Raw genomic sequence first — 53431 nt, forward strand, 5'->3', positions numbered from 1 at the left:
CGAGCCGGACGAGGAGGTCCGGGAGGGCAGGTTGAGGGCGGAGAAGCGCAGTTCGCGGCTTGGCTGGAAGCCGTGGCGGCGGGCGAAGGGCAGGCTGTCCGGGCGGCTGATCGCGGTGGTGCGGCGGATGCCGGCGGCGCGCAGGTGGGCGGCGGCCGCGGCGAAGAGGGCGTCGCCGATGCCGCGGCGACGGGCCTCCGGGTGGACCTGGAGCAGGGAGATCTGGCCGAAGTCCGGCTCGGCCGATCGCGGGTTGCGCATCGCCGCCACCCAGCCGACCGGTGCGCCGTCCGACACGGCGACGAAGGCGGTCCAGTCCTCGCCGGGCGGGGGCTGGGTGATCGTGCGGCGGATGGCGGCTTCACCGCGTACCAGATAGGGGTGGACCAGACCGCTCAGCGCGACCACCGCGGCGGCGTCGTCCGGCGCAGCCGGGCGGAGAAGGACATCGGCCATCAGCCGATCCTGCGACCGCCCGGGCCCCGGGTCAATGCGAATGCGGACCGAAAGCGATCAGGCCGCGACCGCGATGACCGAAAACGATCAGGCCACGCCAAGCACCCAGAAGACGATCACGCCGCGCCAAGCGACCGACAGGCAATCACGCCGCCACAAGCCACCCCGGAAGACGATCACGCCGCCGCAAGCCACACGGAGGACGATCACGCCGCCGCAAGCGACCGGAAGACGATCGACCCGCGGGCCACAAGCGATCCGGCCCGCGACAGGGAGTAGTCAGGAAGTGACGTCCTTGCGGGTGAAGCGGAAGAACGCCAAACCCCAGAAAACCGTCGCATAGACCAGCGCCGAGATCGCGCCCTTCGCCAGGTCCTCGGTCTGGACCGGGGTGGAGAGCAAACCCATCCACGCGTCGCTGTAGTGCGTCGGCAGGGCGTTGCGGATCGAGCCGAGCGCGGTGATCTGGTCGAGGATGCTGGACAGGATCCAGAGCAGCACGGCGCCACCGACCGCGCCCAGTGCCGCGTCGGTCAGGACCGAGAGCAGGAAGGCCAGGCCGGCGACCACGAGCAGGATCACCGCGAGGTACGCCAGGATGCCGAGCAGTCGCAGCACACCCTGCCCGGGCGGGATCTGCGCGGCGATGGTGCTGCCCAGCGGATGCCAGCCGTAGCGCAGCGTGCCGACCAGCAGACCGGTGCCGGCCAGCAGGAAGAGCGCGACGAACGAGTACCCGAGCGCCACGATCAGCTTGACCGCGAGCAACCGGGCCCGCGGCACCGGGATCGCCAGCAGGTAGCGCAGGCTGCCCCAGCTCGCCTCGCTGGCCACGGTGTCGCCGGCGAACAGCGCGAAGACCACCACGAGCAGGAAACCGGCCGAGACCGCGAGGCAGAACAGGGCGAAGTTCAGCCCGCCGGACGTCGCCAGGTCGACGAGGCTGCTGAACGCCCCGCCGCCGTTGCCGTCGTCGTCGCCGCTGCCGCCGCCGAACTCGAAGGCGGCCAGGATGATCAGGGGCAGCAGCACCATGAAGCCGAGCGCCAGCTGGGTGCGCCGCCGGGACGCCTGCCGGCGGATCTCGGCCACGATCGGCAGGGTCCGGGACGGGCGGTAGCCCACCGCGATCGACGTGCTCATCGGTCTCCACTCCCCCGGGAGTTGTCGCCCACCAGGGCCAGGAACGCGTCCTCCAGGCGGCGCCGCGGCACCACCCGGTCCACTCCGACACCGGCACGCACCAGCGACGCCACCAGCTCGGCGCGGGGTGTGCCGTTCATGTCGACGATCAGGCCGCTCGCGCCGTCCGGTGTCACCGAACGGACGCCGAGACCGCTGAGGATCTCGGTGGCGGCCGGCACGTCGGTCACCTCGATGGCGACCGACGGCGACTCGCCGACGATGTCGTCGACCGGGCCGGACGCCACGATCCGGCCCTTGTTCACCACCACGGCGTGTGTGCAGGTCTGCTCCACCTCGGCGAGCAGGTGGCTGGAGACCAGCACGGCCCGGCCGTCGGTGGCGTACCGCTGCAGCACCCGGCGCATCTCGGCGATCTGCGGCGGGTCGAGCCCGTCGGTCGGCTCGTCGAGCACCAGCAGCTCGGGCAGGCCGAGCATGGCCTGGGCGATGGCCAGCCGCTGGCGCATGCCGTGGCTGTAGTTCTTGGTCCGGCGGTGCACCGACGTGCCCAGGCCGGCGATCTCCAGGGCCTCCTCGAACCGGGCGTCGGCCCACGGGCGGCCGGTGGCCTCCCAGTACGCCCGCAGGTTCTGCGCGCCGGTCAGGTGCGGCAGGAAGCCGGGACCCTCGACGAGCGCGCCGACCCGGGACAGGATCTGCGCGCCGGGGACCAGCCGGTGCCCGAAGACGTAGATCTCGCCGGCGGTCGGCTTGGTCAGGCCCATCAGCACCCGCAGCGTGGTGGTCTTGCCGGCGCCGTTCGGGCCGAGCAGGCCGACGACCTGGCCGCGCTCGACCGTGAAGCCGATCTCCTCGACCGCCACGAAGCCGTCGTCGTACGCCTTGCGCAGGCCGAGCACGACCAGCGGGGTGTCCGCGTACTCGGCGGTCACCGAGGTGACCCGGCGGCGGCTGCGGGCCCGGCGCACCAGCAGGAGCAGGGTGAGGCCGAGTAGGAGGGCGACGATCAGGGCGCCCAGGGCGTACCACCAGAGGGTCGCGGGCGAGGCGATCGCCGTGCCCACCAGGGTGGGCAGCGTCAGCTGCCCGTCGATCGCGACGGTGTACGTCGTCGGCGCGACCGGAGTGAGGAACCCCTGGTCGGAGGTGGCCACGACGACCTGCAGGGTGTGCCCGGGCTCGAGCTGCCGGACGATCGCCGGCAGGGTCACGGTCACCGGCTGCGCCGCGGCGATGTCCTTGGGCAGGCCGGTCAGCCGGACCGGGGCGACCAGGCCGGCGCTGAGCGTGGGCGAACCGTTCTGGTCGAGGTCGTAGAGCTTGACGAAGAGCACCGCCTCGCCGGTCGGCGACGCGGCCCGCAGCCGCACCGTCGGCGAGCCGGCCACCTCGATCGCGCCGGTCAGCGGCGCGGTGTCGAACGTGGCGTGCTGCCCCGGCACGTCGGTGGCGACGTTGCCGCTGAGCAGCGAGCTGAGCCGGCTGCCGAGGCCGGGAAGCGCGGAGATGGCCGCCGGGTTGCCGTTCGGCGGGTTCGCGATCGGCTGCGCCGATCCGGTGAGGGCGAGGTCCGCGGCGCCGGTTCCGGTGAGTCCGGGGTACGCCTTCGTCGAATACCCGTTGGTGACCAGATCGCGGTCGAGCGCGGAGAACCCGGCCACCCGGGAGAAGGTGAAGTCGCCGCTCGGCGTGCTCCCCTTGCCCTGCAGGTAGTGGTCGAGCCACTGGACGGTGAGGAACTTGACCCGGTCCTGGTCGTTGCCGGGGCCGGCGCCGCCGTCGTGGCCGCCGGTGAACCAGGCCACCTTGACCGGGGTGCCCGCCGCCGCGATGCCCTTGGCGTTGGCGTCCGCCTCGGAGAGCGGGAAGAGCGTGTCGACAGCGCCCTGGATCAGCAGCGTCGGTGCCTTGATCTTGTCGAGCACGGTGGCCGGGCTGGACCGGCGCAGCAGGGCCAGGCTCGTCGCGTCCGGGACACCGGTGGTGGCCATCGAGAGGTAGGTGGCGCAGACGTCGGCGGCGAACCGCCCGCAGGCCGGGTTGTCACCACCCGCGCTGCCGCCGAAGAAGACGCCGGCCCAGCCCTTCTTGAACACCCCGGTGGCGTCGGTGCTCGCCGACTGCGGGAGGAAGGCGTGACTCAGGTCGTTCCAGGTGATCGACGGGACGATCGCGTCGACGCGCTGGTCCTGGCCGGCCAGCAGCAGGGCGAGGGCGCCGCCGTACGACCCGCCGACCACGCCGACCCGGGGGTCGCCGGTCGCGTCGGTCTGCACCTCGGGGCGGGCGGCCAGCCAGTCGAGCAGCCGCTGCGCGTCCTTCACCTCGTAGTCCGGGCTGTCCAGGTGGATCTCGCCGGTGCTCTTGCCGAACCCGCGGGCGGTCCAGGTGAGCACCGCGTAACCACGCTCGGCCAGCGACTCGGCGTCGGAGCTCACCGAGGCCTTGGTGCCGCCGAAACCGTGCGCGAGCAGCACCGCGGGCACCTTGCCGGAACGGTCCCGGGGCAGCAGGAACCGGGCGTCCAGCTCGACCGGCTCGTCACCGCCTGGGCCGGACCGGACCGTGATCCGCAGATCCTGCGCGGTCCAGGCGGCCCGCTCGGGCAGCACCGCCCACACGGTCGCGGCAGCGAGCAGCACGAGCACCACCGCGGCGGTGACCGCCCGGCGCCGGGTCACCCGGGGGAACCTTGACATGGCGCTCAACCTATCCGGGCCCGCCTGAGCAGCGGCTGTGAAGCCCCACAAGATCAAGGGGACGGTCCGGCGAGCCCGGTGCGGATAGCGTGGACGCTCGGAGACCGGACGATCGGAGCACCCGCGGTGGAAGACGAGATCCCCCTGACCGCGACCCCGCAGCTCGCGGCCCTGGAGGCCCGGCGCGGCGTCGTCCGGCTGCACCCCGGGGTGATGACGGCGCTGAAGCTGGAGCCGGGTGACCCGGTGCGGCTGGCCGGGACGCGGACCACCGCCGCGATCGCGCTCCGGGCCGAGGAGAGCGAGACCTGGACCCTGCTCTACGCCGACGACCTCACCCTCGGCAACCTCGGCGGGCGGGACGGTGTGCAGGTCAGGGTCGCCTCGATCCCGGCCGGGCCGGCACGCCGGGTGACCCTGGCCGGGCCGGCCGAGGTCGTCGCGGTGGTCTCGCCGGAGCTGCTGCGGCTGGCGCTGCTCGGCAAGATGGTCAGCCCCGGCGACGACGTGTCGCTGCTGCCGCAGGACGTGCTGCCGACGGCGGAGAACCGGTCGCTGGTCGAGGCGGCCCGGCACAGCCTGTCCAACCGGATGAGCTACGGCTGGACCAGCGCGCTGGTGCGGGTGGTCGACGTGCAGGGCGCGGACGCCGCGCTGGTCGGCGCGGACACCGAGGTGGCCTGGCAGGACGGCGCGGCGACGGCACCGCGGGGTGGCACCGTCGCGCTCCGGATCGTCCGCCCGGAGCTGCCCGCCACGTTCGGCGTCCCGGAGGACGCCCCGGTCAGCCTCGATCACCTGCCCACCCTCCGGCCGCAGGCCAAGGAGCTGGAGGAGCTGCTCGACCTGGGCTTTCACCACCGCGAGGTGCTGGCCCGGGTCGGCACCGCGGTCAGCCTCGGCGTTTTGATCTCCGGACCGGCCGGGTCCGGGAAGTCCGCTCTGGTCCGGGCCGTCTCGGCCCAGGTCAATGCCTCTGTTCGTACGATCTGGGCACCCGAACTGGCCGCCCTGACCAACGACGCGGCCGCCCGTCTCCTGCGTGACCTGGCCGGTGACGTGCCGGGTGCCGGGCCCACCGTCCTGCTGATCTCGGACGTGGAGGCGCTCGCGCCCCGGGACCAGCCGGGCCCGCTGGCCACGGTCTTCCAGAAGGTGCTGGCCGAGGCCCTCGCCGCCGGTGCCGCGGTGGTCTGCACCACCAGCAAGCCGGAGGCGGTCGACCCGGCGCTGCGTGCCCCGGGCCGGCTCGCCGTGCAGCTCAGCGTGCCCCTGCCCGACCTGGCGATGCGGCGCGAGCAGCTGAACGTGCTGACCCACCCGATGACGCTGGCCGACGACGTGAGCCTGGACGAGGTGGCCGGCCGGACACCCGGGTTCGTGGTGGCCGACCTCGGCGCGCTCGTCCGGGAGGCCGCGGTCCGGACCGCGCTGCGGCACGTCGGCGCGCGGGACGGGGCCGAGGGTCCGCTGGCGGTCACCATGGCCGACTTCGAGGACGCCCTGGACGTGGTCAAGCCCACCTCGATGGCCGACTCCACGTTGGAGGTGGCCGCGGTGACCCTCGACGACGTCGGCGACATGGTCGAGGTCAAGCAGGTGCTCACCGAGTCGGTGCTGTGGCCGCTGACCTATCCGGACACGTTCGCCCGGCTCGGGGTCACCCCGCCGCGCGGGGTGCTGCTCTACGGTCCGCCCGGCTGTGGCAAGACGTACCTGGTCAAGGCGATCGCCGGGACCGGCAAGGCGAACGTGCTCTCGGTCAAGGGCGCCGAGTTGCTCAGCAAGTGGGTGGGTGACAGCGAGCGGGCGGTCCGGGAGCTGTTCCGCCGGGCCCGGGAGGCCGCGCCGACCCTGATCTTCCTGGACGAGGTGGACGCGCTGGCGCCGCGCCGGGGCCAGGGCACCGACGGCGGCACCACCGACCGGGTGGTCGCGGCACTGCTCACCGAGCTGGACGGGGTCGAGGACCTGCGCAACGTGGTGGTGATCGGTGCGACGAACCGGCCGGACCTGATCGACCCGGCGCTGTTGCGGCCCGGCCGGCTGGAGCGGATGGTCTACGTGCCGCCGCCGGACGGACCGGCCCGGGCCGCGATCCTGCGGGCGTCGTCGCGGGCGGTGCCGCTGGACACGTCGGTCGACCTGGACGCGCTCGGGGCGGAACTCGAGGGTTTCTCGGCGGCGGACTGCTCGGCGCTGATCCGGGAGGCGGCGCTGGCCGCGATGCGCGACTCGCTGGAGGCCGCCACGGTCACCGCCGCCAACGTGGACACCGCGCGCAAGCGGGTGCGTCCGTCACTGGAGGAGGACCAGGTCGCGTGGCTGGCGTCGTACGCGGAAAGTCACCAACCGTGAGAAAACATCAACCGTGAGCGGACCGGTCAACGGCGCCGAGTGCGGGCCCGGGCCGATCGCAGACGCCGCAGGCGGCCGATCAGGACCGGGTCGTGCTCGAGCGCGGCCGGGTTGTCCAGCAGGGCGTTGAGCAGCTGGTAATACCGGGTCGAGGAGAGACCGAAGGAGTCCTTGACCGCCTGCTCCTTGGCGCCGGCGTGCTTCCACCACTTGGCCTCGAAGGCCAGGATCTCCAGGTCCCGCTCGGTGAGAGCGGCCGGTGCCGGCGCCGGCGGCGCGTCGGGCTCGGCGGCGCGCGGGGCAGGGATGTGCTGCTGCTCCTCGACCGGCTGGTCACCGGTCGGTTCGGCGGCGGGCTGCATGGCACTCCCCGGAGGCAAGGTATTGGTCGGCACGGATGTCTTCGCGAGGATCACCAGCATAATCGCCGCCGATGACCCTCGCGAACGTTACATCAGGTGATGTCACGCTTACGCATCGTCCACATTGCGGCACCCACAATGATGATCGTCAGACCGGCCACCACCGACCCGGACAGTTGCCAGGTGATGGTGAAGGACGCCGGCGTGCAGCCGTCGGTGGCGGAGTACTCACACGGTCCGTAGGTGTCGTACACCTCGTAGGACTTGAACATCCAGGCCACGAACCAGGCCGGCAACAGGTAGGCCTCGTAGAACCGGGCCCGGGCCAGTTCCAGCACGATCGCCAGACCGAATTGGAACACCACGATCACCCCGATCGCCGCGCCCAGTGCCGCCGCCGTGTGCCGGCCGATCGACGCGACGGCGAACCCGATCGCACCGGCCACCAGCACCAGGGCCAGTCCGCGCAGGCCCATCAGGCCGATCGACTGCCAGACGCCGGAGGTCATCCGCTCGGTGGTGCCGCGCAGATTCGCGATCAGCCAGAACAGGCCGGTCCAGGCCGCACCGACCACCACGGTCAGGCCGGTCAGCGAGACCAGCAGGGCGGCCAGCTTGGTGGACAGCACGCGGACCCGTTGCGGCCGCCAGAGCAGCAGGTTCATCATGCCGCCGCTGTTCCACTCGGCGCCGACGAAGGACGCGCCGATGACGAACGCGACCAGGGCCAGCAGGGCGGCGAGCGTGATCAGCATGGCCGGGAAGCTGTCCCGGAAGTCGAACTGCGACGTCAGGTAGTTGGCCGCCTGGTAGTCGTCCTTCGACGGGGTCCAGAGGTTGTCGCAGTCCCCGCCGTACCGGCTGGGGTTGGTGGCGCAGTCCGCCCGGTCCCGCTCGGCGGACTTGGTGTCCTCCGCGAAGCTGCTGTCCGCGCGGGCCTGCGCGGCCTGCAGCGACGCCGGGGTGACCTTCTCGTTCGAGTACGCCACGCCCGCCGCGACCAGCCCGAGCACGAGCACCGTGAGGAGCACGAAGAACCTGGTGAAACGGCGCTTTACCAGCCGGCGCGTCTCCGCCTTGTACAGGCTCACTGACCCCACCCGCCCTGCGTCGTCGTCGCCGCCACCTGGTCGACCTGCCGGTTCGCCCCGTCGACCGGCGCGGTGCCGGTGAGTTCGAGGAACACGTCCTCGAGGTCGGCCGAGACCGGAGTCAGCTCGGCGACGTAGATCTGCTTTTCGGCCAGCAGCTTGGTGATCTGAGCCGGGTTGCTGGCGTTCCCCACGGTGAAGTGGTCCTTCTCCAGGGTCACCGCGGCGCCCGCGGCCCGCAGCACCGCAGCCGCGCCGGCCAGGTCGACACCCGGTTCCAGGCGCACCTTGACCGTCGCCGAGGCATGGGTGGCCAGCACCGAGGAGACCGAGCCGCTCGTCACCCGCCGCCCGGCCGCGATGATCGTCACCGAGTCGCAGATCAGCTGGATCTCACCGAGGATGTGGCTGGAGAGCAGCACCGTCATCCCGGACTCGGACAGGGTGCGCATCAGCGTGCGCATCTCCCGGATGCCGCCCGGGTCCAGGCCGTTGGCCGGCTCGTCCAGGATCAGCAGCTTCGGCTCCTTGAGCAGCGCGGACGCCACCGCGAGGCGCTGCTTCATGCCGAGCGAGTAGGTCTTCACCCGCTCCTTGGACCGGTCCCGGAGACCGACCAGCTCGAGCACCGCGGGCACCCGGTGCGGGTTCACCCCGCCGGCGTCGGCGAGCAGCGAGAGGGTGGTCTCGGCGGTGAAGTTGCCGAAGAACTGCGGGCTCTCCACGATCGCGCCGACCTGGCCGGCCACCTCCGGCAGCAGCCGGGGCACCTCCCGGCCGAGGATCGCCATCCGGCCATCGTTCGGTTTGATCAGGCCGAGCAGCGTACGCAGGGTGGTGGTCTTGCCCGAGCCGTTCGGGCCGAGGAAGCCGTGCACCTGACCGGCCTCCACCACCATGTCGAAGCCGTCCAGCGCCTTCCGGACACCCTTACGGCTGCGATACGTCTTACGCAGTCCTGATATCTCGAGTACGGCGGTCATTCGCCGCACCCTAAGTGATCGATGCCAATCCCGGGAGCCGTCGGCGGTATCTGCTGGTTTTGCCCGCGGCCTGGTCAGGCGCAGATGACGTCGACGCCGGCGTCACGGAACGCGGCGACCACCGAGGAGGACGCGCCGGAGTCGGTGACCAGTGTTTCCACCTGGGTGATCGGGCAGATCCGGGCGAACGCGTGGCCGCCCAGCTTGGAGGAGTCCGCGATCACCACGACCCGCTTGGCCCGGGCCACCATCAGACTGTTCATCGCGGCCTCGCCCTCGTGGTGCGACGCGGCGCCCAGCTCGACGTCCAGGGCGTCGACGCCGAGCAGCACGATGTCCAGCGTGACCTCCCGGAGCAGGGCGCCGCCGAGCGGGCCGACCACCTCGAAGGACTGCGGGCGGACCACGCCGCCGGCCACCACGATCTTCATCCGGGAACGGACCAGCAGCTCGTTCGCGATGTTCAGCGCGTTCGTCACGACGGTCAGCTGGGAACCCTCGCCACCGGCGTTCAGGTCCGGCCGGACCGCCAGGGCCCGGGCCACCTCGGTCACCGTGGTGCCGCCGTTCAGGCCGACCACCGTACCCGGAGTGACCAGCCGGGCGGCAGCCTCGCCGATCCGCTGTTTCTCGGCCGAATGCTTGGCACTCTTGTAGCGCAGCGGGAGGTCGTACGAGACGCCGTTGGCGACCGCGCCACCCCGGGTTCGCGTGATCATCTGCTGCTGGGCGAGCTGATCGAAGTCGCGCCGGATGGTGGCCTGGGAGACGTCCAGGCGTTCGGCGGCCTCCTCGACCGTTACCCGGCCACTGTCCGTGAGTAGCTCGAGCAGGGCATTCCACCGCGCGTACCGGTCCACCCGACACTCCCCGATGCACGTTTCATGATAAGTGTGTGCACATTAGTGCGCGAAAGGCCGGGAAGCAAAGCGACCCGATGCGCGAAGGGCCGAAGGGTACTTGCCCCCGCGCCAGCGCCATGAGCACAATAACGCGCGAAATACCCGGGTACCGAGCTCGAATGCGCAGCACAACCGGTGAGGATGAGGGCATGACGCACGTAAAGGCGGAAATCGCCAGCCAACCGGACTGCTGGCGGCAGGCGGCCAAACTGGCCGACGCGCCCGGGCTCCCGGCCCGCGGGGAGCGGGTCGCCGTGGTCGGCTGCGGTACCTCCTGGTTCATGGCGAAGTCCTACGCGGTGCTCCGCGAACAGGCCGGGCACGGCGAGACCGACGCCTTCCAGGCCTCCGACTTCCCGCACGGACGCCGGTACGACCGCCTGATCGCGATCACCCGCTCCGGCACCACCACCGAGACCCTCGACGTGATGCGCGAGGTCGGCCAGAACACCCCGGTCACCGTGATCACCGCCGACCCGGCCCAGCCGGCCGTCGAGATCGCCGGGCACGCCGTCGTGCTGGACTTCGCCGACGAGCAGTCGGTCGTGCAGACCCGCTTCGCCACCAGCGTGCTCGCCCTGCTCCGGGCGCACCTGGGCCACGACATCGAGGTCGCCGCGATGGACGCCGAGGTGGCCGTCCGGCTGCCGCTGCCGGTGCACCCCGCGCTCACCGACCAGATCACGTTCCTGGGCCGGGGCTGGACCGTCGGCCTGGCCGAGGAGGCCGCCCTGAAGTGCCGGGAGACCGCCGGGTTCTGGACCGAGTCGTACCCGGCCATGGACTACCGGCACGGCCCGATCTCGATCGCCCGCCCGCGCCGCGTGGTGTGGGCGTTCGGCGACGTGCCGGCCGGCCTGGCCGACGAGGTGGAGGCCCGCGGCGCGGCGTTCGTGCACAGCCGCCACCACGGCGGGTACGCCTCGCTCGGCCGCTGGGTCGGTGGCCGCGCGCCGCTCGACCCGATGGCCGACCTGGTCCTGGCTCAGCGGGTGGCCGTGCTGCTGGCCACCACCCAGGGCCTCGACCCGGACAACCCGAGTGGCCTGACGCGTTCCATCGTGCTCCCCGAACAGCCGTGACGGTTGTCGTCGCCCTCGACGTCGGGGGTACCGGGATGAAATGCGCGCTGGTTCGCCCGGACGGCACCGTGCACCACGAGGAACGCCACCCGACGCTGCCCGAACGCGGCCCGGACGCGGTCACCGAGAACATCCTGTCGATCGCCGAGGGGCTGGCCGGCAAGGCGCGCGCGGACGGGCTCACCCCGGTCGCGGTCGGCATCGGCGTGCCCGGAGTGGTCGACGAGGTCAACGGCGTGGCGGTCTGGTCGGCGAACATCGGCTTCCGCGACGTGCCGCTGCGTGAGCTGATCTCCGCGCGGGTGGGGCTGCCGGCGGCGCTCGGTCACGACGTACGGGCCGCCGCGCTGGCCGAGGCCCGCCTCGGCGCCGGGCACGCCTGGCGGTACGTGCTGTTCGTCGGGATCGGCACCGGCATCGCCGGCGGGCTGGTCGTGAACGGCGCCGGGTATTCCGGCGCACACGGCGCGGCCGGCGAGATCGGGCACGTCACGGTCCGCCCCGACGGCCTGGCCTGCGGCTGCGGCAAACGCGGCTGCCTCGAGACCGAGGCGTCGGCGAGGGCGATCGGACGACGGTACGCCGAACTGTCCGGCCGTACCGACGCGACCGCGTTCGACGTGGCCACCCGGGCCGCGGCCGGTGAGGAACTGGCCGGCCAGGTGTGGCAGGACGCGGTCGAGGCGCTCGCCGACGGGCTGCTCACCGGGCAGGCGCTCTACGACGTCGAGGCGATCGTGCTCGGCGGCGGGCTGGCCGAGGCCGGCGACGACCTGCTGAACCCGGTGCGGGACGCGTTCGCCCGCCGGGTCACGTTCCACCGCACCCCCGAGATCGTCCGGGCCACCCTGGGTGACCGGGCCGGCTGCCTGGGCGCCGCCCTGTTCGCCCTCGACTCGCTGGGAACACCCACATGACCCGCATCTCCGGCCGGATCGTCACCCCCGGCGGGATCGTCACCGGCCACCTCGACCTGGACGGCGGGACCATCGCCGGGATCGTCCCGGACGACACCGCCGGCGACGACGTGATCGTGCCCGGCTTCATCGACCTGCACTGCCACGGCGGCGGCGGGCACACGTTCACCACCGGTGACCCGGCGGCGGCCCGCGCGGCGGCGGCGTTCCACCTCGCGCACGGGACGACCACCATGCTGGCCAGCCTGGTCAGCTCGCCGTTCGAGCTGATGCGGTCGGCGACGCTCGGCTTCCGGCCGCTCGTCGACGAAGGGGTGCTGGCCGGGATCCACTTCGAGGGTCCGTACCTCTCGGCGGTGCGGTGCGGGGCGCAGAACCCGCAGTACCTGCGCGACCCGGTGCCCGCCGAGCTCACCGAGCTGATCAAGGTCGGCGAGGGCGCGGTACGGATGATGACCGTCGCCCCCGAGCTGGTCGGCGCGCTGGAGGCGATCACGTACCTGCGGGACGCCGGGGTGCTCGCGGCGATCGGGCACACCGACGCTTCGTACGATCAGACGCACGCCGGTGTCGCCGCCGGCGCGAGCGTGGCCACCCACCTGTTCAACGGGATGCGCCCGCCGCACCACCGCGAACCCGGCCCGGTGGTCGGCCTGCTCTCCTCGACCGCCACCGTCGAGCTGATCGCCGACAACATCCACCTGCACCCGGGAATGCTGAAGTTCGCCGCGGGCAGCGCCGGTCCGGCCCGGTCGATCCTGGTCACCGACGCGATGGACGCCACCGGCATGCCGGACGGCTCGTACGAGCTGGGCGGCCAGGCGGTCGTGGTCGCCGACCGGGTGGCCCGGCTGTCCCGGGACGGCTCGATCGCCGGCAGCACGCTGACCATGGACGTCGCACTCCGCAACGCGGTCGCCGCCGGCGTGTCACTCACCGACGCGGTCACCATGGCGTCCACGACTCCGGCCCGTCTGCTCGGCCTGTCCGACCGCGGCGCCCTCGCCCCCGGCCTCCGCGCCGACATCGTGGTCCTCACCCCCGACCTGACCCGCAAACAGGTCCTCCAAGCCGGCCTCCCCCCAGCCCCCTGACCCGCAGCTCAACCCTGCGTGGGGACTTTCGGCGCGCACCGCACCAAAACCCCCCACACAACCAGCAGCTCAACCCTGCGTGGGGACTTTCGGCGCGCACCGCACCGAAACTCCCCACACAACCAGCGACCAAGCACTGCGTGGGGACTTTCGGCGCGGAGCGAACCGAAACTCCCCACACGATCGGGAGCGCGATCGGGGGTCAGGGCAGGGTGTGGCGCGAGCCCGGGGTCAGGTGGGTGTAGGGAACTCCGGTCGGGGCGGGGCCCTGGGCGCCGAGGAAACCGCCGAGCATGGCCAGGCCGACCGGGTTCAGGGCGCCGTCGTGGATGGCCAGGGTCTGCTCCGGCTCGACCTCGCGGACCCAGTCGATCAGGTCGGCGACCCGGGACCACGGGCCGTGGATCGGGACCAGCAGCGTGCGCACCGGCACGTCCGGCACGGTGAGCGCGTCGCCGGGGTGGAAGACCGTCCCGTCGATCAGGAAGCCGACGTTCGCCACCCGGGGGATGTCCGGGTGCAGTTCGGCGTGCCACTGGCCGTAGGCCCGCACCTCGAAACCGTTCGCGGTGAACGCGTCGCCCGCGCCGATCACGTGCACCCGCGCCGGGTCGCCGTCGAACGCGCGGGCCACCGCGGCGTTCGTCCAGACCTGCAGGGCCGGGTCGGCGGCCAGCGCGGCGGCCAGTTTCTCCCCGCTGAAGTGGTCGAAGTGCTCGTGCGTGATCAGGACGGCGCCGGCGCCCGCGAAGACGTCCTCCGGGGTCAGACCGCCCGGGTCGATCACCAGCCGGCGGCCCTCGTGCTCCAGCGTCACGCCAGCGTGGCCGTGTTTGATCAGTTCCATCCGAGGCCTCCTCGCAGATGTACAACGTTGCTGTACATCTCGAACTGTACAACAGTGTTGTATAGTTTCGGCATGGCGTCGAGCACCGAGGACATCGCGGAGCAGCTGCGGCAGGCGGTCGGGCGGCTGGTCCGCACCACCCGGGCACACGCCGACACGCTGCCGGGCACCCACGCCGAGACGCTGGGCTACCTGAGCCGGGCGGGGCCGCACACGATCGCCGAGCTGGCCGCGCTGCGCCGGGTGAAACACCAGAGCATGAGCCGTACGGTCGGCGAGCTGGTCACGGCCGGTTTCGTCAGCCGGGCGGCCAATCCGGCCGACGCCCGCAGCTTCGTGATCATGCTGACCGCGGAGGGTGCGACCGCGCTGGAGGCCGACCGGGCCGCGCGCCAGCAGTGGGTGGCAGCCCGGATCGCCACCACCCTCACCCCGGCCGAGCAGGACTTGCTGGCCCAGGTCCCGGCCCTGCTCGACCGCCTCTCCCACGACCCGAGCACCGACTGACCGCGCCGGGCAGCAGGGTCCCGGCTGGTTCTGAGGGGTGTCTCCGGCATCCGGAGACACCCCTCAGAACCAGCCAGCAACCGGGAGCCGCGCCACGGCCGGAAGAAGCAGCGGCATCGCGAAAGCCCCCGCAACCGGGAGCCGCGCTGCGGCCGCGGAGGGCAGCGGCGGGGGCGCGAGATCACCACGGGGCGTGGCTTCTAGCCTGCGGGCGTGCGCCCCCACCCGTACTAGGAGAAAGCGGGCCGTTCCCAACCCCGCAGGTCGGGCAACGGGATGCGGTCCCAGGGGAGGCGGATCAGCAGACGGGCCAGCACGACGCCCAGCAGCAGCCCGGCCACCGAGTCGGTGAACCAGTGGAAGCCCGTGTAGACCGTGGTCACGAACAGGATCACGACGGGGAGGACCCGGAGCGCGAACCACTCCCAGCGGGTCAGCGTGCGGCGCAGCAGGGCGGCCGCGAGGATCGCCAGGACCGTGTACCAGACCAGCGCGTTGCCCATGTGCCCGGACGGGAAGCTGCGGCTGTCGGTGCCGCTCGCGACCGGGTTGAACATCTCGACCTTGAACGGGCCGTCGTAGCGCGGCGCCGCCCGGTCGAAGTAGATCTTCATGGGGCCGATGGTCAGGTACGTCACGACGTAGGCCGCGACGAACGGCAGCGCCGCCCGCACCGAGCGGGTCCGGTACACCAGCAGCCCGGTGAGGATCAGCGCGATCGGCGTGAGCACCTGCCCGCCCTGGCCCAGGTAGTTGAGGACCCGCGCGGTCCAGTACGGCACGGCCGGCTGATGGGTCAGCGCCCAGTCGGCCACCCGCTGGTCCAGGGTCAGCAGGTGGCCCTGCACGAGCGCCACGGTGAGCGCCGCCAGCCCCGCGAGCAGCAAGAGATCAGGCCACCAGGGCAGCGTGCGGCGGTCGGCAACAGTCGTGGTCACGCCTCAAAGCTAAAGGTACTGGCGCAACTTGGCGGCCAGCAGGTCGCCGCGCACCCCGGAGTTGGGGCAGCCGCCGAAGTGATGCAGGGCCACCACCTTGTTGGTCCGGCGGGACAGCACCGGGGATCCGGACGACCCGCCCGCGGTGTCGCAGAGGTACGAGACGTCGGAGTGCGCGGCGTACCCGGTGTAGTCCGGGTTGTCGACCGCGCAGTTGCTCGCCTTGTCGCCCTTGGCCCCGGCGATCCGGGTCGGCTCACCGGCCGGGTGCTGCGGCACGTAGAGCTCGGTCCCCTTGGCCGGGCGCGCCGGGTCGAGCGTGAGGTAGCCGAACTGCCCGATGGTGTCGAAGCCGTCGACGCTGAACAGCGTGTAGTCGAGCAGGTGATCGGTGGAGATCACCTCGTTGCCCCACACCTTGGTCGGTTTGAACACGTCGTAGCCGCCGCACTTGGCGCACTGGTAGTTGAACCACACCTCGGTGTCGTAGGCCTGCTCCGAGGTGGTCAGGCAGTGGTTGTTGGTGAGCATCCGGTTCTTCGCGCCGACCCGCCAGCCGGTGCACAGCTCGGTGCCGTTGATCAGCAGCCGGGCGATCGCCTTCGACTTGCTGTAGGCGACCGGGTCCGCCGACTGGTAGCAGACCGCGTCCTTGGAGGTGTCGTTGCCGCAGACCGATTCCTCCCGGCCGCTGCGGCCCGGCCGCACGGTGGCTTTCTCCGGGACACGAGCCTGTTCGGTACGACTGAACCCGCGCGCCACCCGGTCGATGTCCACGCCCATCCCGTCGGCGGCCGACGGCTCCCCCAGCGCGTCGGCGGCCCGGTGCACCTCGACCACCGCGGTGTCCCCGGTGATCGACATGCCCCAGTCCTTGCCGGTCCCCGGCTCGTACCGGTACGACTCGGTGTTGGCCGGGTTGGAGACGGTCACGTAGTCGCCGGGGAGCAGCGACATCCGGGAGAAGTGCGGTTTGACGTAGGACGCGCCCGGATAGCTCAGCGTCTGCTTCGCCGGCCCGGCGGTGTAGCCGAGCACCTTGCCGACCGTGAGCAGCTCACCGACCTGCTGGCCGCCCGGGTCGCTCGGGGCAGCGGCGGTGGCCGTCTCGACGGCGGCGGACTCCAGAACCCGGTCCGGATTCGAGGCGCCCGGCGTGGGCGACGGGTCCGGCGACACCGTGGCCCGCGGTGACCGCCGCGACGCCGGCTGATCAGGAACGGACGAGGCCGACGGGGCTGGTGATTCCGGAGCGACCGTCGGCAGCGAATCCGCCGCCCCTACCGGGGTACGCGGCACGCCCGGCGCCTGATGCCAGATGCCGACCGGATCATCACCACCCCGTGTCGCCGTCACCGCGCCGGCCACTCCGGCCAGCACAAGGGCGGCACATGCTCCGACGACGATCCCTGTCTTGCGTCGCATGCCACTCCCGGTACGTCGTAAGCGTTTTCGCACCTGTGTAACGAGCCACGTACCACCGCGACGCGCTGGCTGAACGGGCACACTTGGGCGGTGCGCATCACCTCCGCTCTCATCGACCCAGCGCTGCTGGACCTGCCGTGGCACATCCCGCTCGAGGACTGGCCGGCCGACCATCTGGTCGCCCTGCCCCAGGGCATCTCGCGGCACATCGTCCGGTTCGTGAAGCTGAACGACGTCGTCTACGCCATGAAGGAGACCCGGGAGCGGATCGCCGAGAAGGAGTACGACCTGCTCCGCGCGCTGGAACGGATCGACTTCCCGGCGGTGCAGGCCATCGCGATCGCCACCGACCGGCAGACCCCGGAGGGCGAGCCGCTGGAGACCGTGCTGGTCACCCGGCACCTGCAGTTCTCGCTGCCGTACCGGGCGCTGTTCTCCCGGGTGCTGCGCCCGGAGACGATGAACCGGCTGCTCGACGCGCTGGCCGCGCTGGTCGTACGCATGCATCTGACCGGTTTTTCCTGGGGTGACTGCTCGCTCTCGAACACCTTGTTCCGGCGGGACGCGGGCGCGTTCGCGGCCTACCTGGTGGACGCGGAGACCGGCAACCTCTACCCGAAACTCTCCGAGGGGCAGCGCAGCGAGGACATCGAGATCATGCGGCTGAACATCTTCGGCGAGTGCCTCGACCTGCAGGCCGCCGAGCTGCTGCACGAGTCGATCGACCCGGAGGCGGTGGTCGACGACATCCTGGCCCGCTACGAGCGGCTGTGGCACGAGGTGACCTACGAGCAGGAGGTCGCCAAGGACGCCCGGCACCACATCGAGCGGCGGATCCGGCGGCTCAACGAGATGGGCTTCGACGTCGCCGAGGTGTCGATGTCGACGATGGACGGCGGCTACCGGGTCCGACCCAAGGTCGTCGACGCCGGCTATCACACCCGCCGGCTGATGCGCCTGACCGGCCTGGACGCCGAGGAGAACCAGGCCCGGCAGCTGCTCAACGACCTGGACGCGTACCGCGCCGAGAGTGCGCTGACCGACGAGCAGCAGGCCGCGCACCGCTGGCTGACCGAGGTCTTCGAGCCGGTGGTCCGGGCGGTCCCGGCAAACCTGCGCCGCAAACTGGAGCCGCAGGAGATCTTCTCGCAGATCATCCAGCACAAGTGGCTGCTGTCCGAGAAGGCCGGGCGGGACGTCGGGATGGCCCCGGCGGTGCAGTCGTACCTGACCGAGGTCCTGGTCAACAAGCCGGACGAGCTGGCCGTGCTGGGCGTCGACGCGGACGAGCTGGTGCCCTAGCCCTGACCCCGCGATCGTTCGGCGAGGGCGCGCAGGCCGCGCTGGCGGGCCGCGACCAGGATCTGATCGCCGGCCGCGAGCACCCGGCGCGGGTCCGGCCGCCAGTCCATCCACTCGTCGGACGACGCGGACATGGCGATCACCTTCGCCAGGCTCGCCTGATCGACCTCGGACAGTGGCGCACCGTCCAGCTCGGACTGCGGCTGGACGGTGACCGTGCCGACCAGGATCGCGTGCCGGCCGACCGGGATGCTGGCGTGCACGTTGCGTTCCAGCAGGGCGGCGGCGAAGACCGGTGCGCAGAGCCGGGACACGCTGCGCGACGTGTTGATCTGGAAGGCCGACTCGATCCGCTGGGCGAAGTCGTCGTCGAACAGCCGCAGCACCACCCGCAGGTCCTGACGGATCGCCCGGGCGTGCAGCGCGGCCTGCAGGTTCACCGGATCGTTTGTGGAGAGCACGACGAGCGCGCGGCAGGTCGCGATCGAGGCGGCCTGCAGGGTCTCCTCCTGCGAGGCGTCACCGACGATCACCGGGATGCCGCGTTTCTGCGCGGACTTCACCCCGCGGGCATCGGCGTTCTGGTCGATCGCCACCACGCGGACACCGAGGTCGTGCAGCTGGCGCAGCGCCTGGGTGCCGACGTTGCCGAGCCCGACCAGCACGATGTGGTCGTGCAGCGGCCCGGACGGGCGGCCCTGGCTGAGCGCCAGCCGGGCATTCACCATCCCGTCCACCACGGCCGCCGTGATCAGCGGCAGCAGCGCCAGCCCGGCGATGGTCAGCACCAGCTGCGCGGCCTGGGCGATCGCGTTGCGCTGCTCCTCCACGTCGGACGAACCGACCGCCGTCATCAGGGTGACGTAGATCGACTCCCAGAGGTCGTGCTCGGTGCCGTCCCAGGCGTTCAGCACCGCGCCGGCCAGCACCGTGGTGATCAGGGTGATCACCACGGCGACACCGAGCTTGCGGTTGAGCGCGGCGCGCAGGGCCCGGCCGAAAGCGGTCAGCGGGTGGCGCCGGCGGCCGGCCCGGCTGAGCAGACGGCGGGTCACGTCCTCGCCGGGCGGACGGCCGGTGGCCTCGGCCAGCACCAGATCGTCCGCCTCGGCGGCGCCCGGGTCCGGTTCGACCGGCAGGACCGCCACCTCGCCCGCGGTTTCGGTGGCCAGGGTGGTCAGCACGTCACGGTCGGCGACATCACCGCGGTGGGCGACATACAACGTACGTCCATCGTGGCGGAAGTGGGTCGGCGCCACCTCGCCGAGCGCGGCCGCCACGAACGCCGGTGCGGCCATCTGCGCGTCGGAGAGCACCACGTAGTCCGGGAAGATCCGGCTCACGCTGCCACCCAGCCCGGTGTTGAACATCCGGACCACCACCCGCAGCTTCTCCTCGACCTCGCGGGCACAGAGCGCGGCGTGCAGGTTGACCATGTCGTCCGGCATCACCAGCGCGAGCGCGGTGGCCCCGGACAGACCGGCCTCCCGGAACGCGCGCTCGTCGAGCCGGTCGGCCTGGCGCAGCTCGACCCCGCGCGACTCGAGCAGCTTCAGGTCGGGCACGTCCGGCCGGATCCGATGCGGAGTGATCACCGTGAGCCGGATCCGATGGCGGGAATTCGCCAACTCCTCGGCCAAGGTCCAGACCAGTGCGTCGGCCCCACAGACCACCAGGTGGGGCCGGGTATCACCGCCTAGATCACGAGGTGGGACGGCATCCGGACGGGTTACGGCACTCACGTTCACGAATCGTAGTCAGCCGTTACCGCCCGGCGGGGCCGCCCGTTGCCCCATCCGACACCATTCGTCCGAGTTGGTGGGTATGTCCATCCGACCCATCCTCCGAAGTGGTCTGGAGCAGATCAGTGCGTAAGTTGTGGTATGCCGGAGCCGGCCTCATCGCCGGTGGGGTCCTGCTGTTCGTGGCGGCGCCCGCCCAGGCGGACGTCACGTCCCCGAAGACCGCCGCACTGCCGGCCGCCGACGTGGTCGGCGGCAGCGTGCCGGACGCTCCGGGCGACCAATCCCCGAGCACGCTGCGTCTGCCGTTCACCGACACGAACAGTGGCTCGCCGCGCCTGCCGGTCGTCGGCCGCCTCCCGATCATCGGCGGGCTGCTGCCGAACGGCAGCCGCACCCTGGAGAGCGCGTCGACCACGGACCCGGCCCTCGACGACCGGGACGGCTCCCTGCTGCGCCGCCTGGCCCTGCCGAACTCGGCCGGGCTGGCCGGTCTGCCGCTCGGCGGGACCCCGGTGCCGCTGCTCGACGACACCACACCGGCCATGAACAGCCAGGAGCCGATGGACGGCGCGGCGACCGGCGACAACCCGGCACCGACGGACAGCCCTGCGCCGGTCGACAGCGCGGCACCGATGGACAGCGCGGCGCCGGTCGACAGCGCTGAGCCGGCGCCCTACACCTCGGTCGCCCCGGCCCGGCCCGGCATCGCCGCGCCGTCGGCCGTCGCCCCGGTGGACCCGTCCGCGGCCGTCGTGCCGTCCACCGACATCGCCCCGACGGTCGACGCCGTGCCGTCCGCGGACACCGCGCCGAGCTCCACCGTGGACGACCCGCGGATGCTCGAGGAGCCCCTGGATGGCACCACCAACTGACCACCGGCACCCGGCGAGCGCGCACCGCGACCGGTGCGCGCTCGGCTACGCCGTGGCGGGCGGGATGTCCAGCAGGTCCCAGCTCAGCAGCGTGAACGTGGTCTCCTCGAGCGCGCCGGCGGACCGGTAGGTGGCCAGCGCGGCCGCGTTGTCGTTCTCGGTCGCCACCCACATGCCGTAACAACCGCTCTTGCGGGCCAGCTCGGCCATCGCGGTGACCAGCGCGGTCCCGATCCCCTGCAGCCGGGCCACCGGCGCCACGCCGAGCTCGTAGATCAGCATCTCGGTGCCCTTGTCCGGGTGCGTGGTCTCGACCCCGGAGATCATCCCGACCGGCCGGTTCGCGTCGTCGTAGGCGAACAGCAGGTGATGGGACGTCTCGGTGAGGAAACGGTGGGTCGCCTCGGCGATCGGCGGCGCGTCGAAGAGGTCGGCCCCACGGCGAACCTCCTCGGCGGAGGTCACGCGTTCAATCCGCATGGCGCCACCCTAGCCACGGACAAGTCACGCTTCAGCCTCCAATTGCCGATCCGGGACACGATTCGGCACACGCTCCCGGCGCGACGCCGCTGGGTAGCATGACGGCCGATACCCCGACGGTGGAGGCCACGACATGCCAGTTCCGGGCGACGGCTCCGAGGACGCCACCAGCACTGCCCCGGCGCCACAAGATCAAGATCAAGACCGGGATTCGGTACGGTACGCCGCCGGCACCGCGGAAGCTGCCACGCCGACGCCGACTCCCGTGACCACGCCGAACGACCCGCCCCCGCGGACCGACACGCAGCTGGACACGATGGCCGCGCCGGGACCCGCCGAGGAGCCGGCGAGCGGGTACGCCGCCCCGGTCGACCCGTGGGCCGAAGCCGAAGCGGCCGCGAACCTCACGAACAACCACGTGCCGCACCCGATGGCGCCCGCGCCGGCACCGGAACCGCCGACCGCGCTGATCGAGGGCGGGCCGGCCCATCCGCTGACCGCCGCCGGGGACGCGGAGCCGGAGCACCCGTCGTACAAAAAAGGGTTCTGGATCCTCGGTGGGGTGGCCGCGACCGCGACCGTCGCGCTCGCGGTGACCGCCGCGGTCCTGCTCTGGCCGGGTTTCCCGGCTCTCGACTACCACGCTCTCGACCAGGTCCGCGGGCTCACCCCGGTTGCGCCGATCACCTCGGGCTGGGCCGACGCCGAAGTGATCGGTGACCGCGCCTACTTCGCCGGCACGGTCGAGACCGGCGAGGCCGCGGTGACCGCCTACAACATCGGCAGCGGCCGCGAGGTCTGGAAGAACATCGAGGCCGGCCCGGCGAAGACCTGGAAACAGATGATCGCCCTGCCGGACGCGGTCGCGCTGATCTCCGACCCGGACTACACCACGAGCCTGGCCCGCCTGGTCGTGCTCGACGGCACCACCGGCGTCAAACGCTGGGACTACTCGCTGGGCAGCTCGGACACCGTGCACTTCGGCGCCGGCATGGTGCTCGTCGACGACCACGAGCACAGCGTGCTGCACGGCCTCGAGTTGACCAGCGGCGACGAGAAGTGGCAGCTCGCCAACCCGGACGGCTCGGCGAGCAGCACCCTGCTGGGCGTCACCACCCCGGACGACCTGACCGGACCGGCCGGCACCCAGGGCCGCCCGTTCGCGCCGGAGGTGAGCGACGACGACCAGGTGGTGCAGATCGCCGCCGACCGCTCCGCCCGGGTGATCAACATCAAGGACGGCACGGCCGGCGAATCCCGCCGCGACGTGGCCTACCCCAGCGACAAGACGGTGGCACACAACGGCCGGCTCTTCGTCGAGGAGTCCAGCACCGACCGGCTGCTCGCCTACGACCTGGCCGGGTTCGGCACCGGCGGCGAACCCGCCGTGGTCTACACCGCGCCGAAGGACGCCGACGTCAGCGACCTGACACCGTGCGGCGACAACCGGATCTGCATCGTGGAAACCATCGGGTACGCGCACGACAAGTCCCAGATCGTCGCGTTCGACCTGGAAACCCACAAGGAGGCCTGGCGCAAGCCGGCGCCGGACGTGGAGACCCTGGTCCCGGTCGGTGACGCGGTGCTCGCCTCGACCGACGAGACGAACACGCTCTTCGACGCGACCGGCACGCCGCAGTGGACCGACTTCCCGGGCACCGCGGCCCGGCTGGACGCCGGGAACGTGCTGCGCTTCTCCGGCACCCTGACCCCCTCGGTCGGCGACCAGTTCCTCGACGGGGTGCACCCGGGCGACAAGGCGGCGCAGATCGGGCCGCTCCGCGACGTACGCGGAAGCAGTTGCGCGTGGAACACGTCGGTGGTGGCCTGCGTGCGGGCCGAAGATTTTGTGGTGGAGCGGTTCGCCGGCTGACTTTGGTCCACAAAAAAGGGGGCCGCCCGGCGGGCGGCCCCCTTTTTCAGAAAACGTCGCGTCAGATCCGGGCGCCGCTGGTGGCGTGGAAGACGTGGATCGCGTCGGTGTTCGGCTTGATGTAGATGGTCTCGCCCATGTGCGGCATGTAGCGACGCTCGGTGCGCACCACGAACCGCTCCGAGTCGCCCGAGAGGTCCGAGTGGCCGTAGACGTTGGCGTCCGAACCGAGGTCCTCGACCAGGTCCACCTTGATCGGCAGAGCCTCGGCCGACTCGGTCACGACGGTCGCGGCCTCCGGGCGGAACCCGATGGTGACCTTGCCGTCGCCGTTCTGCGCCGCCGCGACCTGCTCACGGGTCAGCGGCACCGCCAGCGCGCCGAACGTGGCACCGGCCTCGGTCAGCGGCACGGTCTTGATGTTCATGGCCGGGGAGCCCATGAAACCGGCCACGAAGACGTTGCCGGGGGTGTCGTAGAGCGCCCGCGGGGTGTCCACCTGCTGCAGCACGCCGTCGAGCATGACCGCGACCCGGTGACCCATGGTCATGGCCTCGACCTGGTCGTGGGTGACATACACGGTCGTGACGCCGAGCTTGGCCTGCAGCGTGGCGATCTGCGAACGGGTCTGCACCCGCAGCTTCGCGTCGAGGTTCGACAGCGGCTCGTCCATGAGGAAGACCTGCGGCTGACGGACGATCGCGCGACCCATGGCGACACGCTGACGCTGACCACCGGAGAGCGCCTTCGGCTTGCGGGAGAGGTACTCCTCCAGCTGCAGCAGGCCGGCGGCCTCCTTGACGGCCCGGTCGATCTCCGCCTTCGGGGTCTTGCGCAGCTTCAGGGCGAACGCCATGTTCTCGTACACCGTCATGTGCGGGTACAGCGCGTAGTTCTGGAACACCATCGCGATGTCACGGGACTTCGGCGGGAGGTGCGTGACGTCCTTGTCGTTGATCAGGATCTGACCGCGGTCGACATCTTCCAGACCGGCGAGCATGCGCAGGCTGGTGGACTTGCCACAACCGGAGGGGCCGACCAGGACGAGGAACTCGCCATCGCCGATCTCGAGGTTCAGCTCGTTGACCGCGGGCCGCTCAGAGCCCGGGTAGATCCGGGAGGCTTTCGAGTACGTGACGGTAGCCATGGTGAATCGACTTCCTTTCCACCGGCAGGAACGTGCCGGACGATCCGAGTAGAAGGAACAGCCCCGCCACCGTATTTGTTTTTACCCGACCTGCCAAGATGGCGACCACAGATCAGGACGTTATGCTGAGGCCCGCGCCCCTGTAGCTCAGATGGCTAGAGCACCCGTCTTGTAAACGGGAGGTCGTCGGTTCGATCCCGACCGGGGGCTCTTTTCATGCCCGACCTGCGCGAATACGATCCGGAGATCGCAAGCCAGGGGAGGCACGATGCACCACCAGTACCCGTCTAGTCGAGCGACCGGGGCGTGAACGCATGCCCCGACAGCACCCCCGAACCCGCCGACCGGCCCGTGACGACATCGGTTCTTATCTGGTCTGGGTCAATTCCTGGGACCTGAGCCTGCGCGCCGAAGGCCGCAAAGAACGCACCCGGACCGGCTATTTCGACGACATGGTGTTCTTTGCCGGCTGGCTGCTGCGGCACCGGCCGAAATTCCGCGACTGGCAGGACGTCGACAAGCGGACCCTGCGGGAGTTCTTCGCCTGGCTCCAGGCGGCCGGCACGCCGTGCCCGCACCTGATCGTGGACGGCGAGCCGCCCGCGGAGTGCGAGGGCTACGCGGTCGGCTACGTCCGGCACGTCGCCGTAAGCGTGGACCGCTTCTACGGCTGGTGGTCGGCGGAGGAAGAGCTACCGAACCCGCTCGACGGCGTCAAACTGCCGCAGCAGCAGCAGCTCGGCAAGAGCCAGGTGCCGGTGCTCGACACCGAGGCGCTGGGCAAGCTGATCCACGATGCCGAGGCAGACCGGTCCTTCCACGGCCGCCGCGATGCTGCCCTGCTGCGCCTGTTCATCTGCACGGGCGTGCGCCTGGCCGAGCTGGCCGGCATCCGGCTCGGTGACCTGAACCTGCAGAAACGGGAGGCGCTGGTCACCGGCAAGGGCAGCAAGAGCCGGACGGTCCGGTTCGACGACCGGTCGGCGCTCGCCCTGGACCGCTACCTGCGAGCGAGGGCGAAGCGCCCAGAGGCGAAGCAGGGCGAGCGGGCCCCGCTGTGGCTCGGTCACGTCCGAGCCACAAGCGGGGCGGGGATGACCGGTAGTGGCATCTACCAGGCGATCAAGCGGCGCGGCGACCGGGTCGGCGTGGTCGTGCACCCGCACATGTTCCGGCACACCTTCTCGCACCGGTGGCTGGATGCCGGCGGCGCCGAGGGCGACCTGATGGAGTTGAACGGCTGGGACAGCCCGCAGATGCTGCGGCACTACGGGGCGTCGGCCCGGGCGGCTCGTGCCCGGCGGGCCTACGACCGGGTCGACATCATGGGCGACATCTAAACGCGAGACCGCGCGCCGGATTCCGGCGCGCGGTTCGTGTGGCAGTACTGGACTGCATCGATGTATCCCTGTGCGTACTTGCGGTTCCCGTGCCGCCGGGCGGCAGCGACAGCGATGGCGGCGAGAGCTAGGACGATAATCGGAGCCGGGATGGACCTGTATTTCGCTTCGGTCCGGTCCGCGGCTGCCCGCTTCGGCATGGTCTGATTCCCCCCTGATCGTCACGTTTGCCCTGGCCTCGGGCTACATGAGAGATCAACCGTGCCTGATGATCACTTTCGGCAACATGGTCGTAACGGACCGCGTAGGTGAACGGCCGTCTACGTGAAGGATCAACCAATCAGTCAGACCGTTACACGATCGGGTTAGAACCCTTGTTCTAGCGGTCTCGATCATGAATGATGTCGCGCGTCAACTGATCAATTGCTCGGGCCGATTGCGCGGTCTGGACATCCATAGCGTCAGGCGGATGCGCAGGTTACGGCTCTGGGGCGCCTGGGAGATCCAGGACGCCCTTGGCGTCGGCCGGAGTCGGGCCCGCGAGCTGATGTACAAGAAGGGCTTCCCCGACCCGGTCGACGACGAGATGCGCCGCGGCCCCGTCTGGTTCGAGGACGAGGTCCGGGAGTGGATCCGCGCAAACCGGGAGACCGTCGCCGAGGACCCCGAGTCCTAGCGGTCCACCAGCGACCGCAGCGGCCGCGCCCGCCGCTCCTCCTCCGCCTCCACACCCTCCTGAACCTCGGCCATCCGCTCGGCCAGCTCGGCCGGCGTCGCCGCTGACGTCCAGGGCCCCGACGACAGGCCGCCCAGCGTCCACCAGGTGATCGCCGTGCCCACCATCTCCGCCCGGTAGCCGGCGGGCCGCACCCATCCCGGGGTCGTGCAGCCCAGGTCCCAGACCACCCACCAGCGGGGCCGGCCTAGGCGCTCGCACTCCTCGAGGGCGCCGGCCGGCCAGTGCAGGCGCTCGGCGAGGACTCGGCGGTTGTGCCACGCCAGGCCGGTCACCCGGTCACCTCCGACGGCGGCCGGGCATTCGTGCACGCGCCGAGACTGACCCAGGCATTCTCCAGGTGCACCCAGCCCCAGCAGCTGTTCCGGATCGCCCAGCCGCAGACGCAGCGGTCGGTCCGAGGGTCGATGTGCCGGCTTGGCGGGATCGCCCGCTGCCGGCCGAGCTGGTCCTGGAGTGGCCCGTTCGGCCGCGGCTTGTGCACTCCTGAGCCAGCCAGCGCGGGGCGGGTCATCGCGGATCCCGGGGCGGCTGGATGTCGTCGGGATACGGCAGGTAGGGGCAGGTGCCCATGCCGCACTGGCAGGGGCGGATCTCCTCACGCCTCGGCTGTGGCTGCCGGAGTCGTCGCGTCCGCATCGTCTGTGCCTCCCGTTCGCCTCGGGTGGGGGCGGCGGCCGGTGCGAATTCCAGGGGGACAGGACCCGGCCGCCGTTGGCCGGACTTTACGACTCCTCTTGGCGATCGTAAAGAGGAACACGGGATTACGTACCGCATAGTGCGACATTACTTAGCGTCTGATCTTGTGGAGCGTGACGAGATCCGACTGATGGGCACGGCAGAGATTGCCGACCGGCTCGGCGTCACCCCAGCACGCGTCCACCAGATCACCGACAGCCGGAAGCTGGCCTTCCCGCCACCGCTGGTCCGCCTGCGAATGGGCCAGGTGTGGCTGGCCCAGGACGTCGAGGCGTGGATCACCGAGAACCGGCCGGCACTCGCCGAGGACACCGAGAGCTGAGACGAAAGCAGGGCGGCCACCCGGTGGGGTGACCGCCCTGCTTCGTTGCTCGGGAGCTACTCGCTCGCCTCGTCGGCATCAGGCCGGTGGCCGAGCTTGCGCTGCAGCGTCGTGCGGCTGATGTCCGCGCGCTGACAGATGACCGTGTCCGGCACTCCGAGCTCGCGCGCCTGACGGACGGCGGCCCAGCCGGCGTCCTCGGCCTTGCGTGACTCCTCGAACTTCGCGGCGATGGCAGCCAGCGCTGATTCTTGCGCGTCGTCCCCGCGCCACCTTGGCCTGATCACAGGCCGGACCTTACCAGTCTGGTGCTTCATTTGGTGCAGCCTCCCCTTGTTTCCGCGCTCCGGGTGGGGTTATGGTGACCCAGATGGTGCATCATATCAAGCACCGTTTGATGCAATAACTTCTCGCCATGGAGTCCAGATGGCATCTGACCTGCTGATCATGGCCGCCCTGCTCGTCGGCGGCTCGGCCCTCGGTGCCGCCGGCTGGCGCATGGAGAGAGCCGCCCGCGCCGCCCACGAACCTCTCGACCCGGAAGGACCGGCCATGCCGCTGCAGCGCTACCGCCTGCGGATCTATGACGGGCAGTACGAGGTGCTGCACGAGAACAACTTCGTCGTCGACGTCGACCTGGACTCGCCGATGCGCAACGGCATCCTCGACCGGCAGCTGACCTCGCTGGTCCAGCTCGCGCAGATCGCGAACGAGCCGATGGACCGCCCGGTCATGAAGGTCTGCGACTACGCGACCGGCAAGCCGCTGCTGGACTGGGTGGCCTGATGCAGCACCACATGTCCCCCACCGCCGTGGCGATCCTGTTCCTGCTCGCCCTGGTCGTCGACTGGATGAGCGTCGGCCCGAACAGCATCCGCGACCGGGTGGCGTTCTTCTTCGCGCTCGCCGCGGTCCGGGAGGGCTTCAACGGCTCGCCACTCGACCGGTGGACGGTCGGCTTCCTCGGCGGCATCATCCAGCAGTTGCTCGACGCCACGAAGGGCGCGTACATCGCGGGTGCGATCGTCAGCACCGTCATCGGTGCCGCTGTGGGCATCCTGTGGATATACACGGTCGGCTGCGTCCTGCCCGTGAAGGCCGGAAAGAAGTTGGGCCGATTCGCGACCCTGTCCTTTCCGCAGTCGCCGCTCTACCGGCTGAACGTGCAGATGTGGGTGATCGCCTTTCTCCTCGGAATGCTTTCCGATCTGCCGCACGGCGCGATCGGCAGCATGACCGCATCGTCTATCGACCTGGTCACGTCGGTCGTCGCGCCTTTGCCCGCCTACCTGTTCGGGAGTGCCTGATGCTGCTCGCCGCGAGTGCCGAACCGAACCGGGGCTGGGGCGGCCCGATCGCCCTGGCCGTCGCCTACTTGCTGTTCCGGGTGATCCAGCGGGTGGCCTGGCGCTTCGGCTTCGACAAGATCAAAAACCCCTCCCCTACCCCGGAGCTCCCTACGGCCGAGCGCGTGAAAGTCCAGTCCACGGTCGGTGTCACTGAGGCTGAACCCGATGAACCCACCGAGCCGGCTAGGGACTGGTGGGGCGAGGCCCGGGAGGTCGGTGGCCACTGGTACCGAGTCTTCCGCACCAGTGACCGGAAGCTACCGGAGGCGCACGAAGAGCCCGAGGGTGACTCGGAGATCGACCTCCCGCTCGACGACGACGAGCCGGAACCGGAGGCAGTCGAGGAGCGGCAGGAGACGCTGGAGGAATACATCGCTCGCGCCCGCCGGATCGGCGCGCCTTACAACCGAATCGTCGCCGTGGCCGTCGACCACTACGGCATATCGGAATCAACAGCCAAAAGACGGATCCGCATCTACGACGAGTCTCGGAAGGATTCGAGATGAGCAGCAAGAAGGACCGCGCGAAATGCCACGGCGCACCCGAGAACTTCGAGGCCGACTGTGGCCAGGCCGGGCCTCACGGCTGGCACGTGATCGCGGACCCCGAGGGCCCGCCCCCGTACGGCACGAGGCGGCCCGACTCTGAGGACTGCTGGCACGACCGCAAGAACGACGACGGTGACCAGTGCTTCGACTGCGGCAAACGGCTCGACTGATCCACCTGCCAGGCGTCGCCCGTTCATCCCGAGATCAACGCCGATCATCCACAGTGGGAGCCCGCCGCTCGACAGCGCGGCGGGCTCCGCTCATTCTCGGGAGCCATGAGCCAGCCGGCGCCCGAGAGCGTCCCCGCCGAACCCAAGCCGAGCACCGCCAGCAGCAACCGCTGGGCGATCGGCATCGTTGTCGCCGTGGTCCTGGTCGTCGGCGTGTGCGTGGCGCGGATGAACAGCAACAGCAAGCCGTCCGCGGCGGACGAGCAGCGTGATGCCCAGCGGGTGTGCGAGGGGCAGTTCGTGCCGGCCCGGCTGAAGGCGCCGGCCACGGCAAAGTTCTCCGGGGTGTCGGTGTACGAGGCGGGCGGCGCGTACCGGGTGACCGGGTCGGTCGACAGCCAGAACGGCTTCGGCGCGCTGGTCCGGTCGGCATTCAGCTGCACGGTCCACGCGTCAGGCGACCGATGGGTGCTCGACCGGGCCGAGGTCACCGGCTGACCCCGGACAGCAAGAAGCGCCCCCGCCCGGCTCCGAAGAGCTGGACGGGGGCGCTGTCGTATGGCGCAGGGCCGCTAGAGCGACGCCTTGGCGGTGAAGGTACGCTGCGCGGCGCCGGCCGCGCCGGTCGGCTTCCAGAGGCCGAAGTGCACGACGACGGCGATGGCGAAGTTGACCGCGATGCTGATCGCGACCGGCACGAACGCGAAGTCGACGGCGGTGTTGGCCGCCTGCAGCCACGCCTCGAGGAAGCTCTTGACCGCCGCGGCGGTGAGCAGCAGCACGGCCTTGACACCGGGGCTGGTGGTGCGGGTGGTAACGAGTCCGACCAGCAGCGGCAGCAGGACGGTGACAGCGAGGCTGAGCAGGCCGCTGATGCTGCTGGGGTCGAACCCGTAGACGGGAAGGGCCGGGATGTCGGCGTCGGTCATGACAACTCCTGTCAGAACAGATGTTCTACTGAGGGGATGGACGAGCAGGAGGACGGCGTGCTGGATCCGGCCGCCGCGGCATGGGTTCAGGACCTGGCCGACCGGCATTACGAGGGGAACTTCGGCCGGGCTGCGGCCGCAATTCTGGAAGCGGCCTACGCGGCCGAGCTGGCGCCCGACGACCCGTGGGCGTACCTGGCCGCGCGGCAGCACGGACGCGGCGTCAGGTGATCAGGCCGTCCGGCCAGGCCGGAGGCGGCGGCGGGCTGCCGTCGTTGATGTGGCGTCGCAGCTGGCCGATGTAGTCGTCCTGGATCCGTCGGTGGCGCCGCAGCTCGGCGTTCTCCTGGCGCAGCGCGACGATGTCTTCCTGGCGCTCGTTGAGCAGCTGCTGGCCGGAGTCGGTCCGCAGCTTCCGGTTGCTCGCCCGGTAGGTCATGTATGCCGCACCAAGGACGCCCAGCAGGGTCAGGATCGGCCCGAGCCGGTCTAGGAGCGGGTCCACGCCCACCTCCGTCCTGCCTCCCGCGGCGGTGCGGCCGGGATGCCCCCGGCAATCAGGTAGACGAAGCAGGCGAACGCCAGCCAAATCACGGTGTTGATCCAGCCGCGCTCGACCGCGCCGGCCAGCCAGCCGAACATGCTGAGCAGGCCCCAGCCGACCTTGAGGCCGACGGCGAACATGAACGCCGTGGTGTCGTGGATGCGGAAGGCGTACCAGAGGCAGATCACGCCGACCGCGCCCCAGCAGGCCGCCCACACGCCGAGCGGCATGATCTCCGCCATCCAGGCGTAGAACGGCACCAGCGGCGTCGGGGTGCTGACCAGGCCGACGCAGTAGACGACGTCGAGCAGGAAGAAGAAAAGCAGCGCGGCGCCGCGGCGGCCGATCCGGGAGGCGAGTCGTCCGGCCGCGGTGGTCACGATGCGAGCCGGTCGGCCAGCTCCTGAGCGACCTGCCGCGCCAGGTCCGCCGGGATCGCCGCGGCGATCAGCTCCGGGGTCAGGCCGGCGAGGACGGCGGCCGCGACCGCGGACTCGTCGACGTCGACACCGGTGATCGCGGCGAGCAGCTGCGCCTGACGCAGGCCCGCTCGGTACTCGATGCTGCGCATGTCGCCGCCGACCCGGCGCATGGCCCCGGGCTTGGCGTTCGGGTTGGCGTCCAGCTCCTCGTGGTCCCAGACCGCAGCCGGGACCTGACCGAGCAGCGTCAGCGCGCGGTCAAGCTTGGCTTCCTGTGCAGCGTTCATCTCGTCCTCCTGTACGCCCCACGGGCGGGTATCGGCCTCAGTGCTGGTCAGGTATCGCGCGCTGAAATGCGCGTGGTCGAAGTGCTGCGACGGTCCGGAGTAATCGCGCCAGACCCAACCGTCCGACCGGGAGCAGATGCGGCCGCGCCAGATGACGTTCTGCAGCCGGCCGACGAGAGTCGGGCTGGCCCACTCGATGCGCTCACGGTCGACGATCGCGTTGACCTTGCGGTCGAACCAGGCGCCCGGCTGGCCGCCCTTGCCGTCCGGCCACGGACCGGTGCTGTCGATGTCGACCGCGTGGATCTCGTCGACGTTGTCCGCGTCGGTGTACGGGGTGCGACCGCCCTCGTCCGGGTTGTGGTCGGAGATCGACGCGGCGTGCGAGGTGTCGCCGATCCAGCCGTCCGCGCCCTTGTCCCGGCGCGGCGCGGCCGCGTTGAACTCTGCCCGCAGCGTGACCAGGCATGGCACCAGGAACGGCGCGTTCATCAGCCCTCCTCGACCGTTGCGACCGGCTGGTACTGGTGACGAAACGTCGTGTCGTCGAGCAGGCCGCAGACGCCGACCGGGGCGACAATCAGCCAGCTGCCGGTTGGCACGATCCAGTCCGTGTCCGACCACTCGCCGACCTCGTGCAGGGTCAGCGAGGTGCCACCAACAGCGACCAGGGTCCAGGTGGAGGTGAGGACCATGGCCTGCGCGGCGGCGAGCAGGTCGTCGGCGGAGTCCTGCGTGCCGAGGTACTGCAGGCCGACGTATCGGGGAACTATGGGTAGCTGCATCAGAACCCCTGCCAGATGGCCGTCAGCGACGAGCTGACGGGCGTGGTCGAGATGGCGGTACCGATGGTGCCGGTGCTGGCGAACTGCTGGCCAAGCAGTTCGATGTAGTCGGTGGCCAGGGTCGCTTGGACGAGGGTGACGGCGCTGGAAACGCCGACGAAACCAGTCGCGCTCGCCAGCACCTGGCCGCCCCAGCCGCCCGGGATCACGGTGCCGTTCTTGGCGACGAGGGCACGGACGTACGTGGTCGCGCCGTTGGACGCGGGGACGTAGATGCCGGAGATCTGCCACCAGCCGAGCCGTTTGCCGATCACGACCCGGCTGGTGTTGGTGGACTCGTCGTGGCAGGCCAGGTTGTCGATGACCTCGCTGCCGGACCCGAACGTAATCGGGGTGTTCGTGGCCGTGGTCCAGCCGGTCTGGGCGGTCTGCTGGACGAGGAAGACCTTCGGGATCGTCCAGGCCGCGTCGACGTCGGCGGCAAGGTTGCCAACGTCCAGCGGTACGTTCGGCGCGGCACTCAGTGCGGGGTACCGAAATGCCATGTTGGTGGTGGTAGGCATGGGACTCCTAGCTGGGTGGGGTGCCGATGATGCGGCCGAGGATCAGCAGCCCGCCGGGCGGCTGGTAGAGCACCGCGACGGTGTGACCGGCGGTCGGGGTGTAGCTGGCCAGGTAGGCGGCCTGGATGGCGGTGCCGCGCCAGGTGACGGTCGTCAGGGCGTTGCCGTCGGCGGCCGCGCCGGCGCTGACGCTGGCAACCACGGCGGGCTCCACCCAGGCAGACGGTGCGCCCTGCGGTGGTTTGCCGCGCAGGATCTCGGTGGCCAGCTTCGAGGCGTTGACGGTCACGTCACTCTCCTGTCGGGACGTCGCCGTCCGGCCGGCTGGACCGGGTGATGATCTGCTGAGTCCCGCCGATGTCCAGCGGGATGGTCAGCGAGTCGATCAGGTGCAGCTCGGTGGTCCCGCCCGGCGTGAGCACGGTGATCACGTCGCCACGGTCGAGGCCGGGGTGCACGATCGCCTCGACGCTCAGCTGTGCGTTGATCGCCTTGACTCGATTGAGCAGGGCCTTCGCGGCAACGAGCGCCTGTGCCGAGCTGGTCATGGCCGGGCTGGTGTAGCGGTACGGAACCCTGCCGAACGGGCCTCCGACATACGTCCGGCTGGTCGGGTCGGTGTCGGCAGCGATTACCGGTGCGTACGGCGCCGAGCCGCTCAGGCTGCTCGGATAGGCGACGACGACGTTGTAGGTCCGCTGCCGATCCCGGGTCCGTTCGCCGGAGAGCAGCACCCCGGACGGTGATGCGTCGACGGTCCAGACCGGGGTCTGGCCGAGCAGCGGTGCGTCGGCGATCCGCAGGTTGCCGGCGACGTCAAAGTAAACCTCCGCGCCGATGCTGGTCGCCAGGTCGACCGCTGCGGCGGCCCGGTCCTGGTCCCAGACGATCGGCCCGACGGTCGATATCGATGTGGCCGTGGTGGACACCGTGATGCCGGAGACCGCGCCGGTGACGAGCCGGGAGATCTCCGCCCGGATTTGCGCCGTCGGCACGGACGCGGTCGGCTGTTCGAACTGGGCGCGCTGCACCCGGGCCCACCGGTCCGGCGCCGACTTCACGCTGATCCCGCCCGACGGGCCGACGCTGATCGACTGCGAGTCCAGGGAGAAGACCCCGAGGGGCACCAGCTCCTTGTCGCCGGACGGGTACCGGATGCCACGGTACGGGCGGAGCTCCACGCCGATCGTGTCGAGCGTCGACCACAGCGCGCGGTCGGCGATCGTCAGATCCAGGGTGCGCCGCACGCCGGTGCCGCCGGCCACGCTGACCGACCCGCCGGAGATCGGCATGTCCGAGGCGATCAGCGAGCCGCCCAGGTACGCATCTACGCGGACGGCGACCGTGTGAGACTCGCGCAGCGCCTGGCCGAAGGTCGAGCTGACCGGGTACATCAGGACCCCGTCAGCACGGCGGTATACGTGGCGCGCTGGGTCAACACGTCCTGGTAGGTGGCCGCCTCGGCCAGCAGTGTCGCGTAGGTGCGCTGGGCGACGATGCCGCCGGCGGGCCGGCCGACCGCGGTGAACGGGGCGGTCCAGATCCGCCACGGGTGCGGGTAGTAGTCCGGGCGCAGGCGGTTCTCGGTGAGATCGCCGATCGCCAGGTAGTTGTGCCGCAGGGTGACGCCGTAGAGCTTGTCCGGCGGGATGTCGAGCAGTAGCTGCGTGACGTCGTCCAGCAGCGCCAGGAGCGCGGTGTGCTCGGCGTCGGACTTGGTCCGGAGCGTGATCTGGCCGGCCTTCGTCTTGCGGACCCCATCGCTCACAACGATCGGGGTGGCTCGGCCCAGGGGCTGCAGGAACGCCTGGACCACGGCCCGGGTCGGCGTTCCCTCGCCCTGGAAGTCGACCTTCATGCTCAGCGACGGCACACCGGGGTGCCGAAGCCAGATATCGGTTGCGGACAGGGTGACCGCGGAGCTGGTGATGCTGCCGCCTGCGGTCGTCGCGATGTACGTGCTGGCGGCCCCGAACCAGCTCTCGTAGTCGTAGAGGACCGCCGAGCCGGTGCCGTCCAGGGCGATCGGCTCGGCGGTCCGGACCGGCGTCTGCGTGCCGTCCGGGTCAGTCCGGATGATCGTCGCCGACGTCTGCCCGGTGTAGGTCAGCTGCAGCAGGATCCGGGGCGGGTTGTTGCTCGGCTCCGGGGTCGCGGTCAGCGTGGTGGCCACGGGGTCCTCCTACGCGGTCTGGTAGACGGTGGCGGAGGTGACCTCGCCGAGGGCGGTGTCGACCTCGAGGCGGACCTGTCGCGAGATCGTCTCCGTGCCGAGGGTGATCGGGATGGTGGCCAGGACCGTGACCGGTCCGGATCGACTGCCGCTGCCGGGCGACTGGCCGAGCCACTTCTCCCCGACGTGCTGCCAGATCGATAGCGACCGGGCCCGGTCGCCCAGTCTCGGGATGAACGCCTCGCCGCCGGTCGACTGCTCGGCCCACGCGTACTGGGTCGGGCCGCCGGCCGCGATCTTCGCCTCGCGCAGGCCACCAGAGGCCCGCTCGTAGATCCCGCCGGCCGCGTTCTTCGTCAGGGTGATCCGGCCGTAGGACTTGAGCAGGTTGTCGATCGCAGCTTTCGTCATCCCGGACTTGGACAGGACCGTCCGCAGCTGGGCTATGTAGCTGTTGTAGAGCGCGGTCGACGCCTTCGCGTTGCCGCCCTCCGCGTACAGACTCTGCGCAGCCTGCTCGGCAGCACCGAGGAACGAGAAAAGCTGGGTCAGCTCGGCCTGGCCGGTCTCGGTCTTGGTGTTGAAGCTGGGCTTCGTCCAGGCGAATGCCTTCTTCGTGCTGGACAGGGCCTGCTCGGCGGCGACCTGGTCGGTGATCGATCGAACGCGTCCCGACGAGTTCGTCGGTGCTTTCACCGCCGCGTCGGGCAGGTCGTACTTCGGCTTCTCCGAGTAGGTGGCGATCAACGCTTTGCGCTGCTTGGCGTTGACACCCATCGCCTTCAAAGACTTGTCCAGCGCCTTGATGTAGTCGTTGTAGACCTTGTTCGCGGCGCTGACCGAGCCGGTTTCCTGGTACTTCGCCTGGGCCGCCTGCTGTGCTGCCCGGACGCCGGAGATCAGCGCCGACCGGTTCTCCCGACCCTTCGCCGATGCCGTCGACCAGGCCTTGCCGTTTTCCTTCAGCGACGCGGTCAGGGCCGCCACGGCGTTGCGGGCCGCGATCAGCGACTCCAGGTAGTCCAGCCGCGATCCCGTCAGCGTCGGCCCCGTCGGGGTGCTCGTCGACGGCGCGACGTTGACCAGGCCGCCAGCGGCCATCGGGGTGATGCCGAGCCCATGCCACGCCGCACCCTGCGCCAGCAGGCCACGCGCCCGGGACCGCGAGATCCCTCGCTTCGGCAGGTACAGCTCGCCGCCGGTCTCCGGCTCCGCGAACTGCACCAGCGGCGGGTTCGACGCCGGGTAGATGCCGCCGCCGGACGCCATCGGGATCATCGCCGAGCCCTTGGCGTTGTACTGCTTGCGCAGACCGGCCGCGACCGCCGAGGCGTTGGTGTTGCCGGTGACCCGCATCGCGATCTCGACCGTCTTGCGAGACGGGATCGAATTGATCGCAGACTGCAGGGCGTTGACCTGACCCGTCGCGCCCTTCGCCCCGGGTGCGCTGACCTTCGTGGTCGCCGCAGCCGGCATCTGGGCGTACGTCGAGAGCAGCCGGTTGACCTCACCCTTGGTCAGCTTCGACTGGCCAAGCGTCTTGCGGAGCTGGCCAATGTAGCCGTTGTAGACGTCGCTCGCCGCGGCGACCGAGCCGGTCTCCTCGTACTTCTTCTGGGCTGCATCCGCTGCCGCCTTCGCCGCTTCGCCGACCGCGATCCGGTTCTTCAGCGCCTTCTGGGAATTCCCCTCGATCGCGTTCCCGTTTTCCTTGAACGCCGCCTTGACCGCGCTGATCGACTGCTTGGCAGCAAGGTTCGCCTGGTCGCTGGACAGCACCGCGCCGTTAAGCTGGTTCCAGACGTCGGTCAGCTTCTGACCCGCCTGGACAGCGGCATTCAAAGACCCGGCCATCGTCGTCGCGTTCGACGACGCCGTACCGAACCCCTGCGCCAACCCGGCATTCGCCTGAGCAGCACCAGCCGCAGCCTGCTGATACGCGGGCAGCCGATCCAGACCAAGCCCGGTCGCCGCCGCGAACTGGTCGAAGGCCAGCTTCGCCGCCGTCGCGTTCCCACTGTTGACCATGTTGGCCAAGGTCTGATCGAGCGCAGCAATGTTGGTCTTGGCCTGCTCGACCTCCTGCTCGAGCTTCGCCTTCTCCGCGGCGTTCGGCGCGGCACCCGCGCCACGGCCGGCATACACCGACTGCGGGAAGGTAGAAATCTGCGACAGGCGTGCCTGTCCCTCGGTGACGGTCTGGAGGTCCCGCTGCAGGCCGGACAGGTTGGCGCCGAAGGTCTTCGCAAGCTCGCCGGCAACCCGGCCCGATTGCGAGAAGTCCCGCAGGCTCTGGCCCATCTTGTCGACGTCGCGGGAAACCGGCGCCGAGAAGCTGTCAATCCAGTCGCCGAAGAGCTTGAAGCCCTCGTACAGGCCGACCGCGGCCGCGCCGGCGATACCGAGCTTTCCGGCGATGCCCGCGACCTTACCCAAGCCGGTGGCCGCCGCCGTGCCGCGCGGGCCCATGTCCCGCAGCTCGCTCATCAGATCCGCGGCCACGCCGCGTGCCTTCAGGAATCCGGCCGCGGCGAGCAGGCCCGCCCCGCCGACGCCGGACAGCACGGTGATCGAAGACTGCACCCAACTCGGCAGCTCAGAGAACGCGTCGACCGCGCCGTCCGCCGCCTGGGTCAGGGTCCGCAGCCCATTCGTCACGCCGCCACCGGCCTGAATCGCAACGGTCTCCAGCGAGCCCTTGAGCCGCTCGAGGTCGCCCGCGAGGTTGTCGGTCAGCTTCGCCGCGGTCTCCGACGCGAACCCGGATTCGTTGACCGCGTCGCGCCACTTCTGCACGCCGGTCGCGCCGTCGGTGTAGAGGATGGAGGCAGCCCGGATCGCGTCGCTGCCGAAGATCTGGCCGAGCGCCGCGTTGCGCTGTTCCTGAGTCAGGCCGCGCAGCTTGGACTGCAGCTCCTGGGCGACGCCCGCCAGGCCGACAAACTGACCCTTGGCGTCGTAAAACTTCAGGTTCAGCTCGGCCATTTTGTCTTTGGTCTGATCCGTCGGGTTCGCCAGCATCAGCAGCATCTGCTTGAGGCTCGTGCCGGCATCGCTGCCGATCAGGCCAGCGCTGGCGAACTCGGCCAGGACGCCGGTGGTGTCCTCAACGTTCAGGCCGAACTGCCCGGCAACCAAACCTGCCTGGTTCAGGGCCTGACCCATGTCGTGCACGCTGCCCTGGGCCTTGCCCGCACCGGCAGCGAGCAGGTCGGCGACGTGCGGGATCGCGGCGCCGGACAGCTTGAACTGGGTCATGGCCGAGGCTGCGACCTCGGCGGCCTCGCCAACGCTGATCTGCCCGGCCGCAGCCAGGTCGAGCGCGCCCTTGAGCCCGCCGTTGAGGATGGCCTTCGTCGAGACGCCGGCCTTACCCAGCTCGGTGATGCCCTGCGCCGCCTGGGTAGCCGAGAACGAAGTGTCCTTGCCCGCCTTCAGCGCGGCCTGGCGCAGCTGATCGAACTCGACCGCGTTGGCCTTCGTCGCCGCGGCTGCCGCCGACATCGCCTTGTCGAAGTCCATCGCGAACTTCACGGCGACCCCGGCCAGGCCAACCATCGCAACTCCGGCGCCGGTCGCGCCCGCGATGATCGTGTCGAGATGCTTGCCCTTCGCCGCCCGGTCCAGCTCGCCCGCGAACCCGCGGACCGCCGCGCCACCCTCGCGGAGCTTCGCCTTCAGGTCGGCGATCTCGGCACCGATGATCACCTTGACGGAGCGGGTCACTGGTCACTCCTTCTTCCGGACGGACCAGAGCACCGCGTCAGGGCGGTCGATCTTCAGGGCGTCTTGTTCGGCGATCAGGTCGTCGCGGGCGCGGCACCGCTTGCGCTGGACCATGAACTCCGGGCCGCCCTCCTCGTGGGAGGTGCAGTCCTCGAGGAGGCCGCCGCACTTCGGGCACACCCAGGACCGGTAGAGCGCGAGCGCGAGGATCTCCGCGCGGTCCTGCTCGGTCCAGGCGGGCTCGCGGGTCGTGGTCGACCGGGCGAGGCGGCCCTGCTCGTCGTACTCGTAGACGGTCGTCTCGGTTGGCTCCCGGCCGTCAAGCCGCGACGGCGGGATGCCGAGCCGTTCGGCGGCCTCTACTCGCTGCCGGAACTCGCCAGACGCCGCAATGCGGCGGGCGAGAAAGGGATGTTGACCTCGCCCTTGTTCACGCCGAGAGCGGCAGAGAGCAGCTGCTGGTACTGCCCGTCGGACAGCGCCGCATCGGTCTTCGCCCAGGCGGCGTCATCGAGCACCGGGTCGACCAGGCTGGCGCGGAACAGCGGCAGCAGGAGGTCATCGACGTTCGCATCGAGGAACCGGTCCTGGTCGATGATGTCGCCCGCGTCGTCAGTGCGCGGCGGGTACTTGGCCTTCAGCGCCCGAAAGTCCGGGGCGGGGAGCGCCTGGACCACGAAATCGTAGGTGGCCTCGCGCATCTGCTCGCGCAGTTCCTGGATCTGCTGCGACAGCTCGACCGCGGCAGGCGCCTCCTCCATGCCGCTGCCGTGGAGCTGCGCACGCTCGGCGTCCTCCAACTCACGCTGCAGGTGCTCGAACTGCGCCTGCAGATCGCCGCGCAGGCAGATCGGGACGGAGCGGCGGGCACCCTTCGCGCCGGCCAGCTTCGCCATGTAGTCCTCGGACATCTCTCTCCAGTCCCGGATCCCGGATGGAGCGCCCGGCCGGCTCCGGGGGGACCGGCCGGGCACGAAAAAACCGCCCCGGCGTGGAGGCGGCAAAGGTTCTTCCTCGTCGAGGAAGAAGTTAGGAAGAAGGTCAGGCGACCGCAGCGCGGAGGCTCGGCTGCGCGGTGATCTTCACCGGGATGTCGTAACGCTCCGGCATGTTGTCCTCGACGTCCATCAAGGCCGCCTCACCACACATCACGGGGAAGACCTGCACCGGCTGAGCCGAAGCGACCGCGGTGGTCGCCGCGAGGCTCTTACGGCGCACCAGGTTGCCGGTGGTGTCCGGCGTCAGCGTGTTGTACGCCGTGTCGGTCCCGGACTGCTTCTTGAGCCGCAGCTTCGGCCCGGAGAACGACCGGCGCCCGTTGACGTTGGTGTCGAACGTCGACTCGATCGAGCTGGTCGGCGCGTCCGCGGTGTCCGGCGCGAACCCGGTCGCACCGTCCTTGGTCATCCACTGCGAGATGCGGATACCCGCGTTGATCTCCGCGGCGGTCGGGGCGTTGATGTTGGCGATGGTCGGTACCCACCACCAGGCTTCTTTGCCGTCGCCGATGATGTCAGGCACGGTCGTTCTCCTTCTTGCTCGTCGACGGCGACGCCGCCTCGGTGGTCTTGGGCTCCGGCTTGGAATCCGGCACCGGCACTGCCGCGGGCTCGGCACCCGGGACGGGCAGGTCAATGACCGGGCCGACGTCGCCCTCCACCAGCGGCGGGGCCGACGGCACCCAGCCGCGCGCCTCCCAGACGTGCAGGATGTCCCGGCCGAACTTCGACCAGCCGCGCACCTGCTCGTTGTAGGTCCACACCTGGTCGCTCGGCCGGAGCTCGTCGACCAGCACCCAGCCGGCCGCAGCCATCTCGTCGCGCGTGGCCGCACCGTCGGCCGGGGCGTGAACGCCGTCCGGGTCGGCGAGCCAGTACGTCTGCGTAGCCATCAGCAGCGGATGAGCTTGTAGGTGACCGACGTGGCCGACGACAGAGTCACGTTGGCAAAGCCGGTCGCCGGGTTGACGTGGCCAGGGCTGAGCCGGAACCAGCGGTCGGTGCCGTTGGTTACGGCCTGGGCGCTGGTGGTGCCGGCGTTGCCGACGGTCGTCGTACCCGGGTCGAGAATCGTGAAGTTGACCGGAGCGCCGGCACCGTTGATCACGTTGATCAAGGCCCCGTTGACTCCGATGTCGGCCGCCGCGATGGTGTCGGCAGTCGACATCGCGGCCCCGGCTACGGTCGTGGCCGTCGAGGTGACGGACACGGCAGTGAGCAGCGCCATGCGGCGCACCCCCTCAGTTGATGAATGACGTGCCCGCCGGACGGCGGACGATGATCAGCCCGGCCTCAGGCCGGGACGGACGTGTACTGCCAGACGTGGATCAGCGACAGACGCGGCTGCAGGGACTCCTCGTCCCGGCGCATCGGCTCGTCGTCGATCAGGCGCACCCAGCCGCAGTCCCGGTTCGGCACCACCGGGCGCAGGCCGAGAAGCACGGCCACCACCTGGTCGGCGACGATGCGGGCGGCGTCCGCGTTCGCCCCCACCGAGTGGGTGATCACGGTGCACGTCACCCGGTCCGCGACTTCCTCGAGGGAGACCGCCTCCGGGGTGGTCACGGAGATGTAGCCGACGACGTACGGCGGGTTCGTGCCGTTGGGCAGCCGGCCGTCGGAGAACGGCACCGACAGACCGCCGAGCGCGGCCAGGATCGGCGCCGTGTGCTTGCTGATCACAGGCCCAGCGCCCGCAGAACGGCGTCCTCGAGGTAGCGCTGCAGCTTGGGTGCTTCCGCATCCAGCGCGGGACCCAGGTGGGGACGCGGGCCGTTGTTCACCGACCCGTACTCGATGAGGTTGCCGAGCGCGCCTTGCCGACGGCCCTTGTCCGGGCCGATCTCGGCGGACGGGCCGGAGAGCCCGCGCGCGAAGTCAAAGCTGATCGACCGCGGGTAGGCCGGGGCGTGAGCCAAACCGGAGGCCCGGCGGGCGGCATCCTTCTTGATGTTCAGCGCGCCCCGCTTGATGACCTCCGCCACGCTGTCCGGGATGGCCTGGCCGGCCGTGTCGAGGGTGGCGGCCAGGCGGTTCAGCTGGCTGGTGTCGACAGTGATCCCCACGGCCGCCTCCTCAGTGAGTGCGCTCGACGACGCCGAGCCGGCGGGCGGTGGCGTGAGTCTTGTGGGCCAGGTCGTGCACGAGCAGCACCCGGCCGGGCAGGTCCGGGTCGTTGGCCGAAGCGGTGATGACGACCTCGTCGCCCGCCTGGACCCCGACGACCGACATCGGCACCTGCACCTCGAGGCGGCCCATCAGGAGGTAGTCCTCGCCCTGGTCCTGCTGCTGGGCCTGCGCCGATGACTGTTGCTGGACCCGGCAGGGCCCCGTGTAGAGCGTCAGGTACGTCGGGGTGGTGTAGCCGTTGGCGTCGTTGGTCTCGCCGGACCGGCGCCGGATCGTGCACGCGTCGACCATGCCGGCCTCAGCGGCGGCCCGGCCGCGGGCGAGCACGCTCTCGCGGGACACGGTCAGCTCAGGCCGATGGAGATGGCGCCGACCGCCAGGGTGAACGTGTTGCCGTTCGCAATGCTGATCGGGGCGCCGTTGAAGTCGCCGTACCAGCTGCGGGCCGCAGCGGAGTCGGTCAGGTCGAACGACTGGATCGACCAGGTGCCACCGGAACCGTTGGTCCAGGACAGTGCGGACGTCGCAGGGAGGGTCACCGCGCTGCCCGAGCTGGACGCGGTCGACGCCGCCGGGACGGCCGTGCCGCCGGCGGTGTAGCCGGTGCCGGTCAGCTGGGTGCCCTGCGCCGACGCGGTGCTCGACGTCGAGTTCAGGCGCACCTTCATCGCGCTGCCGGCGAACGCCGTGAACGTGCCGGGCGCGCCGGACGTGCCGGTCGGGGTGGTGGCGTTGAGGATGTTCGACGCCATCGACTGCGGGATACCGGCCATTACTCCTGCTCTCCTTCGTTACGGGCGGCCTCGGCCAGCATCTCGCCGACCCACGCCACCGCATGGGCCTCGGTGACCGGGCCGGACGCGACGACGTTGCCGTCGGGATCGGTGACGTACCAGCCGATCGGCTCGGCCGATGCGCTCTGCGGTTCGACGCTCACGGGGGCTGCCTTTCAGGGACGGATGGTGATGCCCGTATCCGGACGGACGGTGATGCCTGATCCGGGCCGGGGGGTGACACCGGCATTCGGGCGGGGGGTGATGCGCGAGCCTGCGACCGCGGTGACGAACCCGGCGCCGACGACGGAGGCCGTGCCGTAGGTGACGCTCGCGACCGAGGCGGCGACCTGGCCAGCCCCGACAACGGTCGAGCCGGCGGACTGCCGGACCGCCGCGGTGGTTGTTCCGGCGCCGACAATTCCGGCCGTGGTTCTGGTCGCCACAACGGCGCTGGTCGCTCCGGTACCGGCGACCGAGGCAGTGCTCCGGATCGCCGCTGCGGCAGTGACGGTGCCCGCGCCCGTGACGCTCGCGGTCCCGAAGGTCGCGCCGGCCGACGAGGCGGAGACGACGCCGACACCGGCGACCGAGGCGGTCGCGCTGATGGTCGCGCCTGCGGAAACCAAACCGGCACCGGTGGTGGTGGACCCGGCCTGCTGCCGGACCACGGCGGTGACCGTTCCGGCGCCGACAACGGTGTCCGTGCCCTGGAGGGTGACGACCGCCGAGGCGGTGCCCGCCCCGGTGACCGTGGCCCCGGCGCTCTGCCGGGCGGTCGCGGTGACGGACCCGGCGCCGGTGACCGACGCGGTGCCGTTCGTGGTTCCGCCGGCCGCCGCGTTGACGTAGCCGAGCGTGATGCCGCCGGCACCCGACGGGTCGGTGGCGCCGCTGAACGTGCCGGTAGTGCTGTACGCCGTTCCGCCGGCCGTAGTGACGTCCCGATCCGACGCCGCGGAGAACGTCCAGTCCTGCGTGGCGACCTGGAGATCAGCCCATTCGACGAAGCTGTTCGAGTGGGCGGTGACGGTGCGGGTGAGGCCACCACCGTTACCGCCGACGACCGCCAGGATGTGCCGGTCACCTGCCGACGGGGTGATCGACGGGGTCGCGTACGAGGTCACCGCAGAGGCCGCCTGGGCCGCCTGGCCGGTCACCCAGGTCGAGCCCGCCGACAGCTCCCAGACGAACCACTCGCCGGACCCGGCGGAGTTCGTGAAGGTGATCGAGGCCTGCCCGGCACCCGCTGCGTCGTAGCTGTACAGGCCCATGTTGACGACGCTGTTCGTACGCTGCGTCCAGCCACCGGGCGTGCTGACGATCGTGTTGCCGAAGACCGCGACGACCAGCACGGTTCCGACGCCGAAGTTGCCGCTCGTCGGCGCGACCAGGAACGACGTGCCGTTGAAGGTGCCGCTGTTGCGCTGGACGATCGACATGCGGCAACCCCCAGCCGATCAGCCGTCAGGCGGCGTAGTTCAGGCCGGTCAAGTTCTTCGCGTTGAAGAAGAAGTTGTTGGTGCCGCCCGGGACGTAGCTGCCGTGCGCGACCGCGTACAGCCCGGTCGTGCCGCCCAGGTCCGCGAACGCGGCACGGATCGCATCCAGGTCGCCGGCCGCCACGCTGTACGGCGACGCCGTGAGGATCGCGTTGGTGTGCGTCGAGTCGTCCAGCCAGAGCTTGAACCGGCGGACCTCCTCGAGGTTGGTCCACAGGCTCTGCACCAGGAGGCCCGCCTGGGCGTTGAGCTGGGTGGCGGTGAAGGTGATGCCGGCCATGTGCTGCTCCTCAGACGATCCGGACCATGCCGGCCTTGCGGCCGTACTGCTTGCGGACCAGCGCGATCAGGCTGGGGTTCGCCGCGAGGGCGGACGCCGCCTCCGCGTAGGCGACCGAGTAGTCGTCGATCTGCTCGCGGATCGCCCCGTCCGGGCTGGTGAACAGGCCGCGCGCCAGGGTGAGGCAGACGCCGCGGCCGAGCTGCAGCTCCTGCGCTCCGGGCGCGTATCCGTAGCTGTAGACCACTTGCACCGGGGACGGTTCCCAGGAGCATTCGGTCCAGCCGACATCGCGCCAGATGCCGCCCGGAGCGAGCCGCCAGGTCCCGGATGCGGTGCCCTGCGAGAGCAGGACGCCGCCGTAGGTCACCGAGGTCACGGAGATGATCGGCCGGCCCGGCAGCGCCAGCAGCTGGTCGGTGCCGCCGAAGACGGTGGCCGTGTCGGCAGCGACCTGGACGATCCGCTGTCCGGCGGCCGCCTGGATCACCGCGGTGGAGACCTCCAGCGCGAGCGTCGCGCTGGCCGTATCAACGTCGCGCTGGAGCAGGGAGGCGAGATCCGCCGGGGTTGCCAGAAGGTCAGCCACGACGGACCTCGTCTCTCTCGATCAGGAGCGGGTGCGCTTCGAGGCCGGAGCCTCGCTGGCGGTCTTGCCGTCCACGGCCGAGTCGTCGACCGGGGTGACGACGCCGCCGGCCGGGGCCGGCTGGACGGTGCCGTCGTAGGACTCGGGCACGGCGGGCGGCTCGGTCTCGACCGAGACCTTGACCTCGTCAAGCGCCTTCAGGAGGTTGGCGCGGGCCTTCGGGCCCTTGGCCTCCTCCATCTCACGGGCTACCCGGGCGCGGGCCAGGTCGTCGCCGACCCAGGCCAGAATGCCCTCGACCGATCCGCCGGGCAGCAGCCCGGCCGGGATCTCGTCCGGCTCGACCTCACCAGCAACCGGGCGGGCGACCGGCACGTACGCGCCGTCGTCCCTCTTGCCGATCGCACCGGAGGCCAGCAGGCGCTCGCGGGTCTCGTCGTCGAGGTCGCCGACCGGCTCGCCCTGGGCCACGTCGACCCAAGCCTTCCCGGCGCCGACCAGACGCAGGACGGTGACCGAGCCGGCCTTCACGACCAGCTCGTCGCTCTTCGTCTCGTTGCTCATGCTGGTCATTCCCCTCAGGCCGCGAGGCCGGTGATCTTGGCGTGGGTCATCTGGTTGCCGTAGGCCAGGCCGACCTCGCCGTACAGCTGGTTGCGGTCGGTCGCGCCGGTCTTGGCCAGCGGCTCCTCGAAGAAGTGGCCCTTGCCGGGCACCTCGAGGAAGACCGGGGCGAGCTGACCCATGGTCACGATCGCGATCGTGTCCTGCGGCATCGCCCGGTCGAGCATGATGCCCATCGGCCCGAAGTCGGTGATGATCTGGTCGACCGTGACGCCGCCGATGTTGCCCTGCAGCTCCTTGGTGACGTAGCCCGCCGTGGAGTAGGCCGCGGTGAGCCGCAGCTTCTGTGCCGAGCCGACGATCATCGTGGGCATGCCGCCGGTCAGGCCGCCGTTGTCGTAGGCGAGCTGCGCGGTGGCGTCGATCATCGCCTTGGTGAGCGCGGTGCCCTTGTTCCAGTTCACGGTGCCGTCGACGGTGATGTTCACCGCGGTGCCGCCCTTGGTCAGCGCCACCGAGAAGGTGTTCGTCGACGAAGCGACCACGTAGTACACGTCCGTCGTGGTCAGAGGCGTCGCCGCACCGACCGCGTTGAACCGGACCGTGTCGCCGTTCACCAGGCCGTGCGCGGACGAGGTGATCAGGTCGGTCGCCGCGGCCGCAGCACCGGAGGCACCGGCGCCAGCCGAGTTGGTCACGTTCGACGCGATCGCCGCGAGCAGGCCCCGGGTCTTGCGGGCCGTCGTGTTGTCGGACGGCAGCTGGTAGACGCCGTTGATCAGCGACCAGTTGATGTCACGCACCATCTGCTGGAGCATGATCTCGGTCTGCCAGTCCAGCTCGTTGGTCACCGAGTTGCTGGCACCCTGGCTGGCCAGGCCGCCCAGGCGCGCGATCGCCGCCTGCTTGGTGTACGAGACCGCCACGGCCTCCTGGTGGATCTGCAGCACGTTCTTCGCGGTGCCCCGGACCCGCTCCTGCGGAGTCGGCGCGTCCTGGCCCTCGAGGGCCACGTTCTGCCCGGCGGACCGCAGGTCGTAGGTGCCCCACTCGAACTCGACGTCGGTGGTCTGCTTGCCGCCGGACAGGCCGCCGATCGCCGAGAAGAACGGCGTGTCGGCGGGCGTCAGCCCGAAGAGCATGCCGGTGTAGTTCGGCAGGTTGTACGTGGTGCCGAGCGCGGAAATGCCAGCCATGCTGGTTGGCTCCCTTCATGGTTCGGGCGCGGCCCGCGCCGGCCCTACGGTCTAGCTGGGTCGTGGGATCGCCTGGAGCTTCTGGCGCTCCAGGGAGATGGCTGTGCGGTAGTCGCCCTTGGCCTGGGCCTCGGCGATCTGTGCTTGCAGGTCCGGGCCGGGCTGGCCGCCACGGGCGCCCTGCGACGGGTCGGGCACCGGAGTGCGGGGCCCGGCCGGGGCCGCGGGGAACAGCGTGAGGAGCGCGTCCGCGTCGGCGGTCAGCTCCTCGACGGTCGAGCCCTGCAGTCGTGCGGCCTGCTGCGGCGTGAGGCCCTTCACGGCGGCAACTTCGAGTCGCCAGCGCGCCGAGCGCTCCTCGGTGGCAGTGCGCTCCAGGTCGGCGAACCGCTGCTGGAGCAGCTCCACCTCGGACGGCCCGCCGGGCTGCTGCTGGCCGGTGCCGAGGGCTTCGGCGAGCTTCTGCAGCGGAGCCAGCGCGGCGAGCTGCTTCTCCAGCTCCTCGCGCGCCTTGCGCTCGGTCTGCAGTGCCTTGATCCCGGACGGGCCGAGCGGCTGATCGCCGGATGGTGCCGGGACTGGTGCGGTCGGGGCCGGTGCCGGATCGCCCGGGGTCGGCTCGGTGGATGTGGGTTCAGGCTGGGTCATCGCGACCCTTCCGTCGGGACCGGGCATCGCGCCGCGGTCAGGTGATGTATCCGTGCTGTTTGAGCAGGCGGATCGCCAGCTTCCGGTCGCCATCGGCGGCCGCGAAGATCGCTTCGGGCATCAGGCGCGGGCGTCGGCCGGCCGCCTCGGTGGTTGTGAACACATCACGTCCGCCGATCTGCGTCGTGGCCTGTCGTCGGATTCGCTCGTTCACGACCAGGCCATCGCTGCGGACTCGCGTGATGGTCGTTCCGGCGGTCTCCATGCCGCGGCGGGCGTTGACCACCCGGACCATGTCGGCGCCCTCGCGGATTGCCTCGGCACCGGCCTTGGTGAAGGCCTTGTCCTGCTCGACCCGGCTCAGTGAGTCGAAGTAGGCGCGCGGGCTGGTGCTGACGTCGTCCGGCACGTCCTCAGCGACCGGCACGTGGCGGCAGTCGCAGCGGGGATGGCGTTTGAAGCCGCGGTTCCACTCGTACCGGCGGCCGGCCAGGATGATGCAGCGGCTGCAGGTCGCGCCGACGATCATCCGGACGTAGCCGGTCACCTGCGGGCGGGCGGCGATTGCCGTACCGACCGCGGTCCGGCCGGCGTCCGCAACCTGGGTGCGGGTGATCAGGTCCAGCCGGAACGCACCGGACTTGACCGCTTGCGCCACCGGAACGCCCTGCTTGATCAGCTGCAGTGTGCTGATCGCCGGGTCCAGCAGCAACGTGGCCAGCGGGCGGCCGTCGGATGCGATCGCAGCGAACGCGCCCGGCCTGATCCGGCCTGCCGCCGCGGCGGTCACGCCCTGCGCCTCGAGGACGTCGTCGACGTAGACACCGGCGGATGCCGCGGCCGTGGCCTGCGAGGTGGACAGCACCGACATCACCTGCGGGAGCAACGCGCCCCAGCTGGCCGCGATGTTGCCGCGGTCGATCAGGCGCCACAGCCGGCCGAGCTCCGTCGCGGTCCGGCGCGCGAGGGCCACCTGCCGTTCAGCATGCTGGGCGGCGATCGGTTCGACCGCCACCGCCTACTCCGCGGCGGGCGGTTCAGTGCCCGGGTCGCCCGGTGCGCCCGGGATCTCCTCGGGCAGTCCGCGCCCGGCGGCCTGGGTGAGCATGCCGAGGTCCGAGCGGGAGGCGTTCACCTGGTCCCAGGCGTCCATCCGGCGCTGCTGCGACGGGGTGTAGCCGAGGTCCTCGCGGCCCTGCTGAATCGGGATCAGGCTCGCCGCGACCAGCTTGGCCGCGGCGTCGGCGGCCTGCGCCCGGGTCGGGGTGGCCGCGTCGCGCCAGATCGTCTCCAGGCGGCGCGCCTGCGGGTCCCAGTCGCCCTCCTGGATGCGCCGGACGAGCTGCATGGCGCGCTCCCAGCCACCGCCGAAGGCCCGCTGCTTGCGCTCGGCCCGCTTGATCAGCCGGACCTCGCGGGCACGCAGCGCGTCCGCGCTGGCCGGGTTGTCGCCAGCCGTGAAGCCCATCACCGACGGATCAACGCCGACCAGGCCGGATGCGAGCCGGCCGAGCTGAGCGATCGTGTCGTGGAAGTTCGTCAGCGACGACGAGGTGAACTCGTGCGCCCGGACCGGGTCCTCGCCGGCCGGACCGTTCGGGACCGCCAGGATCCGCGACATCAGCACCTGCGTGGGGCTCAGCGGCGTGCCGTTCTGGTCCTGGAAGTCGTCCGGGCCGGCGCCGAAGATGGCGCGCAGCGGGATCGCATGGAACTCCGCGGCCACCATCATGTCGGTGGCGACCTTGTTCGCCGCGTGCGACAGCGACAGCAGTGCCGGGGTGAGCTCGGACTTGCCGTACCGGTCCGCGAGCCGGCCGCGGTTGGTGAGCGCGGCGACCAGGGGCTGGCCGACCATGTGCTCGTCGCGGCCCGTTTCGCGCCAGCCCTGCGGGCCTCGGTCGAACCAGGTGGTCGAGTTCGGCAGGTAGAGGGTGGCGTACTGCATCGGCGCGGTGGCCTTCAGTAGGTCGTACTCCTCGGTCCAGCGGCGCAGTGCCGCCCGGACCTGCCGGGTGCGCGGGTCGATCAGCGCGAACATCTCCAGCGGCGACTCGACCGTCACCAGCGGCATGTCCGTGCCGCCGTCGTCCTGGACGCCGACCGTCGCGTAGGCCCGGCGCATCACGAATGCGTCGATGTGGCCCATCTGCGACTCTTCGTCGAGGTCGTTCTCCTGCCAGACCCGCTGCAGGTTCTCGTCGCCCGACGCGCTCGCCAGGTCCTCGGGGTCCACGTCCGGGTCCGGCTTGCCGTCCTCCGGGTAGCGGAAGCCGAGGATGTCCAGGCGCTCCTCGAGGGGGTCAACCGCCAGCGACGGCCAGCCCAGCGCGACCGTCTGGATGCGGTCCTCGACCTCGCGCAGCACGTCCGGGTGCAGGTAGTGCAGCGGCGCCGTGCCCTCGTACAGGTCGTTGCGCAGCTGCAACTGAGGCCGGTCGGCGTCGTGCACCCGGGCCAGGTATTCGACCCAGGCCAGCACGTCGGAGTCGTCGGGCAGCGCCACGAGGGGGCTCCTCTCAGCGCATCGCGATGATCTTTCGGCGGACACGGGGTTTCGGCCAGAGCTTGGCCGCGGTGACATCGCCGGCGGCTTCGTCGGCAAGCGTCGACGACATGGCGGCGTCGATTTTCTGCTGCTGAGTGGGCTTGCCGAGGATGTACTTCTTGCCGGGGCGGACCAGCTTGCGGGCGTTCTTGACGTGCGTGAACGTCACCGGGCAGCCGTCGTGCGTGAACGTGGTATCAGCCTTGGTGACGTCGCTGTGCTGGCGCACCAGGGCGGCGTGCATCTGGGTGATCCGGTATGTCTCCCAGCGAAGAACGACCTTGTCGCCGTGCTGAGCTTCAAGCGCCTGGCCTTCGCTCTTCCAGTCCGGCGGGTCGTAGTACATCCGCACCACGGTGAACCGCTCGAAGATCTCCTCGAAAGCGGCGGCCACCTCGAGGCGCGGCACCTGGCCGTTGTGCTCGGCCGGATTCCAGATGCTCGGCCGGTGGTCGTCGCCGAACGTCGGCGTGAACTGGTAGCCGTCCTCGGTCTGAGCCCGAAGCACGGTCCAGTCGTCGATATCCGAACCGTCGAAGCCGAGCACGATCGGGGTGCCGTCGGGGACGTCGCGCAGCGGAACGCCCGGGTACAGCTTCTGCCAGGACCGCGCTTCCCACTTCGTGCCGTCCATCCACGATCCGCCGCCGTAGATCACCCGGTTGCCGTAGAACCGCTCTGCCTCAGCCGGGTCGAGCTCGAGCAGCTCCTCCGCCTCGGCATTGATGCCGGACAGGTCGGCATGCGGCGAGCCCTTGTAGTTAAACGCGTGAATCCGGCGCCGCTCCGCCCGGACCGTGTACTTCAAATCGGCCGGCGGGGGCTCGTAGAACTTGAAGATGTCCGTCTTCATCGACTCGAACGACTGCTGAGCGGTCGAATTCTGCGCCGGATCGAACGCGTTGGTCGTCTCTGCGGTGCGGCCACCCATCGCGGCCGCGCCGCGTCGCTGGGTCCGAGCAACCGAGACGAGCTTGTTGGTCGCGGTGTAGAGCTGCGTCTCGTCCTGCAGCGCGAACGTGATCGGGTTGCCCAGGCGGGCCAGCGCCGACGAGGTGACCACGTCGATGCGGTTCTGCTCGGGGTCGCCGCCCTCGTCCCGCAGCCGGATGAAGCCCTCACGGACCAGCATCCGGTTACGCAGGCGCGGGTTGCGCGCCATCGCCTTCAGCGGCCCGTAGACGTTCTCGACCTGGTCCTCGGCGGTGGCGAGAAGCTGGATCAGGGGCGTCGGCCAGGCCATGCCCATCGGCTCGCCCGGCCGGTAGCGGTAGACCCAGCCGCAGTCGCAGCCGTTGTCCTCGCAGACGTATGCATCGTTCTCGCCGGCCCAGTCGTAGAACAGCACCGGCCCGACACCCTCAGCCGCGGCCCAGGCCGCCGACATGGGCCCTTTGCCGGTCTTCTGTGGGGCGATGATCTGGCTGCGGCGGTAGTGGAACGCCGCTGACCGGATCGGAATCGCGTCAGGGTCGCCGGCCAGGAAGTCCGGCTCCTGCTGTGCATCCTGCTTGATCCGGTAGTGGTTCGCCAGGCACCACAGCTGCCAGTCGTACGGCCGGAACGGGCGGCCCTTGCGGAAGCCGTCCGGGATGATGCAGTGCCGCTGGATCCAGGCCGGGACCACCCAGAGGGTGGGGAAGTCGACGACGTACCGGTCAGCCTGCTGCATCGCGGACCACCGTCAGGCGGCCTCGTGGGTCATCTGGATCGTCCTCGACCGCCGGGACGGGAGCGTCCGCGCGCTTGGCGGCCACCTCGTCGGCGGCGATCTTCCAGCCGTTTTCCTTCAGGCCGGCCGGCGTCATCCCGATCTGGTCGGAGAACCGGTGGAGCGAGTTCTTGTCGGCCGCGGTGGCGTCGCCAGACTCGCAGATGGCCATCGTGCGGACGTAGATCGCGATCGTCTGCCAGCGCCACGACTCTCGCGCCCAGGCCGCAGCCTGCGGAGTGCGCCAGGAATCCGCCCACAGCTCCAACTCGCGTTCGAACCGGGCGTCGGTGGCTTCGAGGTCGAGGACCTTGTGACGCTGCTTGTCCTCGAAGTAGATGTCGTAGACCGCCACCTTCGGCAGCGGGTACTCCGGCACGTCGCCGTCGTAGCCCTCGGCCGGCAGGGCGTCGAGCCGGAGGCCGCGGCGGTCGCTGCGGCCAGATGTCGGGTCGGGCGCGGGGCCGGACCGGTTACGTGCTCCACCTCGTGGCATTTCGATCTCCTCAACCGCATCGCGCGGCATCGGCTGGTCGTCACATCGCGTGACGACCGAAGGTCACTCTCGGTGCTTTGAACCCTCCGCGCGGGTCAGAGCCCTCCCCGGCGGTCCTCTGGCCTGGGGCTCCAGGGGGTCCCTCGGGTGGGGTGGTCACCCTGCGTCACATCAAAGCCAGCTGCACAACAGGTTCCATGCGGTCGCTCTTGACCGAGTTGCACAGGAAATGAGCGCACTGCACGTTGGCCGGCTCATGGGTACCGCCTTGAGCAAGGGGCACGACGTGGTCGATCACAGGAGCAAGTGACGCAGGTGCGACAAGGTCACGACGCACTGGCTTGCGGCATAGCTGACAGCGCCAGCCGTCCCGCTCGTAAATCCTGCGCGGGCTTACGTCTGCGATGTATGCCTGCTTCTTGCGTGCTCGATACCGCTGCTTGCTGACCCTGCGTTGGCAGGTGGTTGAGCAGAAGCGTGCGGTGTCGGTGTAGTCCTCGGCCACGTACGCCTTGCCGCAGCGATGGCAGTTGCCTGCAACCCAGCGCTTGGTGGATCGCGGCTGCTCCGGCCTGCTTGGTTGCGGCCTGATGATCAGACCCACGAACAGCACGGGCAGTCTGCGCTCAACCGCTTCGCGTATTCGCCGGGCGTCTCGGCATGCATACGAGCAGAAGCGCTCTGCGTATCGGCTGCTCGCGTGCTTGAGCGTTTCTCCACCGCAATGGCTGCACTTCACCGCGCTCTTACGGTGGCGCTCGGCCGGCAAGTACTTCCGGTTGTAGCAGGACGAGCAGAGGCCCTTGGCGCGATGCGCATTCGGGCAGCCTGCAGTCCCGCAGGTACGCTGCGGCATGTCGTTCCTTCTGTGGAGGAATGGCAAAGCCCCGGCACCTGTTAGCGCAGGTCCGGGGCTACTTGGTTCTTGAGCTACTGGTGCGCGGCCTTGCCGCCAGCGCTGTTGTTGCAGGTCGAATGCGAGGGGCCGAGGTATCCGGTCCGCTCGTCGTCGTGGTCCAACGCCCATTCGTCACCGGGCAAGATCGGCAGGCCGCAGCGGGCGCACTTCTTCTCGCCTCGCTCGACGGCCGGCTTCACGGCATTACGTCGGCGAACATGGTCCGCGTCGTACCCGCGCTGCTGCCGCGTCCCTCGTGCCCGCTCAGTGCTGCGCCTG

63 protein-coding genes and 1 tRNA gene are annotated in these 53431 nt (G+C 70.5%); 18 read left to right on the forward strand and 46 right to left on the reverse strand.

The annotated features are described in order from the left end of the window. From Apa02nite_RS33855 to Apa02nite_RS33865, 3 genes are all read right to left on the reverse strand, one after another. The coding region (locus Apa02nite_RS33855; RefSeq protein ID WP_203828693.1) for a GNAT family N-acetyltransferase at nt 1–456 on the reverse strand (456 nt) is incomplete at its 3' end. Nucleotides 457–735: 279 nt separating this feature from the next. After that, entirely contained in the window at nt 736–1599 is an 864-nt protein-coding gene (locus Apa02nite_RS33860) for an ABC transporter permease (protein WP_067700254.1), read from the reverse strand. Further along, on the reverse strand, nt 1596–4301 hold the full coding sequence (locus tag Apa02nite_RS33865; RefSeq protein ID WP_203828694.1) for an alpha/beta fold hydrolase: 2706 nt from the start codon (nt 4299–4301) through the stop codon (nt 1596–1598). The genes Apa02nite_RS33860 and Apa02nite_RS33865 overlap by 4 nt, the downstream gene beginning before the upstream one ends. Before the next feature lie 213 nt (nt 4302–4514). Here Apa02nite_RS33865 and Apa02nite_RS33870 point away from each other — a divergent pair, with 213 nt between their 5' ends. Then, nucleotides 4515–6659, forward strand: coding sequence for an AAA family ATPase (locus Apa02nite_RS33870; RefSeq protein WP_444978711.1), 2145 nt, complete (start codon nt 4515–4517; stop codon nt 6657–6659). Between the two features lie 26 nt (nt 6660–6685). Here the strand turns inward: Apa02nite_RS33870 and Apa02nite_RS33875 are convergent, their stop codons facing one another. The 4 genes from Apa02nite_RS33875 to Apa02nite_RS33890 form a co-directional block, all read right to left on the reverse strand. After that, nucleotides 6686–7021 carry a DUF3263 domain-containing protein gene (locus Apa02nite_RS33875; RefSeq protein WP_067700243.1) on the reverse strand — a complete coding sequence of 112 codons (336 nt, stop codon included), beginning with the start codon at nt 7019–7021 and terminating at the stop codon, nt 6686–6688. A gap of 92 nt (nt 7022–7113) precedes the next feature. Then, nucleotides 7114–8112, reverse strand: coding sequence for an ABC transporter permease subunit (locus Apa02nite_RS33880; protein WP_203828696.1), 999 nt, complete (start codon nt 8110–8112; stop codon nt 7114–7116). After that, a complete protein-coding gene (locus tag Apa02nite_RS33885) occupies nt 8109–9095 on the reverse strand; it encodes an ATP-binding cassette domain-containing protein (protein WP_067700238.1) in 987 nt (328 codons plus the stop codon). The genes Apa02nite_RS33880 and Apa02nite_RS33885 overlap by 4 nt, the downstream gene beginning before the upstream one ends. Before the next feature lie 74 nt (nt 9096–9169). Continuing rightward, the gene (locus Apa02nite_RS33890) at nt 9170–9955 is read right to left on the reverse strand and encodes a DeoR/GlpR family DNA-binding transcription regulator (protein WP_067700235.1); all 786 of its coding nucleotides are present in this window, start codon (nt 9953–9955) and stop codon (nt 9170–9172) included. Between the two features lie 191 nt (nt 9956–10146). On the opposite strand from Apa02nite_RS33890, the gene Apa02nite_RS33895 reads away from it, so the two are divergent. From Apa02nite_RS33895 to nagA, 3 genes are read left to right on the forward strand one after another with little or no spacing between them, the layout of a single operon-like run. Then, the gene (locus Apa02nite_RS33895) at nt 10147–11079 is read left to right on the forward strand and encodes an SIS domain-containing protein (RefSeq protein ID WP_203828697.1); all 933 of its coding nucleotides are present in this window, start codon (nt 10147–10149) and stop codon (nt 11077–11079) included. Beyond that, entirely contained in the window at nt 11076–11996 is a 921-nt protein-coding gene (locus Apa02nite_RS33900; protein ID WP_275412560.1) for an ROK family protein, read from the forward strand. The genes Apa02nite_RS33895 and Apa02nite_RS33900 overlap by 4 nt, the downstream gene beginning before the upstream one ends. After that, nucleotides 11993–13090 (forward strand): N-acetylglucosamine-6-phosphate deacetylase, encoded by a 1098-nt coding sequence (nagA, locus tag Apa02nite_RS33905; protein WP_203828698.1) that lies wholly within the window; start codon nt 11993–11995, stop codon nt 13088–13090. Before Apa02nite_RS33900 ends, nagA begins: the two co-directional genes overlap by 4 nt. Nucleotides 13091–13292: 202 nt before the next feature. Here the strand turns inward: nagA and Apa02nite_RS33910 are convergent, their stop codons facing one another. Further along, the gene (locus Apa02nite_RS33910) at nt 13293–13937 is read right to left on the reverse strand and encodes an MBL fold metallo-hydrolase (protein ID WP_203828699.1); all 645 of its coding nucleotides are present in this window, start codon (nt 13935–13937) and stop codon (nt 13293–13295) included. Between the two features lie 72 nt (nt 13938–14009). Here Apa02nite_RS33910 and Apa02nite_RS33915 point away from each other — a divergent pair, with 72 nt between their 5' ends. Beyond that, nucleotides 14010–14444 (forward strand): MarR family winged helix-turn-helix transcriptional regulator, encoded by a 435-nt coding sequence (locus Apa02nite_RS33915; protein ID WP_203828700.1) that lies wholly within the window; start codon nt 14010–14012, stop codon nt 14442–14444. Between the two features lie 230 nt (nt 14445–14674). On the opposite strand, the gene Apa02nite_RS33920 is transcribed toward Apa02nite_RS33915, so the two are convergent. Together Apa02nite_RS33920 and Apa02nite_RS33925 are read right to left on the reverse strand one after the other, a co-directional pair. Further along, nucleotides 14675–15382: a phosphatase PAP2 family protein gene (locus Apa02nite_RS33920; RefSeq protein ID WP_203828701.1), complete on the reverse strand. Its 708-nt coding sequence runs from the start codon at nt 15380–15382 to the stop codon at nt 14675–14677. A 9-nt stretch (nt 15383–15391) separates the two neighbouring features. Beyond that, on the reverse strand, nt 15392–16807 hold the full coding sequence (locus Apa02nite_RS33925; protein ID WP_203828702.1) for a trypsin-like serine peptidase: 1416 nt from the start codon (nt 16805–16807) through the stop codon (nt 15392–15394). Nucleotides 16808–16897: 90 nt separating this feature from the next. Between Apa02nite_RS33925 and Apa02nite_RS33930 the strand changes: the two genes are divergently transcribed. Beyond that, entirely contained in the window at nt 16898–18109 is a 1212-nt protein-coding gene (locus Apa02nite_RS33930) for a DUF4032 domain-containing protein (RefSeq protein ID WP_203828703.1), read from the forward strand. Here the strand turns inward: Apa02nite_RS33930 and Apa02nite_RS33935 are convergent. After that, a complete protein-coding gene (locus Apa02nite_RS33935) occupies nt 18106–19857 on the reverse strand; it encodes an NAD-binding protein (protein ID WP_307872000.1) in 1752 nt (583 codons plus the stop codon). The two genes, Apa02nite_RS33930 and Apa02nite_RS33935, sit on opposite strands and share 4 nt — an antisense overlap. A 119-nt stretch (nt 19858–19976) precedes the next feature. Here Apa02nite_RS33935 and Apa02nite_RS33940 point away from each other — a divergent pair, with 119 nt between their 5' ends. Further along, nucleotides 19977–20726, forward strand: a complete 750-nt coding sequence (locus tag Apa02nite_RS33940; RefSeq protein WP_203828705.1) for a RodZ family helix-turn-helix domain-containing protein — start codon at nt 19977–19979, stop codon at nt 20724–20726. A gap of 45 nt (nt 20727–20771) precedes the next feature. On the opposite strand, the gene Apa02nite_RS33945 is transcribed toward Apa02nite_RS33940, so the two are convergent. After that, nucleotides 20772–21206, reverse strand: coding sequence for a GNAT family N-acetyltransferase (locus tag Apa02nite_RS33945; RefSeq protein WP_203828706.1), 435 nt, complete (start codon nt 21204–21206; stop codon nt 20772–20774). 133 nt (nt 21207–21339) lie between these two features. Between Apa02nite_RS33945 and Apa02nite_RS33950 the strand changes: the two genes are divergently transcribed. Beyond that, a complete protein-coding gene (locus Apa02nite_RS33950) occupies nt 21340–23079 on the forward strand; it encodes an outer membrane protein assembly factor BamB family protein (RefSeq protein WP_203828707.1) in 1740 nt (579 codons plus the stop codon). Between the two features lie 61 nt (nt 23080–23140). Here the strand turns inward: Apa02nite_RS33950 and Apa02nite_RS33955 are convergent, their stop codons facing one another. After that, a complete protein-coding gene (locus Apa02nite_RS33955) occupies nt 23141–24226 on the reverse strand; it encodes an ABC transporter ATP-binding protein (RefSeq protein ID WP_067700200.1) in 1086 nt (361 codons plus the stop codon). A gap of 136 nt (nt 24227–24362) precedes the next feature. Here Apa02nite_RS33955 and Apa02nite_RS33960 point away from each other — a divergent pair. The 3 genes from Apa02nite_RS33960 to Apa02nite_RS33970 all read left to right on the forward strand — a co-directional run bounded on the left by Apa02nite_RS33960 (nt 24363) and on the right by Apa02nite_RS33970 (nt 26242). Then, a tRNA-Thr gene (locus Apa02nite_RS33960) sits at nt 24363–24436 on the forward strand. A 104-nt stretch (nt 24437–24540) separates the two neighbouring features. Further along, nucleotides 24541–25566 carry a tyrosine-type recombinase/integrase gene (locus tag Apa02nite_RS33965; RefSeq protein WP_203828708.1) on the forward strand — a complete coding sequence of 342 codons (1026 nt, stop codon included), beginning with the start codon at nt 24541–24543 and terminating at the stop codon, nt 25564–25566. Nucleotides 25567–26035: 469 nt separating this feature from the next. Further along, nucleotides 26036–26242, forward strand: coding sequence for a DNA-binding protein (locus Apa02nite_RS33970; protein ID WP_203828709.1), 207 nt, complete (start codon nt 26036–26038; stop codon nt 26240–26242). Here the strand turns inward: Apa02nite_RS33970 and Apa02nite_RS33975 are convergent. Next, nucleotides 26239–26577: a hypothetical protein gene (locus Apa02nite_RS33975; RefSeq protein WP_203828710.1), complete on the reverse strand. Its 339-nt coding sequence runs from the start codon at nt 26575–26577 to the stop codon at nt 26239–26241. The genes Apa02nite_RS33970 and Apa02nite_RS33975 overlap by 4 nt on opposite strands. Before the next feature lie 530 nt (nt 26578–27107). On the opposite strand from Apa02nite_RS33975, the gene Apa02nite_RS33980 reads away from it, so the two are divergent. Beyond that, a complete protein-coding gene (locus Apa02nite_RS33980) occupies nt 27108–27323 on the forward strand; it encodes a helix-turn-helix transcriptional regulator (RefSeq protein ID WP_307872001.1) in 216 nt (71 codons plus the stop codon). 56 nt (nt 27324–27379) lie between these two features. On the opposite strand, the gene Apa02nite_RS33985 is transcribed toward Apa02nite_RS33980, so the two are convergent. Further along, nucleotides 27380–27640: a hypothetical protein gene (locus Apa02nite_RS33985; RefSeq protein WP_203828711.1), complete on the reverse strand. Its 261-nt coding sequence runs from the start codon at nt 27638–27640 to the stop codon at nt 27380–27382. A gap of 109 nt (nt 27641–27749) precedes the next feature. Between Apa02nite_RS33985 and Apa02nite_RS33990 the strand changes: the two genes are divergently transcribed. The 5 genes from Apa02nite_RS33990 (at nt 27750) to Apa02nite_RS34010 (ending at nt 29888) form a co-directional block, all read left to right on the forward strand. After that, on the forward strand, nt 27750–28109 hold the full coding sequence (locus Apa02nite_RS33990) for a hypothetical protein (RefSeq protein WP_203828712.1): 360 nt from the start codon (nt 27750–27752) through the stop codon (nt 28107–28109). 26 nt (nt 28110–28135) lie between these two features. Continuing rightward, on the forward strand, nt 28136–28630 hold the full coding sequence (locus tag Apa02nite_RS33995; protein ID WP_203828713.1) for a hypothetical protein: 495 nt from the start codon (nt 28136–28138) through the stop codon (nt 28628–28630). Then, nucleotides 28630–29178 carry a hypothetical protein gene (locus Apa02nite_RS34000; protein ID WP_203828714.1) on the forward strand — a complete coding sequence of 183 codons (549 nt, stop codon included), beginning with the start codon at nt 28630–28632 and terminating at the stop codon, nt 29176–29178. Before Apa02nite_RS33995 ends, Apa02nite_RS34000 begins: the two co-directional genes overlap by 1 nt. Beyond that, nucleotides 29175–29390: a hypothetical protein gene (locus Apa02nite_RS34005; RefSeq protein WP_203828715.1), complete on the forward strand. Its 216-nt coding sequence runs from the start codon at nt 29175–29177 to the stop codon at nt 29388–29390. Before Apa02nite_RS34000 ends, Apa02nite_RS34005 begins: the two co-directional genes overlap by 4 nt. Before the next feature lie 105 nt (nt 29391–29495). Continuing rightward, nucleotides 29496–29888: a hypothetical protein gene (locus Apa02nite_RS34010; RefSeq protein WP_239164749.1), complete on the forward strand. Its 393-nt coding sequence runs from the start codon at nt 29496–29498 to the stop codon at nt 29886–29888. Nucleotides 29889–29962: 74 nt separating this feature from the next. Here the strand turns inward: Apa02nite_RS34010 and Apa02nite_RS34015 are convergent, their stop codons facing one another. Then, nucleotides 29963–30319 (reverse strand): hypothetical protein, encoded by a 357-nt coding sequence (locus tag Apa02nite_RS34015; RefSeq protein ID WP_203828716.1) that lies wholly within the window; start codon nt 30317–30319, stop codon nt 29963–29965. 36 nt (nt 30320–30355) lie between these two features. On the opposite strand from Apa02nite_RS34015, the gene Apa02nite_RS34020 reads away from it, so the two are divergent. Beyond that, the gene (locus tag Apa02nite_RS34020) at nt 30356–30550 is read left to right on the forward strand and encodes a hypothetical protein (RefSeq protein WP_203828717.1); all 195 of its coding nucleotides are present in this window, start codon (nt 30356–30358) and stop codon (nt 30548–30550) included. On the opposite strand, the gene Apa02nite_RS34025 is transcribed toward Apa02nite_RS34020, so the two are convergent. From Apa02nite_RS34025 to Apa02nite_RS34170, 30 genes are all read right to left on the reverse strand, one after another. Next, the gene (locus tag Apa02nite_RS34025; protein WP_203828718.1) at nt 30543–30824 is read right to left on the reverse strand and encodes a hypothetical protein; all 282 of its coding nucleotides are present in this window, start codon (nt 30822–30824) and stop codon (nt 30543–30545) included. The two genes, Apa02nite_RS34020 and Apa02nite_RS34025, sit on opposite strands and share 8 nt — an antisense overlap. After that, nucleotides 30809–31243, reverse strand: a complete 435-nt coding sequence (locus Apa02nite_RS34030; protein ID WP_203828719.1) for a hypothetical protein — start codon at nt 31241–31243, stop codon at nt 30809–30811. Before Apa02nite_RS34030 ends, Apa02nite_RS34025 begins: the two co-directional genes overlap by 16 nt. After that, nucleotides 31240–32064, reverse strand: coding sequence for a hypothetical protein (locus Apa02nite_RS34035; protein WP_203828720.1), 825 nt, complete (start codon nt 32062–32064; stop codon nt 31240–31242). The genes Apa02nite_RS34030 and Apa02nite_RS34035 overlap by 4 nt, the downstream gene beginning before the upstream one ends. Next, nucleotides 32064–32357 (reverse strand): hypothetical protein, encoded by a 294-nt coding sequence (locus tag Apa02nite_RS34040; protein WP_203828721.1) that lies wholly within the window; start codon nt 32355–32357, stop codon nt 32064–32066. Before Apa02nite_RS34040 ends, Apa02nite_RS34035 begins: the two co-directional genes overlap by 1 nt. Then, nucleotides 32357–32920 carry a hypothetical protein gene (locus Apa02nite_RS34045; protein ID WP_203828722.1) on the reverse strand — a complete coding sequence of 188 codons (564 nt, stop codon included), beginning with the start codon at nt 32918–32920 and terminating at the stop codon, nt 32357–32359. The genes Apa02nite_RS34040 and Apa02nite_RS34045 overlap by 1 nt, the downstream gene beginning before the upstream one ends. A 7-nt stretch (nt 32921–32927) precedes the next feature. Next, the gene (locus Apa02nite_RS34050; RefSeq protein WP_203828723.1) at nt 32928–33209 is read right to left on the reverse strand and encodes a hypothetical protein; all 282 of its coding nucleotides are present in this window, start codon (nt 33207–33209) and stop codon (nt 32928–32930) included. A 1-nt stretch (nt 33210) separates the two neighbouring features. After that, nucleotides 33211–34314 carry a DUF5047 domain-containing protein gene (locus Apa02nite_RS34055; protein WP_203828724.1) on the reverse strand — a complete coding sequence of 368 codons (1104 nt, stop codon included), beginning with the start codon at nt 34312–34314 and terminating at the stop codon, nt 33211–33213. Continuing rightward, nucleotides 34314–35093: a hypothetical protein gene (locus tag Apa02nite_RS34060; protein WP_203828725.1), complete on the reverse strand. Its 780-nt coding sequence runs from the start codon at nt 35091–35093 to the stop codon at nt 34314–34316. The genes Apa02nite_RS34055 and Apa02nite_RS34060 overlap by 1 nt, the downstream gene beginning before the upstream one ends. A gap of 9 nt (nt 35094–35102) precedes the next feature. Next, on the reverse strand, nt 35103–38819 hold the full coding sequence (locus Apa02nite_RS52560; protein ID WP_203828726.1) for a phage tail tape measure protein: 3717 nt from the start codon (nt 38817–38819) through the stop codon (nt 35103–35105). A 3-nt stretch (nt 38820–38822) separates the two neighbouring features. Then, a complete protein-coding gene (locus Apa02nite_RS34070) occupies nt 38823–38999 on the reverse strand; it encodes a hypothetical protein (protein ID WP_203828727.1) in 177 nt (58 codons plus the stop codon). A 179-nt stretch (nt 39000–39178) separates the two neighbouring features. After that, nucleotides 39179–39730 carry a hypothetical protein gene (locus Apa02nite_RS34075; RefSeq protein WP_203828728.1) on the reverse strand — a complete coding sequence of 184 codons (552 nt, stop codon included), beginning with the start codon at nt 39728–39730 and terminating at the stop codon, nt 39179–39181. Nucleotides 39731–39860: 130 nt separating this feature from the next. Beyond that, a complete protein-coding gene (locus Apa02nite_RS34080) occupies nt 39861–40340 on the reverse strand; it encodes a phage tail tube protein (RefSeq protein ID WP_203828729.1) in 480 nt (159 codons plus the stop codon). Beyond that, nucleotides 40333–40710, reverse strand: a complete 378-nt coding sequence (locus tag Apa02nite_RS34085; RefSeq protein ID WP_203828730.1) for a hypothetical protein — start codon at nt 40708–40710, stop codon at nt 40333–40335. The genes Apa02nite_RS34080 and Apa02nite_RS34085 overlap by 8 nt, the downstream gene beginning before the upstream one ends. Continuing rightward, the gene (locus Apa02nite_RS34090) at nt 40710–41054 is read right to left on the reverse strand and encodes a hypothetical protein (protein WP_203828731.1); all 345 of its coding nucleotides are present in this window, start codon (nt 41052–41054) and stop codon (nt 40710–40712) included. Before Apa02nite_RS34090 ends, Apa02nite_RS34085 begins: the two co-directional genes overlap by 1 nt. Before the next feature lie 56 nt (nt 41055–41110). Continuing rightward, a complete protein-coding gene (locus Apa02nite_RS34095; protein ID WP_203828732.1) occupies nt 41111–41500 on the reverse strand; it encodes a hypothetical protein in 390 nt (129 codons plus the stop codon). Continuing rightward, entirely contained in the window at nt 41497–41883 is a 387-nt protein-coding gene (locus Apa02nite_RS34100) for a hypothetical protein (protein WP_203828733.1), read from the reverse strand. The genes Apa02nite_RS34095 and Apa02nite_RS34100 overlap by 4 nt, the downstream gene beginning before the upstream one ends. 10 nt (nt 41884–41893) lie before the next feature. Further along, entirely contained in the window at nt 41894–42289 is a 396-nt protein-coding gene (locus Apa02nite_RS34105) for a DUF6093 family protein (RefSeq protein WP_203828734.1), read from the reverse strand. A 2-nt stretch (nt 42290–42291) separates the two neighbouring features. After that, the gene (locus tag Apa02nite_RS34110) at nt 42292–42720 is read right to left on the reverse strand and encodes a hypothetical protein (protein WP_203828735.1); all 429 of its coding nucleotides are present in this window, start codon (nt 42718–42720) and stop codon (nt 42292–42294) included. After that, a complete protein-coding gene (locus Apa02nite_RS34115) occupies nt 42720–42884 on the reverse strand; it encodes a hypothetical protein (RefSeq protein ID WP_203828736.1) in 165 nt (54 codons plus the stop codon). The genes Apa02nite_RS34110 and Apa02nite_RS34115 overlap by 1 nt, the downstream gene beginning before the upstream one ends. Nucleotides 42885–42896: 12 nt before the next feature. Next, on the reverse strand, nt 42897–44162 hold the full coding sequence (locus tag Apa02nite_RS34120; RefSeq protein WP_203828737.1) for a hypothetical protein: 1266 nt from the start codon (nt 44160–44162) through the stop codon (nt 42897–42899). A 25-nt stretch (nt 44163–44187) separates the two neighbouring features. Then, nucleotides 44188–44502, reverse strand: a complete 315-nt coding sequence (locus Apa02nite_RS34125) for a hypothetical protein (RefSeq protein WP_203828738.1) — start codon at nt 44500–44502, stop codon at nt 44188–44190. A gap of 10 nt (nt 44503–44512) precedes the next feature. Beyond that, nucleotides 44513–45091 carry a hypothetical protein gene (locus tag Apa02nite_RS34130; protein ID WP_203828739.1) on the reverse strand — a complete coding sequence of 193 codons (579 nt, stop codon included), beginning with the start codon at nt 45089–45091 and terminating at the stop codon, nt 44513–44515. Nucleotides 45092–45112: 21 nt separating this feature from the next. Beyond that, nucleotides 45113–45655, reverse strand: a complete 543-nt coding sequence (locus Apa02nite_RS34135) for a hypothetical protein (protein WP_203828740.1) — start codon at nt 45653–45655, stop codon at nt 45113–45115. Between the two features lie 14 nt (nt 45656–45669). Then, nucleotides 45670–46851 (reverse strand): SU10 major capsid protein, encoded by a 1182-nt coding sequence (locus tag Apa02nite_RS34140; protein WP_203828741.1) that lies wholly within the window; start codon nt 46849–46851, stop codon nt 45670–45672. Nucleotides 46852–46902: 51 nt separating this feature from the next. Further along, on the reverse strand, nt 46903–47499 hold the full coding sequence (locus Apa02nite_RS34145; RefSeq protein ID WP_203828742.1) for a hypothetical protein: 597 nt from the start codon (nt 47497–47499) through the stop codon (nt 46903–46905). A 37-nt stretch (nt 47500–47536) separates the two neighbouring features. Next, nucleotides 47537–48514: a VG15 protein gene (locus Apa02nite_RS34150; RefSeq protein ID WP_203828743.1), complete on the reverse strand. Its 978-nt coding sequence runs from the start codon at nt 48512–48514 to the stop codon at nt 47537–47539. Between the two features lie 3 nt (nt 48515–48517). Further along, the gene (locus Apa02nite_RS34155; protein WP_203828744.1) at nt 48518–50005 is read right to left on the reverse strand and encodes a phage portal protein; all 1488 of its coding nucleotides are present in this window, start codon (nt 50003–50005) and stop codon (nt 48518–48520) included. Between the two features lie 13 nt (nt 50006–50018). Further along, nucleotides 50019–51719: a hypothetical protein gene (locus tag Apa02nite_RS34160; protein ID WP_203828745.1), complete on the reverse strand. Its 1701-nt coding sequence runs from the start codon at nt 51717–51719 to the stop codon at nt 50019–50021. After that, nucleotides 51706–52284 (reverse strand): hypothetical protein, encoded by a 579-nt coding sequence (locus tag Apa02nite_RS34165; protein ID WP_203828746.1) that lies wholly within the window; start codon nt 52282–52284, stop codon nt 51706–51708. The genes Apa02nite_RS34160 and Apa02nite_RS34165 overlap by 14 nt, the downstream gene beginning before the upstream one ends. A 136-nt stretch (nt 52285–52420) precedes the next feature. Then, nucleotides 52421–53110, reverse strand: coding sequence for an HNH endonuclease (locus tag Apa02nite_RS34170; protein WP_203828747.1), 690 nt, complete (start codon nt 53108–53110; stop codon nt 52421–52423). Nucleotides 53111–53431 lie beyond the last annotated feature (321 nt).

The organism is Actinoplanes palleronii, assembly GCF_016862315.1.
Taxonomy (GTDB): Bacteria; Actinomycetota; Actinomycetes; order Mycobacteriales; family Micromonosporaceae; genus Actinoplanes; species Actinoplanes palleronii.

What these genes read in the sequence shown, in the direction of transcription:
- Apa02nite_RS33950 (WP_203828707.1), top strand. Translation starts at nt 21,340, where the DNA reads ATGCCAGTTCCGGGCGACGGCTCCGAGGACGCCACCAGCACTGCCCCG.
- Apa02nite_RS34170 (WP_203828747.1), bottom strand. Translation starts at nt 53,110, where the DNA reads ATGCCGCAGCGTACCTGCGGGACTGCAGGCTGCCCGAATGCGCATCGC.
- Apa02nite_RS33970 (WP_203828709.1), top strand. Translation starts at nt 26,036, where the DNA reads ATGCGCAGGTTACGGCTCTGGGGCGCCTGGGAGATCCAGGACGCCCTT.
- Apa02nite_RS34000 (WP_203828714.1), top strand. Translation starts at nt 28,630, where the DNA reads ATGCTGCTCGCCGCGAGTGCCGAACCGAACCGGGGCTGGGGCGGCCCG.
- Apa02nite_RS33915 (WP_203828700.1), top strand. Translation starts at nt 14,010, where the DNA reads ATGGCGTCGAGCACCGAGGACATCGCGGAGCAGCTGCGGCAGGCGGTC.
- Apa02nite_RS34145 (WP_203828742.1), bottom strand. Translation starts at nt 47,499, where the DNA reads ATGACCCAGCCTGAACCCACATCCACCGAGCCGACCCCGGGCGATCCG.
- Apa02nite_RS34010 (WP_239164749.1), top strand. Translation starts at nt 29,496, where the DNA reads ATGAGCCAGCCGGCGCCCGAGAGCGTCCCCGCCGAACCCAAGCCGAGC.
- Apa02nite_RS34120 (WP_203828737.1), bottom strand. Translation starts at nt 44,162, where the DNA reads ATGTCGATCGTCCAGCGCAACAGCGGCACCTTCAACGGCACGTCGTTC.
- Apa02nite_RS33875 (WP_067700243.1), bottom strand. Translation starts at nt 7,021, where the DNA reads ATGCAGCCCGCCGCCGAACCGACCGGTGACCAGCCGGTCGAGGAGCAG.
- Apa02nite_RS34160 (WP_203828745.1), bottom strand. Translation starts at nt 51,719, where the DNA reads ATGCAGCAGGCTGACCGGTACGTCGTCGACTTCCCCACCCTCTGGGTG.
- Apa02nite_RS34035 (WP_203828720.1), bottom strand. Translation starts at nt 32,064, where the DNA reads ATGAACGCGCCGTTCCTGGTGCCATGCCTGGTCACGCTGCGGGCAGAG.
- Apa02nite_RS33990 (WP_203828712.1), top strand. Translation starts at nt 27,750, where the DNA reads ATGGCATCTGACCTGCTGATCATGGCCGCCCTGCTCGTCGGCGGCTCG.
- Apa02nite_RS33860 (WP_067700254.1), bottom strand. Translation starts at nt 1,599, where the DNA reads ATGAGCACGTCGATCGCGGTGGGCTACCGCCCGTCCCGGACCCTGCCG.
- Apa02nite_RS33945 (WP_203828706.1), bottom strand. Translation starts at nt 21,206, where the DNA reads ATGCGGATTGAACGCGTGACCTCCGCCGAGGAGGTTCGCCGTGGGGCC.
- Apa02nite_RS33885 (WP_067700238.1), bottom strand. Translation starts at nt 9,095, where the DNA reads ATGACCGCCGTACTCGAGATATCAGGACTGCGTAAGACGTATCGCAGC.
- Apa02nite_RS34015 (WP_203828716.1), bottom strand. Translation starts at nt 30,319, where the DNA reads ATGACCGACGCCGACATCCCGGCCCTTCCCGTCTACGGGTTCGACCCC.
- Apa02nite_RS33910 (WP_203828699.1), bottom strand. Translation starts at nt 13,937, where the DNA reads ATGGAACTGATCAAACACGGCCACGCTGGCGTGACGCTGGAGCACGAG.
- Apa02nite_RS34020 (WP_203828717.1), top strand. Translation starts at nt 30,356, where the DNA reads ATGGACGAGCAGGAGGACGGCGTGCTGGATCCGGCCGCCGCGGCATGG.
- Apa02nite_RS33895 (WP_203828697.1), top strand. Translation starts at nt 10,147, where the DNA reads ATGACGCACGTAAAGGCGGAAATCGCCAGCCAACCGGACTGCTGGCGG.
- Apa02nite_RS34140 (WP_203828741.1), bottom strand. Translation starts at nt 46,851, where the DNA reads ATGGCTGGCATTTCCGCGCTCGGCACCACGTACAACCTGCCGAACTAC.
- Apa02nite_RS34005 (WP_203828715.1), top strand. Translation starts at nt 29,175, where the DNA reads ATGAGCAGCAAGAAGGACCGCGCGAAATGCCACGGCGCACCCGAGAAC.
- Apa02nite_RS34040 (WP_203828721.1), bottom strand. Translation starts at nt 32,357, where the DNA reads ATGCAGCTACCCATAGTTCCCCGATACGTCGGCCTGCAGTACCTCGGC.
- nagA (WP_203828698.1), top strand. Translation starts at nt 11,993, where the DNA reads ATGACCCGCATCTCCGGCCGGATCGTCACCCCCGGCGGGATCGTCACC.
- Apa02nite_RS34045 (WP_203828722.1), bottom strand. Translation starts at nt 32,920, where the DNA reads ATGCCTACCACCACCAACATGGCATTTCGGTACCCCGCACTGAGTGCC.
- Apa02nite_RS34055 (WP_203828724.1), bottom strand. Translation starts at nt 34,314, where the DNA reads ATGTACCCGGTCAGCTCGACCTTCGGCCAGGCGCTGCGCGAGTCTCAC.
- Apa02nite_RS33965 (WP_203828708.1), top strand. Translation starts at nt 24,541, where the DNA reads ATGCCCCGACAGCACCCCCGAACCCGCCGACCGGCCCGTGACGACATC.
- Apa02nite_RS34110 (WP_203828735.1), bottom strand. Translation starts at nt 42,720, where the DNA reads ATGGCCGGTATCCCGCAGTCGATGGCGTCGAACATCCTCAACGCCACC.
- Apa02nite_RS33925 (WP_203828702.1), bottom strand. Translation starts at nt 16,807, where the DNA reads ATGCGACGCAAGACAGGGATCGTCGTCGGAGCATGTGCCGCCCTTGTG.
- Apa02nite_RS34125 (WP_203828738.1), bottom strand. Translation starts at nt 44,502, where the DNA reads ATGGCCGGCATCACCTTCACCGCCACCCAGCTCAACGCCCAGGCGGGC.
- Apa02nite_RS33865 (WP_203828694.1), bottom strand. Translation starts at nt 4,301, where the DNA reads ATGTCAAGGTTCCCCCGGGTGACCCGGCGCCGGGCGGTCACCGCCGCG.
- Apa02nite_RS33955 (WP_067700200.1), bottom strand. Translation starts at nt 24,226, where the DNA reads ATGGCTACCGTCACGTACTCGAAAGCCTCCCGGATCTACCCGGGCTCT.
- Apa02nite_RS34085 (WP_203828730.1), bottom strand. Translation starts at nt 40,710, where the DNA reads ATGGCTACGCAGACGTACTGGCTCGCCGACCCGGACGGCGTTCACGCC.
- Apa02nite_RS34135 (WP_203828740.1), bottom strand. Translation starts at nt 45,655, where the DNA reads ATGAGCAACGAGACGAAGAGCGACGAGCTGGTCGTGAAGGCCGGCTCG.
- Apa02nite_RS34075 (WP_203828728.1), bottom strand. Translation starts at nt 39,730, where the DNA reads ATGTCCGAGGACTACATGGCGAAGCTGGCCGGCGCGAAGGGTGCCCGC.
- Apa02nite_RS34165 (WP_203828746.1), bottom strand. Translation starts at nt 52,284, where the DNA reads ATGCCGCGCGATGCGGTTGAGGAGATCGAAATGCCACGAGGTGGAGCA.
- Apa02nite_RS33870 (WP_444978711.1), top strand. Translation starts at nt 4,515, where the DNA reads ATGACGGCGCTGAAGCTGGAGCCGGGTGACCCGGTGCGGCTGGCCGGG.
- Apa02nite_RS33985 (WP_203828711.1), bottom strand. Translation starts at nt 27,640, where the DNA reads ATGAAGCACCAGACTGGTAAGGTCCGGCCTGTGATCAGGCCAAGGTGG.